This window comes from uncultured Parolsenella sp. (genome assembly GCF_958346945.1).
Classification (GTDB): Bacteria; Actinomycetota; Coriobacteriia; order Coriobacteriales; family Atopobiaceae; genus Parolsenella.
Window position 1 is genome coordinate 1 of sequence record NZ_CATVTL010000012.1, and the last position, 48,338, is coordinate 48,338.

The 48,338-nt window shown below is 65.3% G+C and carries 37 protein-coding genes and 1 other RNA gene; 33 read left to right on the plus strand and 5 right to left on the minus strand.

Annotation, left to right across the window (positions count from 1 at the left end; genetic code table 11):
- Nucleotides 1-661: 661 nt before the first annotated feature.
- The 5 genes from Q3866_RS06660 (at nt 662) to Q3866_RS06680 (ending at nt 9,700) form a co-directional block, all read left to right on the plus strand.
- Nucleotides 662-3,481, plus strand: a complete 2,820-nt coding sequence (locus Q3866_RS06660) for a hypothetical protein (protein WP_301830562.1) — start codon at nt 662-664, stop codon at nt 3,479-3,481.
- Between the two features lie 152 nt (nt 3,482-3,633).
- Nucleotides 3,634-6,474 (plus strand): preprotein translocase subunit SecA, encoded by a 2,841-nt coding sequence (gene secA / locus Q3866_RS06665; protein ID WP_293673404.1) that lies wholly within the window; start codon nt 3,634-3,636, stop codon nt 6,472-6,474.
- Nucleotides 6,474-7,607 carry a peptide chain release factor 2 gene (gene prfB / locus Q3866_RS06670; RefSeq protein WP_293673403.1) on the plus strand — a complete coding sequence of 378 codons (1,134 nt, stop codon included), beginning with the start codon at nt 6,474-6,476 and terminating at the stop codon, nt 7,605-7,607. Before secA ends, prfB begins: the two co-directional genes overlap by 1 nt.
- 270 nt (nt 7,608-7,877) lie before the next feature.
- On the plus strand, nt 7,878-8,741 hold the full coding sequence (locus Q3866_RS06675) for a transketolase (protein WP_301830565.1): 864 nt from the start codon (nt 7,878-7,880) through the stop codon (nt 8,739-8,741).
- Nucleotides 8,741-9,700: a transketolase family protein gene (locus Q3866_RS06680; protein ID WP_301830567.1), complete on the plus strand. Its 960-nt coding sequence runs from the start codon at nt 8,741-8,743 to the stop codon at nt 9,698-9,700. Before Q3866_RS06675 ends, Q3866_RS06680 begins: the two co-directional genes overlap by 1 nt.
- 281 nt (nt 9,701-9,981) lie before the next feature.
- On the opposite strand, the gene Q3866_RS06685 is transcribed toward Q3866_RS06680, so the two are convergent.
- Nucleotides 9,982-10,998: a LacI family DNA-binding transcriptional regulator gene (locus Q3866_RS06685; RefSeq protein ID WP_301830570.1), complete on the minus strand. Its 1,017-nt coding sequence runs from the start codon at nt 10,996-10,998 to the stop codon at nt 9,982-9,984.
- A gap of 300 nt (nt 10,999-11,298) precedes the next feature.
- Here Q3866_RS06685 and Q3866_RS06690 point away from each other — a divergent pair, with 300 nt between their 5' ends.
- The 23 genes from Q3866_RS06690 (at nt 11,299) to Q3866_RS06800 (ending at nt 35,362) form a co-directional block, all read left to right on the plus strand.
- The gene (locus tag Q3866_RS06690; protein WP_301830572.1) at nt 11,299-11,979 is read left to right on the plus strand and encodes a transaldolase family protein; all 681 of its coding nucleotides are present in this window, start codon (nt 11,299-11,301) and stop codon (nt 11,977-11,979) included.
- A 264-nt stretch (nt 11,980-12,243) separates the two neighbouring features.
- The gene (gene ftsE, locus Q3866_RS06695; protein WP_293673398.1) at nt 12,244-13,353 is read left to right on the plus strand and encodes a cell division ATP-binding protein FtsE; all 1,110 of its coding nucleotides are present in this window, start codon (nt 12,244-12,246) and stop codon (nt 13,351-13,353) included.
- Complete coding sequence (ftsX, locus tag Q3866_RS06700; RefSeq protein WP_301830575.1) at nt 13,340-14,287, plus strand: permease-like cell division protein FtsX; 948 nt, start codon at nt 13,340-13,342, stop codon at nt 14,285-14,287. The genes ftsE and ftsX overlap by 14 nt, the downstream gene beginning before the upstream one ends.
- Nucleotides 14,288-14,365: 78 nt before the next feature.
- Nucleotides 14,366-16,369 carry a ribonuclease R family protein gene (locus Q3866_RS06705; RefSeq protein ID WP_301830577.1) on the plus strand — a complete coding sequence of 668 codons (2,004 nt, stop codon included), beginning with the start codon at nt 14,366-14,368 and terminating at the stop codon, nt 16,367-16,369.
- Nucleotides 16,366-17,223 carry a tetratricopeptide repeat protein gene (locus Q3866_RS06710; RefSeq protein ID WP_301830578.1) on the plus strand — a complete coding sequence of 286 codons (858 nt, stop codon included), beginning with the start codon at nt 16,366-16,368 and terminating at the stop codon, nt 17,221-17,223. Before Q3866_RS06705 ends, Q3866_RS06710 begins: the two co-directional genes overlap by 4 nt.
- The gene (gene smpB, locus Q3866_RS06715) at nt 17,216-17,686 is read left to right on the plus strand and encodes an SsrA-binding protein SmpB (RefSeq protein ID WP_301830614.1); all 471 of its coding nucleotides are present in this window, start codon (nt 17,216-17,218) and stop codon (nt 17,684-17,686) included. Before Q3866_RS06710 ends, smpB begins: the two co-directional genes overlap by 8 nt.
- A 96-nt stretch (nt 17,687-17,782) precedes the next feature.
- On the plus strand, nt 17,783-18,013 hold the full coding sequence (locus Q3866_RS06720) for an acyl carrier protein (protein WP_293673394.1): 231 nt from the start codon (nt 17,783-17,785) through the stop codon (nt 18,011-18,013).
- Between the two features lie 83 nt (nt 18,014-18,096).
- Nucleotides 18,097-18,461, plus strand: a transfer-messenger RNA (tmRNA) gene (ssrA, locus tag Q3866_RS06725).
- Nucleotides 18,462-18,645: 184 nt separating this feature from the next.
- A complete protein-coding gene (locus tag Q3866_RS06730; protein WP_301830579.1) occupies nt 18,646-19,563 on the plus strand; it encodes a patatin family protein in 918 nt (305 codons plus the stop codon).
- A gap of 168 nt (nt 19,564-19,731) precedes the next feature.
- Entirely contained in the window at nt 19,732-20,169 is a 438-nt protein-coding gene (gene rplM / locus Q3866_RS06735) for a 50S ribosomal protein L13 (RefSeq protein WP_293673392.1), read from the plus strand.
- Between the two features lie 3 nt (nt 20,170-20,172).
- Nucleotides 20,173-20,568, plus strand: a complete 396-nt coding sequence (gene rpsI / locus Q3866_RS06740) for a 30S ribosomal protein S9 (protein WP_301830580.1) — start codon at nt 20,173-20,175, stop codon at nt 20,566-20,568.
- Nucleotides 20,569-21,178: 610 nt separating this feature from the next.
- Nucleotides 21,179-23,023 carry a glutamine--fructose-6-phosphate transaminase (isomerizing) gene (gene glmS / locus Q3866_RS06745; protein WP_301830581.1) on the plus strand — a complete coding sequence of 615 codons (1,845 nt, stop codon included), beginning with the start codon at nt 21,179-21,181 and terminating at the stop codon, nt 23,021-23,023.
- A 172-nt stretch (nt 23,024-23,195) separates the two neighbouring features.
- Complete coding sequence (gene acpS / locus Q3866_RS06750; RefSeq protein ID WP_301830582.1) at nt 23,196-23,687, plus strand: holo-ACP synthase; 492 nt, start codon at nt 23,196-23,198, stop codon at nt 23,685-23,687.
- 7 nt (nt 23,688-23,694) lie between these two features.
- Nucleotides 23,695-25,329 (plus strand): NAD(P)H-hydrate dehydratase, encoded by a 1,635-nt coding sequence (locus Q3866_RS06755; protein WP_301830583.1) that lies wholly within the window; start codon nt 23,695-23,697, stop codon nt 25,327-25,329.
- A gap of 60 nt (nt 25,330-25,389) precedes the next feature.
- Nucleotides 25,390-26,550, plus strand: coding sequence for an alanine racemase (gene alr / locus Q3866_RS06760; RefSeq protein ID WP_301830584.1), 1,161 nt, complete (start codon nt 25,390-25,392; stop codon nt 26,548-26,550).
- A gap of 14 nt (nt 26,551-26,564) precedes the next feature.
- A complete protein-coding gene (locus Q3866_RS06765) occupies nt 26,565-27,194 on the plus strand; it encodes a uracil-DNA glycosylase (RefSeq protein WP_301830585.1) in 630 nt (209 codons plus the stop codon).
- Nucleotides 27,191-27,718 carry a tRNA (adenosine(37)-N6)-threonylcarbamoyltransferase complex ATPase subunit type 1 TsaE gene (tsaE, locus tag Q3866_RS06770; RefSeq protein WP_301830586.1) on the plus strand — a complete coding sequence of 176 codons (528 nt, stop codon included), beginning with the start codon at nt 27,191-27,193 and terminating at the stop codon, nt 27,716-27,718. Before Q3866_RS06765 ends, tsaE begins: the two co-directional genes overlap by 4 nt.
- A gap of 84 nt (nt 27,719-27,802) precedes the next feature.
- A complete protein-coding gene (locus Q3866_RS06775) occupies nt 27,803-28,216 on the plus strand; it encodes a Fur family transcriptional regulator (RefSeq protein ID WP_301830587.1) in 414 nt (137 codons plus the stop codon).
- Between the two features lie 79 nt (nt 28,217-28,295).
- The gene (locus tag Q3866_RS06780) at nt 28,296-28,880 is read left to right on the plus strand and encodes an NADH peroxidase (protein WP_301830588.1); all 585 of its coding nucleotides are present in this window, start codon (nt 28,296-28,298) and stop codon (nt 28,878-28,880) included.
- Nucleotides 28,881-28,883: 3 nt separating this feature from the next.
- Nucleotides 28,884-29,321 (plus strand): DUF3783 domain-containing protein, encoded by a 438-nt coding sequence (locus Q3866_RS06785; RefSeq protein WP_301830590.1) that lies wholly within the window; start codon nt 28,884-28,886, stop codon nt 29,319-29,321.
- Nucleotides 29,322-29,493: 172 nt separating this feature from the next.
- Nucleotides 29,494-31,896, plus strand: coding sequence for a tRNA (adenosine(37)-N6)-threonylcarbamoyltransferase complex transferase subunit TsaD (gene tsaD / locus Q3866_RS06790; RefSeq protein WP_301830591.1), 2,403 nt, complete (start codon nt 29,494-29,496; stop codon nt 31,894-31,896).
- 43 nt (nt 31,897-31,939) lie between these two features.
- Nucleotides 31,940-33,943, plus strand: coding sequence for an NAD(+) synthase (locus Q3866_RS06795; RefSeq protein WP_301830593.1), 2,004 nt, complete (start codon nt 31,940-31,942; stop codon nt 33,941-33,943).
- 9 nt (nt 33,944-33,952) lie between these two features.
- Nucleotides 33,953-35,362: a helix-turn-helix transcriptional regulator gene (locus Q3866_RS06800; RefSeq protein ID WP_301830596.1), complete on the plus strand. Its 1,410-nt coding sequence runs from the start codon at nt 33,953-33,955 to the stop codon at nt 35,360-35,362.
- Here the strand turns inward: Q3866_RS06800 and Q3866_RS06805 are convergent.
- Both Q3866_RS06805 and Q3866_RS06810 read right to left on the minus strand, forming a co-directional pair.
- Nucleotides 35,359-36,057 carry an ATP-binding cassette domain-containing protein gene (locus Q3866_RS06805; RefSeq protein ID WP_301830597.1) on the minus strand — a complete coding sequence of 233 codons (699 nt, stop codon included), beginning with the start codon at nt 36,055-36,057 and terminating at the stop codon, nt 35,359-35,361. The genes Q3866_RS06800 and Q3866_RS06805 overlap by 4 nt on opposite strands.
- Nucleotides 36,054-37,256 (minus strand): hypothetical protein, encoded by a 1,203-nt coding sequence (locus Q3866_RS06810; protein ID WP_301830600.1) that lies wholly within the window; start codon nt 37,254-37,256, stop codon nt 36,054-36,056. The genes Q3866_RS06805 and Q3866_RS06810 overlap by 4 nt, the downstream gene beginning before the upstream one ends.
- A 483-nt stretch (nt 37,257-37,739) precedes the next feature.
- Between Q3866_RS06810 and groES the strand changes: the two genes are divergently transcribed.
- The 4 genes from groES (at nt 37,740) to ychF (ending at nt 42,600) form a co-directional block, all read left to right on the plus strand.
- Nucleotides 37,740-38,030, plus strand: a complete 291-nt coding sequence (gene groES / locus Q3866_RS06815; RefSeq protein ID WP_293673406.1) for a co-chaperone GroES — start codon at nt 37,740-37,742, stop codon at nt 38,028-38,030.
- 89 nt (nt 38,031-38,119) lie between these two features.
- Nucleotides 38,120-39,760 carry a chaperonin GroEL gene (gene groL, locus Q3866_RS06820; protein WP_301830603.1) on the plus strand — a complete coding sequence of 547 codons (1,641 nt, stop codon included), beginning with the start codon at nt 38,120-38,122 and terminating at the stop codon, nt 39,758-39,760.
- A 389-nt stretch (nt 39,761-40,149) separates the two neighbouring features.
- The gene (locus tag Q3866_RS06825; RefSeq protein ID WP_301830605.1) at nt 40,150-41,430 is read left to right on the plus strand and encodes a 4Fe-4S binding protein; all 1,281 of its coding nucleotides are present in this window, start codon (nt 40,150-40,152) and stop codon (nt 41,428-41,430) included.
- A gap of 93 nt (nt 41,431-41,523) precedes the next feature.
- On the plus strand, nt 41,524-42,600 hold the full coding sequence (gene ychF / locus Q3866_RS06830) for a redox-regulated ATPase YchF (RefSeq protein ID WP_301830606.1): 1,077 nt from the start codon (nt 41,524-41,526) through the stop codon (nt 42,598-42,600).
- Nucleotides 42,601-43,068: 468 nt separating this feature from the next.
- On the opposite strand, the gene Q3866_RS06835 is transcribed toward ychF, so the two are convergent.
- Together Q3866_RS06835 and Q3866_RS06840 are read right to left on the minus strand one after the other, a co-directional pair.
- Nucleotides 43,069-44,451 (minus strand): LCP family protein, encoded by a 1,383-nt coding sequence (locus Q3866_RS06835; protein ID WP_301830608.1) that lies wholly within the window; start codon nt 44,449-44,451, stop codon nt 43,069-43,071.
- A 23-nt stretch (nt 44,452-44,474) separates the two neighbouring features.
- On the minus strand, nt 44,475-45,986 hold the full coding sequence (locus Q3866_RS06840) for an LCP family protein (RefSeq protein ID WP_301830610.1): 1,512 nt from the start codon (nt 45,984-45,986) through the stop codon (nt 44,475-44,477).
- 240 nt (nt 45,987-46,226) lie between these two features.
- On the opposite strand from Q3866_RS06840, the gene guaA reads away from it, so the two are divergent.
- Nucleotides 46,227-47,822, plus strand: a complete 1,596-nt coding sequence (guaA, locus tag Q3866_RS06845) for a glutamine-hydrolyzing GMP synthase (RefSeq protein WP_301830612.1) — start codon at nt 46,227-46,229, stop codon at nt 47,820-47,822.
- Nucleotides 47,823-48,338 lie beyond the last annotated feature (516 nt).

The following is a 48,338-nucleotide window of genomic DNA, read 5'->3' on the forward strand; positions in this document are numbered from 1 at the left end:
TTCTGTGTCGACGTCGCCCGGGGGGTCGAGCCGGCCCCCCGGGCGACTTATTTTTAGCCAGCCTTTCCCCCGCCCGGCGCCGCCTCTTTGTGCGGCGTCCCTCCCTCTGTGCCCGGGCCCCGGGCCGGGCGAGGTCGACCTGAGGCTTGGTCGCGAGTGCCGTCCCGGGACCGCGCCGCCCCTCGGGCGCCTTGTCCTTTGGGGCCGTGGGCCGGGGTCGCCCCGTCGGCGGCCCCCTGTGGCTGCCCCCCATCCTCGGTGCGGCCGCCGTTGGGCCCGCCCCGCGGCGGGGCGGGCGTCGTGGACGTCCCTGTGCCTACGTCCCGGGATAAGCCTACGGCGGCGCCTCTGGCCCTAAATTTGATTTCGGCTCCGCAAATTAGTTCTCGAGCGTTGCTGCTATTCGGATATCTTCATTACCGTTCACCGACCGAATTTGAGCATTTTTAATTTCTTAAACTTGGAATCTGCCATGTTTTCGCAGGTAGATTAACTGCTTCTCACAACCTTGCAAAAACCTGTCAGCCGTCTGCGGTGTTTTAGGCACCTTTCAGCTTTACTGAGGGTCCCTGCCTTTAGCGTTAGGGCCAACCATTTCTAAGGGAGGCCTTTTATGTCTTCGACTTCTAAGCCAAATCATCCCGCGACGGATGCGGGCGCGATGGCTGCTTCTAACGGTACCCGCGAGACTAAGCGTTCTCACAAGGCGAAAGTTGATCTAGGCGAGAAGGAGCTTCTTCAGCGCCCTGGTCTCGTTAGCGCTGTTGTTGAGTCTCTCGAGCATGACGGCCTTGCCGTAATTTGCTCAGAGGTTGGGCTCGGACGTCATAGCCTGGCGAAGCTTGTCTGCCAGGCGTTTGATGAGAAGGGGATTCCCGCAAAATGGCTCAGGCTAAACGTAAAGTCTGATGCCGTGGCAATCAGGCGCGTTCGACAGGCGGTCTCATCATGCGTGGAAGAAGATGTCGCGTCTCTCGGCGATCCCCTTGCTCTTCTTGTTATTGATGGCGTGGGAATTCACAGCGAAGAGACGGCCATAAAGTTTGGCAAGGCCATTACCGGTGCCCTCTTTGCTGGCATCAGGGTAATAGCCATTCTCATGCCTGAGCATGAGTACCTCATTGACGAATTTCCTCGCTGCAAGGTGTTTGGCGCGCGGGACCTTGTCCTTAAGAAACGCGAGGTAAGAACGTGGTGCGGCAGGAAGCGCGGCACTTCAGTTGATTACATTGTCGAGTGCACCCACGGAATTGCTTCACTTGTAAGCCTCACGTGCGCCTCTTCGACAAGGAGCGCGGTGGGGCCGGGCTCCGCTGTCTGGACCGAGCGCGTGACTCAGCTGTACGAGTCTGCCCTGAGAAACACTCTCATCGATGAAGAGCTGACTCTGCGCTGCGCCATGGCCGCATTTGGTTCTGGCTCCGTCGATGACCTTCAGGCAATTGGCGTAAGAGCTTCTTCGGATCTCTTGCTCGACACGCGCAGCTGCTGTCCTCTTTTTGGAATAGAGCCAGAGAAGGGGCTGTTCGAGTGCGTTCCGATCGATGGCGATGCGCTCCGCGAGCTTCTGGGCCAGACTCCTGCGGTTCGCGAGGGCAACAAGAGCCTGAATAATGAGGGCTCCCTGCTCTGTCGTGTTGCGCGCAGGCTTGCGTCGAAGGGCAACTTTGCCCGAGCGGGAGCGCTCCTTTGGGCCAACCCGCTCGAAAGGAGCGCGGTGTCATGCGTCTCCAACTACCCTCTGGAGTTCATCGACGCTGGGCATCTTCCATTGGTGACACATGCCGCGCTTCACGTTGATGGGGCGGAGCTGTCCCACGTAAGAAGGATGCTGCGGCTATTGGGCGTAACGCTATCCGCCAACGAGGGGGAGACAATGCTGGCCGGGCACGCCTCTTCTCGCGTGAACCGGGTTTCCCTACAGATCGAGCTTCTCGAGGCCATCTGCGGGCTTAAGAAGAACCGCTCGCTCGAGGAAGTCGCGACCGAGCTGGGCGCACTTCGACCTCGCGTGATGGGATGCAAAGGGATTCTCACGCAGAAGCTGTACCAGCACTATCGGGCCCTCGCGCTTTGGTTCGAGGGGTCATCGCTCGAGGCGTTTCGCGAGTTAATGCTCGCGCGAGAGCTGAGGGGCCAGGACGAGGGAGATCCGTCGCTCTTCTCGGCGGTGCTCCAATTTGATTTTGAGGCCCTCCGTAGGGTTATCGGTGACCCCATAAGCCTGGGTGAGACTGAGTTACTCAAGAAGGCCCTGCGGACGCTTGAGGCATCGACTGCTCCTGCCCTTCGGGGAGACGCCGTGGCGCTGATGGAGCTGGCTGGCATCGTGAGTGGAGAGCAGCGTGACCTGGAAGCGCTGCCAAGAGCTATGGTGCGCTGGCGGGCGGCCGATTTGAGCAGGCTTCTTGCCTGGGCTTGCGTGATGCTCTCGTTCTCTGACTCGCTTGGCGGGCAGGCAAGGAGGGCATATGTCCGGGCGGCCGGGGCGCTCGATTGCTGCGAGCGTCTAGAGGAGCGCGATGTGAGGGGCCTTGCCCAGCTGGCCCGCTGGGTGTCTATTCAGGGGCTTGGAGAAAGCCTCGACAGGGAAAACCTTGAGTTGGAGGAGGCCGTTGAAGGCTGTTCTCCCGACGTTCGTGCGCTCTTGAGGGCTTACGCGGCCGCGGCCGAGGGCAGCGAAGAGGCTGTTGGCTGCGCCGCAAGGGAGATGAGGGCCGCAACGCCGCGTATGGGTGTGGCGGCGATGGCGGGGCTTGCCACGCGGTCTGGCCCGAGCGGCAAGGCACTGCGCTCGATGCTTCCGCTGACTTGGAGAGGCAAGGATGTCGCGAGCTCCCGTCCTGCTCTGGGAAGGCAGACTAGGACAAAGGCGAAGGCCGATGCTGCCGCCACGCCCATCTTGCGGATTAGCATATTCGGGGGAATCACGGTGAGCTTGGGCGACGAGTGCATTCCCGAAGCGAGCTGGCGCAGGAGGCAGGCGAAGGCTCTGCTGGCAATGCTGGCCCTTACCCCTGGGCACCTCATGCAACGTCACGAGATAATTGCGGCGCTTTGGCCCGACGTCGACCTGGCGCGTGGACGAGAGTATCTCTATACGGTGCTGAGCTCGCTGAGGTCCTCCATTGGGCAAACACCCGTCTCGAACCAATATGTACTGGGAGAGATGGGCCAGATCAGGCTTGACCCAGCCCTTGTGAGCTGCGACGTTGATGAGTTCGAGAGCATGGTGAGAAGAATATCTTCGAGGGATGCGAGCGACGACGAGGTCGTGTCGCTTTGCGTGGCGCTCGAGGGGCTGTACTCGGGCGGCTCGTTCGTGCCTGCCACAGACGCCCTGGGCTGCTTCAGGCGTCGGCATGACGAGCTGGCCCAAAGGTATCGTGACGCGATGCTGGCGGGTGCCGAGGCCGCCTCGCGCCTGCGTGACGCACGCCAGGCCGCCTGGTTTACGCAGGTTGCCAAGGCCGTCGCCTAGCCGTAGCCCGAATGGCATATGTGGCAGTTCCCTGTTTGGGCGCTTTCAGCCGCATGCACGTATGCTATGAACAGATAAAGTAAAAAAGCTAGATTAGACGTGCGGTCCTCGGCCCGCACGAGTTACTCACCTCGAGAGTAAGCAGGATTGCCATGGCTGGTCTCTTCTCGAAGATTCTCTCCCTTGGCTCCGACAAGGAGCTGAAGGAGTACAACTCCATTGCCGACAAGGTCTCGTCCCTTGGCGACACTTTTGCCAAGATGGACGATGCTGAGCTTGCCGGACAGACCGCGCTGTTCCGCGAGCGCCACGCTAACGGTGAATCTCTTGACGACCTGCTGCCCGAGGCCTTTGCCTGCGCACGCGAGGCGTCGGACCGCGTGCTTGGCATGCGTCACTTTGACGTTCAGGTGGTGGGCGGCATCGCCCTGCATCGTGGCACCATCGCCGAGATGAAGACCGGCGAGGGCAAGACGCTCGTCTCCACCCTCGCGGGCTACCTCAACGGCATTGCCGGCGAGGGCGTTCACATCGTCACGGTCAACGACTACCTTGCGCGTCGTGACTCCGAGTGGATGGGCAAGCTCTATAACTTCCTGGGCCTCAAGGTTGGTCTGCTCCAGAACGGCATGCCCCTTGCGGACAAGCGCCCTGCCTACGAGGCAGACATCACCTATGGTACGAACTCCGAGTTTGGCTTTGACTACCTGCGTGACAACATGGTCATGAGGGCCGACATGCGCGTGCAGCGCGGCCACCGCTTCGCCATCGTCGACGAGGTCGACTCGATCCTCATCGACGAGGCCCGTACGCCCCTGATCATCTCGGGTGCCGGCACGAAGTCCGCCGACACGTACAAGGACTTTGCCCGTGCCGTTCGCGGCCTCGAGCGCGGTGAGGAGCCTGAGCGCGATCCGCTGGGCGGCCCCGTTCCCGAGCCCGATGGTGACTACATCATGGATGAGGCCAAGCACACGATTGCCGCGACCGAGCAGGGCCTGCGCAAGATCGAGCAGCGCCTTGGCGCCGACATCTACGCCGACCTCTCCGGCCAGCTTGCCAACCACCTCCAGCAGGCGCTCAAGGCCCAGTACATGTTCCATCGCGACAAGGACTACGTCGTCATGAACGGCGAGGTCAAGATCGTCGATGAGTTCACCGGCCGCATCATGGAGGGCAGGCGCTGGTCCGAGGGCCTGCACCAGGCCGTCGAGGCCAAGGAAGGCGTTCTGGTTCGCGAGGAGAACCAGACGCTGGCCACCATCACCCTGCAGAACTACTTCCGCCTCTACGACAAGCTTTCGGGCATGACGGGCACCGCCATGACCGAGGACGCCGAGTTCCGCGAGATCTACAAGCTCCCGGTCACCGAGATTCCGCCCAACAAGCCCGTCAAGCGCATAGACCATGACGACATGATCTATCGCAACGTCGAGTACAAGTTCAAGGCGGTCGCAGATGACGTCGAGCGTCGTCACGAGAACGGTCAACCCGTCCTTGTGGGCACCGTCTCCATCGAGAGCTCCGAGCGCCTCTCGAAGCTCCTCGATCAGCGAGGCATCAAGCACGAGGTGCTCAATGCCAAGTTCCACGAGCGCGAGGCCCAGATCGTTGCCCAAGCCGGTCGCGAGGGCGCCGTTACGATCGCCACGAACATGGCTGGCCGTGGTACCGACATCCTGCTGGGCGGTAACCCCGACGAGCTCGCCGACGAGATGCTTGCCGAGGCCGGCACCCCGGCAGACGTCGCCACGCCCGAGCAGGTCGCCGATGCCCGCGCCCGCGCCCGCCAGATTTGTGACGCCGAGCGCGAGCACGTCCTTGCCGCTGGCGGCCTTGCCGTCATTGGTACCGAGCGTCACGAGAGCAGGCGAATCGACAACCAGCTGCGTGGCCGCGCCGGCCGCCAGGGAGACCCGGGTGAGACCCAGTTCTACCTCTCGCTCGAGGACGACCTCATGCGCCTCTTCGGCGCCGACCGCATGGACCGCATCGGCGCGATGATGGCCAAGTACGACATGCCGCCCGACATGCCGCTCAAGGCCAAGATGGTCAGCAAGGCCATCGAGGGCGCGCAGCGCAAGGTCGAGGAGATCAACTACGCGATGCGCAAGAGCGTCCTCGATTACGATGACGTCATGAACCAGCAGCGCCAGGTCATCTACGAGGAGCGCAACAAGATTCTCGATGGCAAGGACCTGACCGAGCACATCTCTGAGGTCACGAGCGCCACGGTCGAGCGCGAGGCGCGCGAGTTCTGTCCCGAGGGCACCGCGAGCGAGGACTGGGACCTCGAGGGCCTGCGCTCTTGGCTCCACGAGCTTACCGGCGCGGATGGCATGCCCGAGCTCTCCAAGGAGGGCACGACCGCCGATGTTGTGGAGGCCGTTGACGCCTACGTTGGCGACCTGTACACCAAGCGCACCGAGGACCTCGGCGAGGACATCACCCACCGCCTCGCGACCCAGGTGATGCTGCGCGTCATCGACACCCGTTGGATGGCCTACCTTCAGGAGATGGACTACCTCAAGACGGGCATTGGCCTGCGCGGCTTTGGTCAGCGCGACCCGCTGGTTGAGTACAAGCAGGAGGCCTACGCCGCCTTTGGTCAGCTCGTCGACACCATGTACGAGGACTTCCTGCGCACGATGCTCCACATCCGTCGCAACACCGCGCCGGTCGCCGCCGCCACGCCTGCCCCGTCTGCCCTTGAGGGAGCCAGATACTCCGGCCCCACCGAGGTCGACGGTGCCGATGCGGCCCGCTCCTCCGTGCTGTCGCGCGCCCGTGCCAACCAAGCTGCCCCCGCGACCGCTGTCGAGCGTGCCGAGCGCCGTGATGCCAGCGCGCCCTCGCCCAAGGCGAGCGCCGCCAAGCCGCACACGTATCGCAAGGCCGATGACCCCGACCCTTACGTCGGCGTTGGTCGCAACGACCCCTGCCCCTGTGGCAGCGGTAAGAAGTTCAAGAACTGCCACGGGAGAAACCGATAGTGGCCGAGCTAACGAGTGAGCGCCTCGCCGCTCTCGTGGCGAGGCTCGAGGAAGTCGAGGGTTACCTTCACGTCGACGAGAGTCGAGCCACCGTGCTCGACCTCGAGGCGAGGAGCGCCGAACCAGGCTTTTGGGACGATCCCAACGCGGCGCGCCAGACCATGGCACACCTCTCCAAGGCAAAGGATGACGTTGCGAGCATCGAGGCTGCCCATGCTCGCCTCGACGATGCGCAGACCGCCTACGAGCTTGCCGAGGAGACGGGTGACGAGGGCCTTGCCGCCGAGGCCGAGCAGTGCGCCGATGCCCTTGAGCGCGACCTCTCGGAGCTCGAGCTGACGAGCTGGTTCACTGGCGAGTTTGACCAGGGCGACGCCATCGTCAACATCACGCCGGGTCAGGGTGGCCTCGAGGCGCAGGACTGGTGTGGGATGCTGCTGCACATGTACCTGCGCTACTGCGACCGCCGCGGCTGGAAGGTGACGGTCAACGACGCGCCCGCCGCAGAGGTAATCGGCATCGACCGCGCCACGATCACCGTATCGGGTAAGAACGCCTACGGCATGCTTCGCGCGGAGCAAGGCGTGCACCGCCTCGTGCGAATCTCTCCCACCGATGCCAAGAGGCGTCGCCAGACCACGTTCGCGGGCGTTGAGGTGCTGCCGGTCCTTCCCGACGACATCGAGGTGGAGATCGACCCGGGTGACGTTCGCGTCGACGTCTATCACGCGAGCGGCCCTGGCGGTCAGGGCGTCAACACGACCGACTCGGCCGTGCGCGTGACGCACCTGCCTACGGGCATCGTCGTCACCTGCCAAAACGAGCGCAGCCAGATTCAGAACAAGGCCACGTGCATGCAGATTCTGCGCTCGAAGCTCTACGAGCTCGAGCTCCAGAAGCGCGCCGAGGCGCTCGACGAGCTGCGCGGCCCCAAGCACGAGATTGGCTTTGGCAACCAGATTCGCTCGTACGTGCTCTACCCCTACCGAATGGTCAAGGACTTGCGCTCGGGGTGCGAGACGGGCAACGTGGACGCGGTGCTCTCCGACGGCGACCTCGATCCGTTTGTGACGGCCTATCACCGATGGGCCGTTGGCGGTCGCGAGCCCGTCGTGACCGAGGACGAGGAATAGCCTGGTGGGCTTCCAAAGGTTTACATATTGATAGAACGGCGGGGTGCTTGGCATGGGCGCCCCGCCGTTTTCTATGCAGGGACGCGCCTGCGCCCCCTCATTCACACGAGCAGCATAATAGGAGCCGGTTAAGCCTTTCACCTGCGGGTTTGTTCTCGATATTTCGAAAAAAGTTCGTTCGACCTACCAGTCATGGGATACACTCGAAGCCGACGTTCCTCTGGAAAAGCAACGTTTTGTCTGTCGGAACCATCAGACCAAAGGAGTCTCATGGAAGAGAAGGAGCAGAAGGAGCTCGAGCTACTCGCCGCGAAGGTTCGCCGCGACGTCGTCGAGATGCTGCTGCACCGTGGCTACGGCCACCTGGGCGGCTCGCTCTCCATCGTCGAGGTCATGGCCGTGCTGTACGGCAAGCAGCTCAAGCACGATCCGAAGAACCCCAAGTGGGAGGACCGCGACCGTCTCGTGCTGTCCAAGGGCCACGCCGGCCCCGCCTGGTACTCTGTCCTCGCTGAGCGCGGCTTCTTCGACCGCGACATGCTTTTCACGCTGAATGACGGCGGCACCAACCTGCCGAGCCACCCCGACCGCACCAAGACCCCGGGTGTCGACATGACGACCGGCTCCCTCGGTCAGGGCTGCTCCACCGCTGCCGGCATCGCCACCGCCCTCGCCAAGAAGGGCTCCGACGCCTTCACCTACCTCATCGTGGGCGACGGCGAGCTCAACGAGGGCCAGTGCTGGGAGGCCTTCCAGTACATCGCCAGCTACAAGATGGACAACCTCATCGTCTTCATCGACGACAACAAGCGTCAGCTTGACGGTTGGACCAAGGACATCATGAACCCGTTCGACTACGTCGCCAAGATGCAGTCCTTCGGCTTCTACACCCAGAAGGTCAATGGCCAGGACGTCGTCGCCGTCGACGCCGCTATCACCGAGGCCAAGCAGCACAAGGGCGAGGCCCTCTGCATCATCCTCGACACCGTCAAGGGTGCTGGCGTCAAGGCCTTCGAGGAGATGGAGAGCAACCACGCTCCCAAGTTCAACACCCCTGAGCTCAAGAAGACCGCCCAGGATGCTGTTGACGCCCTTAACGCCCAGGTCGAGAAGCTCGAGGAGGCGCTCGCTTAATGTTCAAGCTCGCTGAAGATCGCAGCGCCACCGGCGCTGACCTGCGCAACGTCGTCATGGAGACCCTCCAGAGCCTCATTGCCGAGAATGACAAGATCGTCATGCTCGAGGCCGACCTGGGTGGCGCCTCCAACTCCCTGAAGATCAAGGCTTCCAACCCTGACAACTTCATCGAGTGCGGCATCTCCGAGGCCAACATGATGGGCGTTGCTGCCGGCATGTCGTCCGAGGGCTACATCCCGTTCGTCCACACCTTCGCGCCGTTCATCGCGCGTCGTGCGTTCGACCAGGTCTTCCTCTCTGGCGCCTACGCTCACAACACCATCAACATGTATGGCTCCGACCCTGGCTTCTCCGTCGCTGCCAACGGTGGCACCCACACCTCCTTCGAGGACGTTGCCATCATGCGTACCATCCCGCACGCCCGCGTCTTCGACGCCGCAGACGCCGTGCAGATGGCCTGGATCGTCAAGACCTGCGCTGGCCTGCCCGGCATCAACTACTTCCGTGGCGACCGCAAGGCCATCCGCAACGTCTACGCCGAGGGCTCCGAGTTCGAGCTCGGCAAGGGCAATGTCCTTCGCGAAGGCTCCGACGTGCTGATCATCTCCGCCGGCCGCCTCGTCTCCGACGCGCTCGACGCCGCCGAGAACCTCGAGAAGCAGGGCATCTCTGCCGAGGTCATCGACATGTTCTGCATCAAGCCGCTCGACGAGGAGCTCATCCTCTCCGAGGCCAAGGGCAAGAAGGCCATCGTGACTTTCGAGAACCACGGTGTCATCGGTGGCCTGGGCGACGCCGTTGCGTCCGTCCTCGCCGAGAACGCCGTTGCTGTGCCCTTCAAGCGTCACGGCATCGTTGAGCAGTTCGGCCAGGTTGGCACCGCCGACTGGCTGCAGAAGGAGTTCAAGCTCACGGCCTCCGACCTCGAGGAGACCGTCAAGGGCCTGCTCGCCTAAAGCTCTTGCATCTCGCATGCGAAGGGGCTCGTACCAGTTGGTACGAGCCCCTTTTCGTTGCCTATGCGAGGGGCGCTGCAGGCGGCGGGAGCTGGATGCAGCGCCGCATTGCGGCCCGCTTAGTGACGAGCGGCGCATTCGAGAAGCCTGTGTCCCCGGCTTCCTCACTCGGCTGCGCGGTCGCGGGAGCCTCTGCGGCTGACCCTTCTCGTAGCGATGCGGGGCAGGCCGCGCACATCCTTGCTCCTCAAACGGGCGAATCCCAGCGCCCCAGAACTCCACTACTTGGTGGAGCCGAGCCAGCGCGTGTGACAGGCGAGGATTTCCTGGCGCGGACGCTTCTCGCTGCCCTCGAGCAGCTCGACGAGCATCTGGCAGGCCATGCGGCCCTCCTGGCGCACCGGCTCCACGACGGTCGAGATCGTGGGGGCCGTGAGGTCGGTCCACTCGGTGCAGTTGAGACCCAGGATGCCGATGCGGTCTGGGATGAGGTGGCGCGAGGGCTCGAGCGCCTGGAAGACGCGGGGGAGGGCCCACTGGTTCTCGACGAAGATGAGCGTGCGGTTGGCCGGCGAGATGCGGAACTTGAGCAGCTCGCGCAGCTCGGCCACCGTGGGCGTCTCGTGGTCGATGTTGATCTGCTCGAAGTCGAGGCCGTGCGCCGAGAGCGCGTCCGACATGGCGCTCGCGCGCTCGAACCGCGTGCGGAACTGGCCCGTGGCCGCCTTGGCCTCGGCGCCTACGGCCAAGAAGCGGTCGTATCCCATCTCGACGCAGCGCTGGATGGCCGAGTAGATGCCATCGTACAGGTTTGCCTTGATCCAGCTCGTGCTGAGGTCGAAGGTGTCGCAGTCATAGAAGACGACCGGCCGCCCCGCGCGCTTGATGCGCTCGTGGATGGCTTTGAAGTTCGAGGTGGGCTGGATGATGAAGCCATCGACCCCTAGCGACAGCAGCTTCTCGACGCAGGCCTGCTCGGTCGCGCGGTCGAAGTTGGTGCCGCACACGACCGTCTGGTAGCCGGCCTCGCGCGCGACGCTCTCAACGCCCAGCTGAATCTGGCCGGCCCATAGGTTGGTGTTGTCGAGGATGATCTCGCCGATGACGTGCGTGGGCTTTCCCGACAGCGCCTGGGCCTGCGCGTTGGGGACGTAGCCCGTCTCGCGGATGGCCGCGGCGATGCGCTCCTGCGTGGGCTTGCCGAGCTTCTCGAGCTTGCCGTTGAGGAAGTAGGAGACGGAAGCCGTGGAGGTTGCGGCGAGCTTAGCGACGTCTACGATCGTCACCCTACCAGCCATGCGGGACCCCTCTCGACGAAGAAAACTGCGTTGGCGGAAAACCAGAAGTTGTTCTTGACTTTGGTTACCTTCATCAAAGTAAGAGTATATGCGAATGGTTAATCGCATAACAAGAAGAAAAAACAGGGGTATCTACCAGCCCGTTTACCGATGGGGTATCGCAAATGATTACCGAGTGGTATACATTTAATTTGCAAGATGACGGGCCAGAGGGGCCAACCTCCAACGCCCATTTTTCTTGCGAACAATAAGACCACGCAAAGGCGTGGCGCCGCACACATGTGACTGGAGGGCAAGCGAATGAAGTTCTTTATCGACACCGCCAACCTTGACGAGATTCGCGAGGCCGAGACCTGGGGTATCCTTGCCGGCGTGACGACGAACCCGTCCCTGTATGCCAAGACGGGTGGCAAGCTTGCCGACTTCGAGGGCCACATGGCCAAGATCTGCGAGATCTGCAAGGACATCCCCGTCTCCGCCGAGTCCACGGCCGAGACCACCGAGGAGATGGTCGCCGAGGGCCGTCGCCTGGCCGCCATCGCCCCGAACATCGTCGTGAAGCTCCCGATCTGCGAGGCCTCCCTGCCGGCGTGCCACACGCTTGCCACCGAGGGCATCCGCGTCAACATGACGCTGATCTTCTCCGCCCCGCAGGCCCTGCTCGCCGCCAGCGCCGGCGCCCGCTACATCTCGCCGTTCGTCGGCCGCTTCGAGGACTGCGGCGAGGATGGCATCGAGCAGCTCGAGACCGTCGTGACCTGTGTCAAGAACTACAGCTACGGCTACTGGGAGCAGGAGGGCGGCCCCGAGATCATCACCGCCTCCGTGCGCACCCCGCACCACGTGACGCAGGCCGCCCTCATGGGTGCCGACATCGCCACCGTGCCGTTCGCCGCGCTCAAGAAGTGCGTGCACCACCCGCTCACCGACAAGGGCCTCGCGTCCTTCGCCGCCGACTGGGATAAGGTCGTGAACGCCTAGGGCGTCCCCTCCAACTGATTTGGCTTTGGGCGCCGGCCTCGGATGGGGTCGGCGCCCTTCTCGTGCCTGGGCGCCATGGCTCGTCCTGGCGCTCCCCTTGCCTGCCGCGACGCCGCCTGGCCACCGTGGCGAGCGGCCGCGCCGCATGCCGAGAAGGGCGTGCATGCGGCTATCAGGGCTATGTGGCCTATGTGGTGCCTATCTCGCATTTGCTATGATTGAGCGCGTATCTGCCTTCCTATCGCGCGAAAAAAGGAGCAATAAGTGGCCAACCACTTCCGCAGCAGCGAGGGACAGGACGGAATGGCCCCGGTCAAGCAGGCCGAGGGCACCATGCCGTACGAGGCACAGCCTGCGCCGGCCGACCAGGTCGACCAGACGCAGAGCTCTGCTCAGACCCAGGCGCCGGCTCAACCGGCGGTGCCTGCTCCCCAGCCCGAGGCCAACGTCGCCTCGAGGGTCCCCTCCATGAACATCCCGGTTATGAACTCCCAGCCCACGCAGGCCCAGCCCGTCTCGGCACCCCAGCCCGACGACTCCGGCCTCACCGCCATGCCCGCAGACGTCCGCGCTGACGCCTCATTCGACCCGTCAAACCAGCCGGGCTTCACGACGGCGTTTGCCCCCATCACCTCGGACGTTGACACGACCAAGGTCAACGAGGGCTCCACGCCCGTCATCTCGTTCCAGGACGTCTCGATGATCTATCCCGCGCAGCCCAACAAGCCGGCGCTGCAGGGCGTAAACGTCGACGTCTACGCGGGTGAGTTCGTCTTCCTCGTGGGCCACTCCGGCTCGGGCAAGTCGACCTTCCTCAAGCTCATCACCCGCGAGCTCAAGCCCACGCACGGCCGTGTGATGGTCTCGGGCCAGGACCTCACCAACATGCGCAACTGGAAGGTGCCCTACCTGCGCCGCCAGATTGGCTGCGTGTTCCAGGACTTCAAGCTGCTCCCGGACAAGACGATCTTCGACAACGTGGCCTTTGCCCTCGAGTGCATCGGCAAGCCGCGCTCCGTCGTGCGCGCCCAGGTTCCCGAGGTGCTTCGCCTCGTGGGCCTTGGCGAGAAGATGGACGTCTACCCCGACCAGCTCTCCGGCGGCGAGCAGCAGCGCGTCTCCGTTGCCCGCGCCATGGTGAACCGCCCGCCGCTGCTTGTCTGCGACGAGCCCACCGGCAACCTCGACCCGGCCATCTCGCTGGGCATCATGAAACTCCTCGAGCGAATCAACCGCACGGGCACGACCATCCTGATGGCCACGCACGACCGCGAGATGGTCGACTCCATGCGCAAGCGCGTCATCGCCCTCGAGGCCGGTCATGTCGTCCGCGATCAGGAGAGGGGAGGCTACGGCTTCTATGGCTCCTTCTAACCTTGGCTATTCCCTGCGCGAGGCAGGTCACCACTTTGTGCGCAACGGCTCCACGACCTTTGGCGCCGTCATCACGATCTTCCTCTCGCTGTTCATCATTGGCCTGTTCGCCATGGGCTCCGTGCTGCTCAACGGCATGGTTGGCACCGTGGAGGACCAGGTCACGATTCAGGCGTTCCTCTCCGACAACGCCTCGCAGGACGACGTCGACGCGCTGCAGTCCAAGATCTCGGGCTGGGGCGAGGTCGAGAGCGTCTCGTACAAGAGCAAGGACGAGGCGCTTACCGAGTACCGCGACACGATGACGAAGCGCAACGCCGCCGACGCCGTCGCCGCCCTCGACGACCGCAACCCGATTCCCGCCTCGCTCGTCATCAAGCTCCACGACCCGCAGGACGTCGAGGGCGTGGCCAAGCGCCTTGGCTCCGACGATGATTTCGCCAAGGTCGCGGACGTCGCCACGAGCGACGACGGCACCACGTCGGACCCGGCAGACCAGGTCCAGTACGGCCAGGGTACCGTCGAGCGCCTGTTTACCGTCACCAACTGGATTCGCGTGATCATGCTCGTGCTCGTCGTGCTGCTGATCTTCGTGGCCTTCGTGTTCATCAACAACACGATTCGCCTGTCGATCTCTGCCCGCCGCCGCGAGATTGCGATCCAGCGCCTGGTGGGTGCGTCGAACGGCTTCATCCGCGGGCCGTTCATCATGGAGGGCGTGCTCCAGGCCGTCATCGGCTCGGTGCTCTCCATTGGCGCGCTCGAGGTCATCCGCCGCTTTGGCCTGCCGATGCTCGCCGAGCGCATCTCGTTCCTCAGCTTCGTCGTGAGCACCCGCGCCACGCTGTCGACCTACGGCCTGCTCATCGCCATGGGCCTGGTCATCGGCCTGTTTGGCTCCGCCATCGCCATGAGGCGCTACCTCAAGGTCTAGGTGCAGATGGGTCGAAGGCGTCACAAGACATCGAGCTATCGTCATGCCGGTCCCACGCGGGGCCGGCATGCGGCGTATGTGGGCACACTGCACGTGGCGCGCCCGGGGTCTGCCACGGTCGAGACGGCCGAGGGTACGTTTTTGGTGGCCCGCGGCGGCCTGCGCGAGGGCATGGACGGCGACGAGGCGACCGTGACCCTCGTGCGCCGTGGCCCCGGCGAGCCCCAGGCCGTGGTCCAGGGCGTCCTGCGCCGTGCCTGCGAGCGCTTCGTGGGCACGTTCGAGTGGGCGGGGCCGCTGGGTGCGGTCGTGGCGCTCGACGAGCGCATCCGCCGCGACTTCTTTGTGCTTCCCGACGACAAGGCGCCCGAGCGGCTGCATGTGAGCGAGGGCGACATCGTCGAGGCGCGCATCCTCACCTACCCGGCCCGTCGCGAGGCCGGCGTGGTAACGCTCGAGCGCAGAATTGGCCGCCCCGAGGGGCTCGACCTGCCCATCGAGCGCGTCATCGCGAGTAATGGCCTGGCAACCCACTTTGGCCAGGCGGCGCTCGAGCAGGCCGAGCAGATCCATGACGACGTGGCCGAGACGATCGCGGCCGAGCCCAAGCGCCATGATCTGCGCGAGCTGCTTTGCGTCACGATTGACCCCGCTACGGCGCGCGACTTTGACGATGCGGTCTCGTGCGAGAGGCGCGAGGGCGGCGGCTGGCGCCTGGGCGTGCACATCGCGGACGTCTCGCACTACGTGAGGCCGGGCTCGCCCATCGACCTCGACGCCCGGGTGCGCACGTGCTCGGCCTACCTCGTCGACCGCGTGCTACCCATGCTTCCCGAGCGCCTGTGCGACGATCTGTGCTCGCTCGTTGCGGGCAGGGACCGCCTGGCCATGAGCGTGTTTGCCGACATCGACGAGGGCGGCGAGGTCGTGGGCCACGCCGCGTGGTGCTCGACGATCCGCTCCAAGGCGCGCCTGAGCTATGACCAGGTCGATGCCGTGCTCGAGGGCGCGTTCCCGGCCGCCGAATTGCCGCACGAGCCCGAGGCGAGCGCCCAAGACCTTGAGGAGCTGCTGCGCATGCTCGACGAGGTGGCCCGTCTGCGACGCCGCGTGCGCCGCGAGCGCGGGGCGGTGGACTTCGAGACCGTCGAGGCCAAGGTGGAACTCGACGGCGAGGGCGTGCCCACGGGGGTGAGCGTGCGCGAGCGCACCCGTGCCACGTCGCTCGTCGAGGAGGCCATGCTCGTTGCCAACGAGGTGGTGGCCCAGATGCTCGCGCCGCATGCCGAGGAGGTGCCCTGCGCCTTCCGCGTGCACGAGCGGCCCGCCCCCGACTCCATGGGCCAGGCGCTGCCTGCCCTGCGTGAGCTCGACCTGCTGGAGCCGGGCGAGTACGAGCGCCTGCGCGCGGCCGACCCGTTTGCCTTGCAGGACGTGCTTGAACGGGCAAGCGGCACGAGCGCCGAGGTTCCGGCCAACTCGCTTTTGCTGCGCGCCCAGAAGCGCGCCGTCTACCTGCCCAGAAACGACGGGCACTATGCGCTGGGGGCTTCGGCATACTGCCACTTCACCTCGCCCATCCGCCGCTATCCCGACGTAACGGTGCACCGCGCGCTCAAGGTGCGCATCGGGATGGCTGCCGATGCCGGCTTTGACGTGCGCGCCCGCAGGGCGGAGCTTGCCGCGATACCGCAGCTGTGCCACACCTGCTCCGAGCGAGAGCGCGCCGCCGACGCCGCCGCCCGCGAGAGCCAGCGCGTCAAGATGGCGCAGCTCATGGAGCAGCATGTGGGCGAGAGCTTCTCGGGCGTGGTCGTGGGCGTCGAGCGCTTTGGTCTTTTCGTTCGCCTTGACGAGACGTGCGCCGAGGGGCTGCTGCCCATTCGCGCCCTGGGGGACGAGTGGTTCGCCTACGATGAGGGTACGATGTGTCTCACCGGCGAGTCCACGGGTCACCGCTGGCACCTGGGGCGGCGCGTTGCCGTTACCGTGGCCGGCTGCAAGCCCGAGAAGGGCCAGATAGACTTCACTCTTGCGCGCGGTGCCTGCCTGCAGGCCGCCGCCCGAAAGGACGTGCAATGAACGAACGCACCAATATGACCGACGAGCTCGATGCTGCCGAGGGCCTGTTTGCCGGAGGCCAGGGGGAGCTCGCCTGCGAGCTGCTCGAGCGCCTTGCGGCCGATGCCGAGGAGTACGTTGACCGCAACTGCCCCACCACCGACGAGGTGCAGTGGTTCAGCTTTCCCACGGTCTTCGAGCGCCTGTGCTACCGCCGCGTCGAGAAGGACCCGCGCGAGCTGCGCGACGTTGGCGAGCCTCTCGACCGTCTCTATGCCGACCTCGCGTTTGTGCTGGTGAGCGAGGGCGACTACGCCGCCGCCACCGAGGCGCTGCGCCAGGCCGTGCGCTGGAACCCGATGGGCTGCGGCTACCGCCTCGACCTCGCCGAGCTCTATCGCACGAACGGGGACATCGACGAGTACCTGGGTCTTACCTTCTCGGTCTTCGAGCGTGCGAGCGACGTGCGCCACCTCGTGCGCGCCTTCTGCAACTTTGCTCGCCACTTCATGGACACTGGCGCCGACTCCGCCGCCGCGGCCTGCCTGCGCTGCGCCCGCAGGCTCGACTGGTCCGACAACGTGCTCGATGGCCTCATCGACCGCGTGAAGGGAACGCCCTGCGATCCCGATGCGCTCACTGACGAGCAGACATCCCAGGTCATGGCCGAGAACGGCCTGCCCGAGGGTGCCAACGCCGAGGTGGCCCTGTGCCTGCTCATGTGCGCCACCGACGTGGCGTCGAAGGACCGCAGCCTCGCCACGAACCTCACGGTGAGGGCCCGCGACCTGGTGGGCACCCCCGCCGTGAAGGCCCTGCTCGAGCTCATCCGCAGCACCGACGCGGAAGGGGAGGGCAGCCATGCCGATGCCTAAGAAGCGCGAGCGCAAGAGCATCGCGCGCAACCGCTCGGCGCGCCACGAGTATGCGATCGAGGAGACGTTCGAGGCGGGCCTCGTGCTCAAGGGCACCGAGGTCAGGAGCCTGCGCGAGCGTGCGTGCCAGATCACCGACTCGTTTTGTCTCATCCGCAACGGCGAGTGCTGGATGCATGGCGTACACATCCCACCCTTCTCGCACGGCACGATTTTCAACGTCGACTCCGACCGAAAGCGCAAGCTGCTGCTGCACCGCAAGCAGATTGACTACCTCGACGGCAAGCTGCGCACGAAGGGCATGGCGCTCGTGCCGCTCGAGCTTTTGTTCGACGACCGCAACCGCGTGAAGGTCGTCATAGGCCTGGGCCGCGGCAAGAAGCTCTACGACAAGCGCGCCGACATGGCCAAGCGCGACACCGACCGCGAGATCGCCCGCGCGCTCAAGGAGCGCAACCGCTAGATTGTGACGACGAAGTCCCCTGCGGGGGACTGGATGGGTATAGTAAGGCGCGACGAGAACGAGCCCGCGCGTTGGGCGCTATGAAGGGAGGCCACCATGGCCGAGGAATCTACGTACGACCGCGTCGTCAAGGTGCTGCAGGAGCAGGACGGCCTTGAGAACGTCGAGTTCACTCCCGAGACCACCCTTGCCGACCTTGGCCTGGATAGCCTGGCCGTCGTCGAGGCGATTATGGCCTGCGAGGACGAGTTTGGCGTCGAGTTTGACCCAGACTCCACTCCTCAGACCATTGGCGACTTTGTCGACCTCATCGACGAACTGCAGTAGTTCGGGGTAGAATGCCCTATGCGGCTTGGCCGCATCCGTTCCTTGAAAGCTCGCATGGTGGCCTTGTCCCCATCCACACCCGTGGGGGCGACTGGTTTCGACAGGGTGGTCCTGAGGTGGGCAGCAAGCCGTGGTCTCCTCGCCACGTTAAACAGGGGTACCGTCAAATTGAATTGACGACAACTCTTTCCAGGGCTCTTACGCCCTCGCTGCTTAATTAATTAGCGGCCGTCGAAGCGGGGATTTCTCCTGTTCCCGTGGAGACGTCATCTTAGGGAGATGCGCGCGCGGACGTGGCTGGTATGCCGCGCGCTAAGACCGAACCGGCTGGGACGCCGAGCGCGGGTCACGGAGTGTGACGCGTCCGAGACTTAATCGGTGACTGAGCTTGGAGACACCTGCCAGGGGACTGTTCTGGACCGGAGTTCGATCCTCCGCGCCTCCACCATGTACGCTTCGCCCTGCTCGCATTCGTGTGGGCAGGGCTTTTTTATGCCGAGAATAGCCTGATATGGCAGCTTGGGGGAGGGCGCTTCTTCACCGTCTGGCGGCGGCGTGCCGGATTATGTAAGCCAATGGGGTATAAGAGATGCAATGAAGGGTGCCCGACGGGGCTGGAAGAGGGAGGGCGCATGGCGCTGGGAATCTTTGGCAGGGGCAGGGGCGCCGAGACGCTCAACGCAATGGGCGCGCCCCGCACGGGCGTTGACCTGGTGCTCGAGGGCGGCGGCATGCGCGGCGTGTTCACCGCGGGCGTGCTCGACGTGCTGCAGGAGAAGGGCGTCTTTGGCTTTGACAACGTCTGGGGCGTCTCGGCCGGAGCCATCAACGCCGCAAGCTACCTCTCGCACCAGCAGGGCCGCTATCTGCGCCAGAGCCTCGCCTTTCGAGACGACCCGCGATTCATCAGCCTGTGGTCGCTCGCCAAGACGGGAGACATGACGGGCTCCGAGTTCATGTACCACACGGTGCAAGACGACATCGACCCCTTTGACTACGACGCGTTTGCCCAGCGTAGGAGCCGCTACATGGTCGTGGCGTCGAGCCTGGCCTTTGGCACGCCCACCTATCTCGAGATCAAGAGCCTGCCCGAGGACATCGACAAGGTGAGGGCGTCTGCCTCGCTCCCCGTCATCACACGCACGGTGGAGCTTGAGGAGGGCCTGTTCCTCGACGGCGGCACCACGGACTCCGTGCCCATTGAGCACGCGCTCGAGGAGGGGGCCGACACCGCGGTGGTGGTGCTCACCCAGGACCGCGGCTACGAGAAGAAGGGCGCCTACGAGCTGCAGCGCCTGGCTGACCGTCGCTATGCGGGCTATCCCTACTACCTCGAGGCGATGCGCACGCGCGCCGCGCGCTACAACGAGCAGCGTCAGCACATCTGGGACCTCGAGGAGCGGGGGCGCATCGTCGTGGTGGCCCCGAGCGAGCCCGTCGCGGTGGGCAGCACCTCGGGCTCGGACGGCGAGGGGCTGCTGCGTCTGTACCTCGATGGCAGGCGCCAGGCGCTGGCCACGCTCGACGCGATTCGCTCCCTGGGGGCGTAGGCGCGCAAGCCGCCGCGAACTTGTGCTGCTTTTGAGCAGACGAGGCCAAAAACCCAAGCGTTTTCCTTGAACTTTCCTGCGTGCGCGCTACACTTGGAAAGCTACTTTTGCTGAGCCCCGTAATCTCGTAAAAGTACAGAGCAACACGTAAGCACACGGAGGAGTCAAATGAAGTCGACTCAGTACGCCAAGCCCGGCGAGGTTACCCGCAATTGGGTCCTCATCGACGCTGAGGGCGCCACGCTCGGCCGCCTCGCCACGAAGGCCGCTATGATCCTTCGCGGCAAGAACAAGCCGCAGTACACCCCCAACACCGACACGGGTGACTTCGTCGTCATCATCAACGCTGATAAGGTCCAGCTTACCGGCGTTAAGGCCGACCACAAGCGCTACTGGCGCTACAGCGGTTGGCTGGGCGGCATGAAGTTCGAGAGCTTCAAGGAGGCCATGGAGAAGCACCCCGAGCGCGTCATCGAGCACGCCGTCAAGGGCATGCTCCCCAAGAGCACCCTTGGCCGTCAGCAGTTCACCAAGCTCAAGGTCTACGCTGGCCCCGAGCACCCGCACGCGGCCCAGAACCCCGTTCAGATTGATTGGAGGGCCTAACCGATGGCTGAGAACACCGCTGTCTACTATGGCACCGGCCGCCGCAAGGAGGCTGTCGCCCGAGTCCGTCTCGTCCCCGGCACCGGCAAGGTCACCGTCAACGGCCGCGACGCGCTGAACTACTTCGGCCGCCAGCAGCTCGTCGACGACGCCTGCGCGCCCTTCAAGGTTACCGACACCGTTGAGCACTTCGACGTCATCGCCCTGTGCGACGGCGGCGGCATCTCCGGTCAGTCCGGCGCCCTGCGCCTCGGCATCGCCCGCGCCCTCCTCGAGGCTGGCGACTACCGCGCCGACCTCAAGAAGGCTGGCTTCCTCACCCGCGACGCCCGTGCCGTCGAGCGCAAGAAGTACGGCCTGAAGAAGGCCCGCAAGCGCCCGCAGTTCTCCAAGCGCTAAGTCTTCTTGGAGTTGCCTGGGCTTGCCCCTTGCATCGCATTTTCGAGACCCGTCGGTTTTGCCGGCGGGTCTTTTTGTTGCGGCACGTGTCTATTTGTTGCGGCGCGCGTTTCTTGTTGCGGCGCGTGTTCTTGCTGCGACTCGCGTTTTGACCAGCGTCTTGGATGGCGAAATCGCCAGAACCCGAATTTACGCGTTGAATCTCACCGCGCGCCCATTCCTACGTGCTAGATGGCTGTCTGACGCGTAAAAGTGGGTGCTTGGAGAGCGCGGGCGTAGAAATGGGTGTTTGGGGAGCGGGGCGTAAAAGTGGGTGCTAGTTCAGGGGTGGTAGATTGCCGGAGCGTTAGATAGGCATGCTTTGCTTTGGCTTGTCATTGCGGGCGAGCGAGGGCCAACGGAAAGTAACCATCAACGTCACTCTCTATAGATTTGATGGTTGCTATAACAAGTGAGGAAGCTATACCTGCGGTTTTGTCGAGATGAGTTGTATAAGTTCACCTAGATTTCGTCTCATGTCCCCAATGTGCAGCTAGGGGTCTAGGGTTGGTACCCATGCACCTTCACGCGGGCGCATAACCGGATGCGCCTCACGAACGGGGGAGACCATATGTGCGGAATCGTTGGCTACACGGGCAGCTCGCAGGCGGCGCCCTTCCTTATCGAGGGCCTCAAGACGCTTGAGTACCGCGGCTATGACTCGGCGGGCGTCGAGATTCTCGACGCCTCGGGCAGGCTTCGCGGGGTCAAGTGTGCCGGGCGCGTCTCGGCTCTGGCCGACCGCTGCAAGACCGAGGACCTGCGCTCCACCTGCGGCATCGCCCACACGCGCTGGGCCACGCACGACGCGCCCACCGACCGAAACGCCCACCCCCACGAGAGCTGCGACGGTCGCATCGCCATCGTCCACAACGGAATCATCGAGAACTACCGCGCCCTGCGCGAGGAGCTGCAGGCCCGCGGCCACACCTTCAGGAGCGAGACCGACTCCGAGGTCGTGGCGCACCTCGTCGAGGAGACCATGAGCGGCGCCGCGTCGGGCAACCTGCTCGAGGCGCTGCGCCTCGCCACCCGCAGGCTCGAGGGCACGTGGGCCATTGTCGCCATGAGTGCCGACGAACCGGGCGTGCTCGCCTGCGCTCGTAAGGGCTCGCCCCTCGTGCTCGCCTCGACCGAGGGCGGCGCCTACGCCGCAAGCGACATCACCGCGCTCGCGGGCGTCACCTCCCACGTGCTGCAGCTCGATGACGGGCAGCTTGCCCGCATGCTGCCGAGTGGCGAGGTCGCCGTCTATGACGAGCAGGGCGACGCCGTGGCCGAGCCCGACTCCCTCGACATCGACTGGGACGCCTCGGCGGCGACCCTAGGCGGCTACGACGACTTCATGGCCAAGGAGATCGCTGAGCAGCCGGCTGCCATCGAGCGCCTCCTCGAGGGTCGCTTCGCCGATGGCCGCGTGCTTCTCGACGAGCTCACCCTCTCCGACGAACAGATCGCCCAGATCGACCGCGTCTACGTCGTTGCCTGTGGCACGAGCCTGCACGTGGGCCTGCTCGCACGCCGCCTCATCGAGAGGTGGGCGCGCATCCCCGTCGTGGCCGTGGCCGCGAGCGAGTTCATTTACGAGGACGTGCTCGTGACCGACCACACCCTCTGCGTGATTATCACCCAGTCCGGCGAGACGGCCGACACCCTCGCCGCCGCCCGTAAGATGCGCGCCGCTGGCGCCAACGTGTTCGCAATCACCAACGTGCTGGGCTCCACGGCTGCGCGCGAGAGCGATGGCGTGCTCTACATCAAGGCCGGCCCCGAGGTCTGCGTGGCCTCGACCAAGGCCTACACCGCCCAGATGGTGGCCGCCTCGATTCTGGCGCTGCTGCTGGCCCAGAAGAACGGAAGCATGGCGACGGGCGAGGTGGGCCGCAAGTTCCGTGAGCTGCGCCACGTACCCGACCTCATGCGCACGGTGCTCGACCGCAGCTGGCAGGCCAAGGCCGCGGCCCACGACTTCGAGCACGCGTCGTCCGCGCTGTTCATTGGCCGAGCCGCCAACTCCGCCACCGCCTCCGAGGGCGCGCTCAAGCTCAAGGAGGTCAGCTACCTGCATGCCGAGGCCTACCCCGCGGGCGAGATGAAGCACGGTCCCATCGCCCTGCTCGAGCCGGGCTTCCCCGTGGTGGCCATCTGCCCGCGCGACAACGTGCGCGACAAGATGTTCTCGAACATCCAGGAGGCCATCGCCCGCGGCGCCACCTGCGTGGCCGTTGCCACCGATGGCGACGAGGACGTGGCGGCCGTTGCCAGCCGCGTGATGTGGATCCCGGAGTGCCCCGACAACATCGTGCCCATCGTGGCGGTGCTGCACCTGCAGATGCTCGCCCGCTACGTGGCGCTGGCCCGCGGCTGCGACGTCGATAAGCCGAGGAACCTCGCCAAGTCGGTGACGGTGGAATAGGGACTGGCTGCAAGGCGTCGTTCCCGGCGACGCGTGCTCGCCCCGCGTACCCGTGCGCATCGCCAGCGTCTCTCGCACGCCGGCGACACATATGAACCTCTCGATGGCGGCTCGCGCTCGAAGCGGGCCGCCATCGCGCTAGACTAGGAGAGATACCGAGGATGGGGGAGACATGGCACTGGCTGGCGTTGGCGTCGACATAGTCGAGATTGCGCGCATGGAGCGCATCCTCGAGCGCACGCCGCGGTTTGCCCGCCGTGTCTTCACGGACGAGGAACGCGCCTACTGCGAGTCGGCCGCGCGCCCCGCGGCCCACTACGCCTGCCGCTTTGCCGCGCGCGAGGCCACGCTTAAGGCCCTGGGCTGCGGCTTTGGCCCAGGCATTCGCTTCGACGACGTGAGCGTCGCGGCCGATGCGTCGGGAAGGCCGCAGGTCGAGCTTCGTGGCCGCGCGGCCGAGGTCGCGCGCGAGAAGGGCGTGTTGTCGGTTGCCATCTCCCTGTCGTTCACGCGCGAGATGGCCGTGGCCAACGCCGTAGCCACCACCGCGCAGACGGCCCCCAAGGCCGAGACCGCCCGCGACCCCCGTCGCGAGCTTGCAGAATCATTCAGGGAGGCGCGCTCCGTCATCGATGAGCTCGAGCGCGTCACGGACGGAAAGTGAGTTGGGCATGCAGCCTGTACTGAATATCGAGGACGTCCGCGCCGTCGAGACCCGTCTGGCCGACGCCGGCGTTAGCATCTCTGAGCTCATGCACCGCGCCGGTGCCGCTGCCGCGCAGGAGGTCCTGCGCCTGGGCGACGTCTCGCGCGCCGTGGTGCTTACCGGATTTGGCAACAACGGCGGAGACGGCTGGGTCGCCGCCGAGCAGCTCAAGGCCGCGGGCGTCGACGTGCGCGTCGTGACGCCCTGCGAGCCCGATCAGCTCCGCAGCGACCTTGCCCGCATGGTGGCGAAGGCCGCCGTCGAGGCGGGCGTCGTCTACGTCGCCGGCCCCCCGCGCGACGAGCTCGACGTTCTGCTCGGCGGCTGCGACGCCGTGCTCGACGCGATGCTGGGCACCGGCTTCCACGATGCCCCCGTTGCGCCCTTCTCCATCTGGATCGACGCCCTCAACTCGTCTGGCGCCCGCGTGGTGTCCGTTGACGTTCCGAGCGGCCTCTCCGCCCAGACGGGCCGCGCGCCCGGCGCCGTGGTGGTGGCCGACGTCACGATCACGATGCTCGCCCTCAAGCCGGGCCTGCTGAGCGACGACGGCCGCGACGTCTGCGGCTCCATTGTCGTGGCGCCCCTGGCCGAGCAGACCGCCAAGCTCGTCTATGAGGCCGACCCCGTAGCCTGGCGCTGCGAGACGCCCGACTACCTCGATGTCCTCGTGCCTCCCACCTGCGTGGTCGACAAGTACACGCGCGGCAGCGTGCTCGTCGTGGGCGGCTCCACGCGCTTCCCGGGAGCCGCGATCATGGCCGCCAAGGCCGCGGCCCGCGCCGGCGCCGGCTACGTGACGCTTGCCGTGCCCGAGCCCATCGCCAATCTCTGCCGCGCGCACCTGCTCGAGATTCCCGTCGTGGGCCTGCCGGCAGATGCCGACGGCACCTTCTCCAACGCCGCGCGCGCCCAGGTGGCCGAGCTCGCCGCCCGCCGCTCCGCCGTGCTCGTGGGCCCCGGCATGTGCGTGACGAGCGGCACGGTGGGCGTCGTCTCGACCCTCATCGAGACTGAGGCCCCGCTCGTCATCGACGCCGACGGCCTCAACAGCCTCGCCCGCCTCACGAGCAACCGCCTCGACGAGTTCCCCGAGCTGCTGCGCCGCAAGGCTCCGCTCGTCCTCACCCCGCACCGCCGCGAGCTGGGAAGGCTCGTGGGCCTCACCGACTCCGCCCCCATCACGCTTACGAGCGCTCTCGAGGCCTCGCGCCGCATCGTGTGGGCCGAGGGCGGCAGTGAGCTCGTCGTCGTCGCCAAGGGCACGGCGACTGCCTGCGTGGGCGTCGAGATTGCCCTGCTGCCCAAGCCGGGCCCCGCCTGCCTTGCCACGGCCGGCTCCGGCGACGTGCTCGCCGGCATCATGGCGGGCCTTCTCGCCCGTGGCGTCGAGACCCAGGGCCTGCCGACCCTCGCGGCCTTTGCCTGCGAGGTCCATGGCTACGCCGCCTCGATCGCCCAGGAGCGCTACGGCACGAGGGGCGTCATGGCCGCCGATATAATCGACTGCGTGGGCCTTGCCGTCGATGCGGTCGAGGACCGCGCTGCCTTTAGTGGCGCCGATGACGGCGCCGAGCAGGGCGACGACGCTCAGAACTAGCAACGAAGCCGGCCGCAGCGGGCCAATCCTGCGGCCGGCACCAACTCAGGGGGCAATCCCATGGCTCAGCACAGGTGTCCGGACACGCGATGGTCGTGGGTCGAGATCAACAAGGCGGCCCTGCGCCGCAACACACGCGCGTTCAAGGGCCTGCTCGAGCCGGGCGTGCGTATGATGGCCGTCGTGAAGGCCGACGCCTACGGCCACGGCGCCGTCGAGTGCGCCAAGGTCATGCACGCCGCTGGTGCCGACCAGTTTGCCGTGGCCACGGTGGCCGAGGGCCTCGAGCTGCGCCGCGCGGGCATCACCTGGCCCATCCTCATCCTGAGCGAGCCGCCCATGGAGTGCGTGCAGACGCTCGTCGAGAACGACCTGATGCCCAGCGTCTACACCCAGGAGTTTGCCCTGGCCTATGGCGAGTGCGCCGCGGCCTTCGACAGGGTGGGCAAGTACCACCTGGCCCTCGAGACGGGCATGACGCGCATTGGCGTCGACTGGCGCGAGGCCGTGGAGTTCCGTCGCGGCATCGACTTCCACCGCGGTCTTGCCTGCGCGGGAACCTTTACGCACTTCGCCACGGCCGACATCCCCGGCGACTGGACCTACGCGCTGCAGTATCGTCGCTTCTCTGAGGCGGTGGCCGCGATGCGTGGCGCCGGCATCGACTGCGGTCTCGTGCACTGCGACAACACGCCCGCCACGATCCTCTACCCCGAGACCCACCTTGACATGTGCCGCGTGGGCGTGGGCCTTTACGGCATGCAGCCGGCCGACTCCACGCGCCCGCACATCTCGCTCGAGCCGGTCATGAGCGTGCGCGCCCGCGTTACGCGCGTGGTCTACCCAGCCGTGGGCACGGGCGTGAGCTACGGCCAGACCTACTCGGTGGGCAGGCAGAACACCCAGATCGCCACGATCCCGGTGGGCTATGCCGACGGCCTGTCGCGTGCCCTGTCCGACAAGATGGACGTGCTGGTGCACGGCAGACGCTGCCGCCAGGTGGGCCACATCTGCATGGACCAGTGCATGTTCGCCGTCAACGTCGACCCGCGCAGCGCGTCGCACCCCATGGACGAGGTGAGCTACGGCGACCTCGTGACCATCATGGGCTCCGATGGCGACCAGTGCATCACGGCCGACGAGCTCGCCGACATCAGGGATACGATCAACTACGAGGTCACGTGCAACTTTGGCGCGCGTCTCGAGAAGGTCTACGTCTAGACGAGGAGGAACGCATGTCAGTCATGCAGATCCCCGGTCACGAGGGGCAGAAGCCTGGCGAGGTCATGCTCGAGGAGATCGAGAACCTGCTGGGAGACTGCAAGCGCTGCGAGTTGGGGCAGACCCGCTCGCACATCGTCTTTGGCGTGGGCAACCCACATGCCCGCGTCATGTTCGTGGGCGAGGGGCCGGGCAGAAACGAGGACCTCAAGGGCGAGCCGTTCGTGGGGGCTGCGGGCCACAAGCTCGACGCGCTGCTCTCGGTGGCCGGCCTTACCCGAGACGAAGTCTACATCGCCAACGTGGTGAAGTGCCGTCCGCCCGGAAACCGCAATCCCAAGCCCGGGGAGATCGAGGCCTGCTCGCCCTTCCTGCGCGAGCAGATCCGCTCCGTGTGGCCCGACGTCATCGTGTGCCTGGGCAACTTCGCCTCGCAGTGGGTCCTCAAGACCGACAAGGGCGTCATGAGTCTGCGCGGCAAGCTCTACCAGCAGGGACACTTCGTGGTGGCGCCCACCTTCCACCCGGCCGCATGCCTCTACCACGAGGACTGGCAGCCGCTGCTCGAGGAGGACCTGGCGCGCGTAGGGGCCTGGCTTGCCGCCAACCCCGCGTCCGCCGCGGGCGAGGAGGGGGCAAGGTGAGGGAGCTGACGCTTCGCTCGGTCTCGACCGAGCAGACGAGGAAGATTGGCGAGCGCCTGGGCAGGCTGCTCGAGGCGGGCGACGTGCTGGTGCTCACGGGAGACCTGGGCGCTGGAAAGACTCAGCTCACCAAGGGCATCGCCCGCGCCATGGGCGTCGAGGGCGAGGTCACGAGCCCCACGTTTGCGCTGGAGGCCGTGCACGAGGGCACGCAGATGCCCCTCTACCACTTCGACCTTTACCGCCTGCATGACGCCGACGAGCTGGGTGACGCCGGCCTGTGGGACGTGCTGGGCGGCGATGGCCCCTGCGTCATCGAGTGGGGCGAGCAGTTCGCTGACGAGATTGGCGACGAGCGGCTCGACGTCTTCGTGACGCGCCTCGAGGAGCAGGCCGCCCCCGGCGAAGAGCCCGAGCGCAGCGTTCGCCTCGTTGCCCACGACGCTCGTGGCGAGCAGGTCATCGACGCGCTCGCGGACGAACCACTTGTGGCCGCCTTTCAGGTGTTTGCCAAGGATAACTAAATAGTAGAAAATTCCTATTGCTAATAGTTCTCAATAAGCTTATAGTCTTAGACAGCAAGCGGGGACGGACGGAAAGGAATCGCCATGCCAGCCAGGCAGACCATTCAGCGGGAGCTCATCGCAGGTGAGTTGCGCTCCATGGCCAATCACCCCACGGCAGACGAGGTCTTTGCGTCCGTTCACGAGAAGCACCCCACCATCAGCAAGGCTACGGTCTACCGCACACTGGGTAGACTTGCGGATGAAGGCGAGGTCCTGCGCGTCAAGATCAACAACGGCGCGGATCACTTCGACCACCAGACGCACGCCCACTACCACGTGCGCTGCACGAAGTGCGGCAAGGTCGACGATGTCGAGGTGCCCGTGCTCGAGAACATCGAGCGCACCGCTGCGGCGGGAACTGATTACGTCATTACGGGTCACACGCTGCAGTTCGACGGGATCTGCCCCGCTTGCCAGAGGGCTCGTGAGGCCCTCGAGCAGAAAAAGGGCGCATAGGCGTCTCGGCGGCAAAAGCGCCGCCGGTTGGAGAGGACGAGGACGGTTTGGGAGCCGTCCCCAAAGAAGGAGGTCCGTTATGGACAAGTGGGTCTGCAAGGTTTGCGGTTACATCTACGAGGGCGCCGAGCCTCCTGCGGAGTGCCCGGTCTGCCACGCTCCGGCCAGCCAGTTCAAGAAGGTCGAGGGCGAGCTCGAGCTTGCCGCCGAGCACGAGTACGGCGTCTATGACAAGACGGTCAAGGACAACCCCAACATCTCCGACGAGGACAAGCAGTACATCCTCGAGCAGCTGAAGGCCAACTTCAACGGCGAGTGCTCCGAGGTTGGCATGTACCTCTGCATGGCCCGCATCGCCCACCGCGAGGGCTACCCCGAGGTTGGCCTGTACTGGGAGAAGGCCGCCTACGAGGAGGCCGAGCACGCCTCCAAGTTCGCCGAGCTCCTCGGCTCCGAGCTCGAGCCCAATATGAAGGCCTCCACCAAGGAGAACCTCGCCTGGCGCGTCGACTGCGAGTTTGGCGCCACGCAGGGCAAGACCGAGCTGGCTGTCTGCGCCAAGAAGAACGGCCTGGACGCCATCCACGACACCGTCCACGAGATGGCTCGCGACGAGGCTCGTCACGGCAAGGCCCTCAAGGGTCTTCTCGACCGCCTGTTCTAGATTATGGGTGCCAAGACTTCAAAGAAGAAGCCTGGCAAGAAGGTCAAGCCCTCAAGGCCCGCATATGCGGTGCTCTGGGGGCTTGACCCCTCTTGCGGCAAGGGCGCGCAGGTGGCGGCGGTGCTGCGCGAGGTCGGTGCGTCCATGAGGGTCGCCACGCCCAATCAGCTGGGCATGCCCGCGGGCCTCGTTGCGCGCGCGGGCGCGGGCGTGGCGGGCCCCGCCTATGACGGGCCGGTCCCCACCTGCGAGTTCATGTTGCTGTGTGGCTTCTCGAATGAGCAGGTCAACGGGCTCATTGCCAAGAGCCGCGAGGCGGGCTGCACCGTGGGGGCCAAGGCCCTGCTCACGCCGGCCAACAAGAACTGGTCGCTGGGCCGGCTCATCTGCGCCGTGGCCGGCGAGCACGAGGCCATGACCGGCGGCGAGCGGCAGGAGTAGGCGGCGGCGTCGCGACGGCCGCGCGTTGCCGTAAGCGTGGCGCCGCGTGGCGTGAATGCACACTCTCTTGCCGGCGCGCTTTGCGGTACGGGCGTGTGCCCTCGCGCCGCCATGCTCTCGGGCAGACGGCTAAACTGGATGGGTTAACCAAGTGCAAGAGAGGTTCTCACCCATGAGCGAAGCCAAAGCCGCCAAGACCATCCTTGCCGTCGACACCTCGACGGACATGCTCGCCTGCGCCGTTGGGCACATGGACGAGCAAGGCGTCGAGGTGCTCGCGACGGGCGACCACCTGTGCCGCCGCCATGCCAATGAGGAGCTGGTGGATACCTGCGCCAACGTTCTCGAGCGGGCGGGCCTTGCCCGCGGCGACGTCGACGCGGTGCTTGCCGGCCGCGGTCCCGGCTCGTTTACGGGCGTGCGCATTGGCATCGCCACGGCCAAGGGCCTCGCCTGCGGCCTCGAGTGCCCGCTCTATGGCACCTCCACGCTCGACGCCGTTGCCTGGACTGCCTGGTCGGCGGGCGTCCGCGGCCTGGTGGGCGTGGTGGCGGACGCCATGCGCCGCGAGGTCTACCCCGGCCTCTACCAGGTGGGGGAGGCCGGCCCCGTGCGCCTGTTCGAGGTCGAGTCCGTGGTGAAGACGCCCGCTGCCGTCGAGGCGTGGGCGCAGCGCACCGACCATGACCAGATCTGGCTCACGGGCGACGGCCTCAAGAAGTACCGTGCCCAGTTCGAGGCTGCGGGCTTCTCGCGCTTCGTCGACGAGGGTGCCTGGCACCCCACGGGCGAGGGCCTGTTGCGCGCCGCCGCAGCGAGCGGCGTGGCGTTTGGCAAGTCCGACGCCGCCGTCGACTCGGGAGACCCGGCACTGGTGCTGCCCGTCTACACCCGCCTCTCCGACGCCGAGGAGAACGAGGCCAAGCGTCTGGGCCTCGCCGAACCGGCGACCGTTGCCACCACGGGCTGCGACGATGCCCTGGCAGACCGTCACCTCCAGCTTCGCCCCATGAACGTCAACGACCCGGTTGCCGTGGCGGCGCTCGAGGCCGAGGTCTTTGCCCCCTCCAACCACACGCCCTGGAGCGAGCGGCTCTTCTCGGACGACCTTGCCGAGCCGGGCCACATCTGGTGGGTCGCCCACGACGAGGGCACCATCGTGGGGTATGCTGGCGCCGTCGTCGCGGGCTCCGAGGTCCAGATCTCCAACGTTGCCGTCGTCGAGTCGCGCCGTCGCGAGGGAATCGCGGCGAGGCTGCTCGCGCGCGTGACCTACGACGGCCAGATGCTGGGTGCCGCCACCTCGGTGCTCGAGGTCGAGGCCGATAACTCAGCAGCTCAGGCACTCTATGCCAAGCTCGGCTACGTCGAGTGCGGCCGCCGCCCCAACTACTATGGCCAGGGCCACGACGCCCTCATCATGCAGGCGGAGCTGCCGCTCGTGACGCCGAGCCGCCACGACACCCCAGACCCGCACGCCTCGCTTCGCCCCTGGCCTATCGTGGCCGAGAAGCGCGGCGACGACGTGGCCTCCGCCATCGCCGCAGCCGCCCCGCTTGTCCTTGCCATCGAGAGCAGCTGCGACGAGACGGCCATGGCCATCATCGACGGCTTGGGCGCCATCGTCTCGAGCGTCGTTGCCACCTCGATTGACTTCCACGCCCGCTTTGGCGGCGTGGTCCCCGAGATCGCCAGCCGCAAGCACGTGGAGGCCCTGGTGGGCGTCTACGAGGAGACCATGGCGCAGGCCGGCGCGCACTTTGGCACAGGCACGCTCGTGCCGGCAGACCTTGCGGCCGTGGGCGTGACTCAGGGTCCGGGCCTGGTGGGCGCCCTTGTGGTGGGCATCGCGTTTGCCAAGGGCCTCGCCGGTGCCGCCGACCTGCCGCTTATTGGCGTCGACCACCTCGAAGGACACCTCTTTGCCAACCTGTTCGAGACCCCCGACCTCAGGCCGCCCTTCGTGGCGAGCCTCGTCTCGGGCGGCCACACGATGCTCGTGCACGTGAGGGACTGGGGCAGCTACGAGGTGCTGGGCGAGACGATCGACGATGCCGTGGGTGAGGCCTTCGACAAGGTCGCCAAGGCCCTGGGGCTGGGATACCCCGGCGGCCCCGTCATCTCGCGCCTGGCCGAGAAGGGCAACCGCAAGGCCATTCACTTCCCGCGCGCGATGATGCACAGCGGCGACTACAGCTTCTCGCTGTCGGGCCTCAAGACGAGCGTCATCACCTACATCAACAACGAGAGCCGCGCCGGCAGGCCCATCAACCTGCCCGACCTCGCAGCGAGCTTCGAGGCCGCCGTCATCGATGTGCAGGTTGCCAAGGCTGCCGAGGCCGTCGAGCGCACGGGCGTGAGCGACTTCTGCGTGGGTGGCGGCGTTGCGGCAAACCCGCAGCTGCGTGAGGCGTACAAGCGCAAGTTTGGTCGCATGGGCGTGCGCGTCACGGTGCCGCCCCTCACGGCCTGTACCGACAACGCGGCGATGATTGCCCTCGTGGCCAAGCGCAAGTACGACCTGGGCGAGTTCGCCACCCTGCGCATGGACGCCGACCCCAACATGAGCCTGTAAACCAAGGGCGAGCAGCCCTCGACCTCGCTGCTAAGGAGAGCCAATGAGAGACGGATTCGTGCAGGTGGCGGCGCTGACGCCGACGGTTCGCGTGGCCGACGTCGACTACAACGTCGAGGCGTGCTCGGCCGCGGCGCACGCGACGGACGCGAGCGTCATCGTGCTGCCCGAGCTTGCCATCACGGGCTACACCTGCGAGGACCTCTTCTGGCAGGACTCCCTTCTCGCGGCTGCCGAGCGGGGCCTGGCGATGCTCGCCGCCTCCACGGCGGACCTCGACGCACTCGTGCTCGTGGGCGTACCCGTTCGCGTGGCCGCCAAGCTCTACAACTGCGCCGCTGCCCTCTGCCATGGCGAGCTGCTGGGCCTCGTTCCCAAGCTCAACATTCCCACCTACGGCGAGTTCTACGAGGGCAGGCGCTTCTCGCGCGGGCCGCGCGACGTGACGCTCGTGCGCTTTGCCGGCTACGACGAGGTGCCGTTTGGCGCCGAGCAGCTCTTTGAGTGCGAGAGCGTGCCGGGCCTGGTCGTTGCCGCAGAGATCTGCGAGGACCTGTGGGTTCCCAGCCCGCCCAGCACTGCGGCGGCGCTTGCCGGCGCCACGCTCGTCTGCAACCTCAGCGCGTCCAACGAGCTCGTAGGCAAGGCCGACTATCGCCGCGGTCTTGTGAGCTCCACGAGCGCGCGTCTCGTTTGCGCCTATGCCTACGCAAGTGCTGGCTGGGGCGAATCGACCCAGGACGTTGTCTATGGCGGCCACTGCCTGGTGGCCGAGAACGGCCGCGTGGTGGCCGAGGCCAAGCCGCTCGATGACGCTGCGCTCGTTGCGGCGGGCGAGGCGGGCGGCGTTCGCGGCGCCGTCTCGGTGGTTGACCTGGGCCTTCTTGCTCGCGACCGCATGCGCATGTCGACCTTCGAGGTCGACCCAGCGGCCGCGGGGTTCGTGACCACCCTCTTTGACCTCGACGTCGTCGATGAGTCGCTGGATGGTCGCTTCGTCGACCCGCATCCGTTCGTGCCGGCCGACCCTGCCCGCAGGGCGGAGCGCTGCGAGTCGATCTTCTCGATCCAGGCGCACGGTCTGGCAAAGCGCCTGGCCCACACGCACTCCAAGCGCGCCGTCATTGGCGTGTCGGGCGGCCTCGACTCGACGCTGGCGCTGCTCGTCTGCGCGCGTGCCTTTGACCTGCTGGGGCTCGAGCGCTCCGGCATCCTTGCCATCACGATGCCGGGCTTTGGCACCACGGACCGCACGCATGACAACGCCCGCGCCATGAGCGAGGCGCTCGGCTGCGAGCTGCGCGAGATTGGCATTGCCGCGGCCGTGCGCCAGCACTTCGCCGACATCGGCCATGACGAGGCGGACCACTCCGTGACCTACGAGAACGCGCAGGCCCGCGAGCGCACGCAGATCCTCATGGATGTGGCCAACCGCGAGGGTGGCCTCGTGGTTGGCACGGGCGACCTCTCCGAGCTGGCGCTTGGCTGGGCCACCTACAACGCCGATCACATGAGCATGTACGGCGTCAACGCCGGCGTGCCCAAGACGCTCGTGCGCCACCTCGTGCGCTACGTGGCAGACGACGCGCGCGAGCAGGGCAACGACGCGCTTGCAGATGTGCTGCTCGACGTGCTCGATACGCCCGTGAGCCCCGAGCTTCTGCCTGCGACCGGCGACGGCAAGATCTCCCAGAAGACCGAGGACCTCGTGGGGCCGTACGAGCTGCACGACTTCTTCCTCTACCAGGTGCTTCGCTGCGGGTTTGGCCCGCGCAAGGTCTATCGCCTGGCGCTCGAAGCGTTTGGTGGCCGCTACGCGAGCGGTGCCGATGCCGACGATGCCGCGGTTGGGACCTATGATGCCGAGACGATCCTCAAGTGGCTGCGCAAGTTCTACTGGCGCTTCTTCTCGCAGCAGTTCAAGCGCAGCTGCCTGCCCGATGGTCCCAAGGTGGGCAGTGTCGCGGTGAGCCCCAGGGGCGACCTGCGCATGCCGTCCGACGCCTGCGTGAACCTCTGGATTCGCGAGCTCGACGAGCTGGGGTAGTGGCGGCGCATGGAGGGTTCCCAGCGGGTGGGTCTCGGCGGCGGTTGGAGGGAAGCCCTACCGCTTCTGGGGGTTTCCCTGATTCTGGGCACTCCACAGGTGCTTGCTCTGCCGGCGCCCTTTGCGAGTGATGGGCTTTCTCTGGCGCTTTCCTCGCTGCTACCTGTCGTGTCTCTGGCGGGGCTGTTCGGCGTGTCCGTTGCCGCCGCAAAGGGCGGCGGCGGGTGTCGCGAGCGCCTGGTTGCATGTGCTGGACTTGCCGCGACGGCAATCTATCTTGCGTTGTCGTGGTGGGTGGTTCTTAGCTGGTCGTGGGGTGTGGCTGTTCCGGCCTTGCTCCTGGCGCTCGCGGGTTCCTTGCTCGCTGTTTCCTGCCGTTCGCATCGTCTTGGCGCAGCGAAGGGCGATGGCGGCGAGCCGGCCTCGTCGCTGACGGGCGTCCTCTCTCCGCGAGAGTCGGAGGCGTTGCACCTACGCTTGGACGGGCTCTCTTCCTCGGAGGCCGCCGGGAAGATGGGCGTGAGCGCCTCGACGGTGAGGAACCTGCAGGCGCGAGCACTGGATAAGCTTGGCGTCGGGTCGCTTGACGAGCTCCGTGCGGGCGGGGCGTCCGATCTCGGTACTTGCGGATTGAAGCCGGCTTCATTGGGCGTCGCGGTGTCCCTTTTGCTCGCCGTGCTAATCGGTGCGGTGCTCGTGGCGTTTTCCCGAACACAGAAGACGTGGGCTGACGCCGTCTCGGAAACTATGGTTCTCGGCATCTCCTTGAGTCTCTGTTCTCTGCTCCGTGGCGCTGGCTGGGACGAGCGGGTACCGCTCGTCTGGTTCGAATTCGGGGCCTGCGCCTTCGTGGGCTTTCTGGCGGGTCTTGTGCCTTTGGTTTCTCTGGCTGCAGCGCTGCTTGCCCTGTTTGTGATGGTGGGCGAGAGGGGCGGCGAGCGCCTCGATTCGTTCTCTGGCCTGTTCGTTGCATTTGGCCTGGGCGTATGCGTCGGGGGCTATGCGTCCGGGTTGTTGCCCCGGCTGCCCGCCTTGCTCGCCTTGGCGAGCAACAATGAGGGCGCGATGCTGCTTGCCGTGCTAACGGGAGTCGTTGCGGGTGCGCTCTGCCTCGTCGGGGTGACCTCGTGTGTGCTTGCGCTGCGAAGCGCGTCCGACCATTTCGCTACGCCTGCGGAGGAAGCCGATGGAGGCCAGGGCATCCGCAGATTCTCTGCGTATCTCGTGAGCAAGGGCCTCAATCCTACCGAGGTGGATGTTGCGCGCCTGGTGCTGCAGGGTTTGGCGAGCCCGGAAATCGCCTCGAGGCTCAACCTCTCGAGAGGTGCCGTCAACTCCGCCCGCCGTGGAGCCTATCGAAAGCTGGGCATTCATTCCCGCACCGAGCTTGCCGAGATCCTCAAGGACCTTGCGAGTTAGATTCGGTCCGCCTCATAAAGCTCGCGATAACGGGTGGCGCAGGAGCCGGGATGGTTTCGTGGATGGTCGTGGCACTCGATCTTGCCGTGAACGATGAAGGCAACGCCGTCGCAGGACTGGTCGACGTTCGCAAGGTTGTGGGTGGACATGACGATGGAGCGTCCGCCTCGCACGTACGAGCGCATGGCCCTCGTGACGACGCCCACGTTGGTGGGGTCGAGCGCGCTCATGGGCTCGTCGAGAAGCAACAGTTTCGCTCCGGTTGCCATGGCCGTGGCTATGGCGGCGAGCTGGGCCATTCCCTGCGAGCACTTGCGAACGGGTAGGTCGAGGAACGCCTCGATGCCCAGGCGCGAAGCGAATTTGCCGACGTCTACCTGGGACCTCCAACAATCCCTGGCGAACTCGATGTTTTGACGCACAGTGGCTCGCGCGCTGAGAATGCCGGGGGAGGGCAGGTAGAAGACGCCTTGCCTCCAATCGGCTGCGGTGGGTGCGCCTCCGTTGATGCTGGGGCCAATCGTGCAGCTTACGCGCTCGTCCCAGGGTTCCCAAATCGATTCGAGCAGCGTTGTCTTGCCGCTGCCGTTGGGCGCGACAAGCCCCGTGACGGTTCCCGAGGGGATGTCGATGCGCGCGTTATCGATTACTAGGCTATTTCCTCGGCGAACGGAGAGGTCAAGGAACGTGGTCACGAGAACCTCCTCTGCAGCCGCCCTGAGCGGGATCTTTCTTGTAACGAGTCAACGAGAAGAGCCGCGAGAACCAGCGCCGCCGCAAATGCCAAGAGCGTGGCGCAACCCAGCTCCCACGTCGTGCCCGAGATGACGCGGATGTCGAGCCCGTTGGCATAGACCGGCATGCCCACGACGCTTCCACACGAGAGGTACGAGCTGGGAAGGTGGCGCGCAATCTTCTGCCATTCCGTCTCCCGCGAGGCATACAGGGGAAGGAGCGGCGCAACGAGTAGGGCCAGGGAGAGCCCAAGGCCACAACGCGGCAGGATGGCCTCCGCCGTGGCGGCGAGCGCGGTGGTTACGAGGGCTGCCCCCATGATGAGCGCCATGTCCTTTGCGAGAACCTCCCCCACGGTGGTGCTCGTGACGTTTCCGTCGACAATCTGCACGACGGGATAGGCGAGGTTCCCAAGCCCGTTCCTCACCAAGGCGAGCAATGTGGCGGGTGCAAGCTCCAGGGCGAGCGCGGCCAGGGCAAGGGCGAGTGCCACGCCAAGGGCCGTCGTGCGCTTCTTGGCTCGATGAATCGGTGTCGCTTGCTCAAGCGATCTTGTGGCGAGACGGCGTTGTGACGCGCCCGCAAGCAGGGCAATGGGAAGCAGCGGCACGATACCGGGCATAAGGCCCAGAACAAAGGCGAGGTAGTAGGTGGCGGACATCTCGGCCGCAGTGTCGTAGACCTCGGGGCTCTCGAGTTGCGCCAGCCGGTGGATGAGCTCGGAGCGGGCGTAGAGGCTTGGATCTGGCTCGCTGTAGCCCGCCTTGACGCTTTCGAGCTCAATGTCGTAGTAGCGTGCGTAGGCGTCGAAGAAGTCCCTGCTTGGATAGGGTGTGGACGCAGCCTCCCCAAGGACAGTGAGCTCGCGGGCGTTGATGTCCTTGAGGTCTGCCGGTGCGGAGTCGTAGACGCCGTTGGCCGTGCTTGTCGACAGGATTTCGCGCGTCTGGCGTGCCTGTTCCTGACCGATTGCCTGGTCTGACAAGGTGGGGTATCCCATGAGCGCGGGAAGCAGGAGCAAAATCTGAACGAGGACAAGAACGGCGAGCGTTGGCCTGTCCCAGAGGCATACCCTGAGCGTCGAGCGCGCGAGTGCGGCGAGCGGGCTTCTCATCTTGGACGCCGCGATGTCGAGCGTCGCTTTGGCGGGCTGGTGCATCTTCTCTCCCTTCTCCGGGTGAGTGCAGCATCCACTATTTGTGATCTGATGTCTGTAGACGGAGCATATGAAGTTGTGAAGCAGGGCGTCTACAAGCCTTTGACCTCGCGTTTCTTCTCGAACCCATTTGTACGCGCCAAGAGTCGTTCAGCACCCACATATACGTGCTAGGAGGGCGTCTAGCGCGTATATGTGGGTGCTCGTTGGCTGGGCACGTAAATGTGGGTGCGCGGCTCACGAGCGTCCGAGGGCGACGGCTCTTCTCGGCGGCGCAAATTCCCTGCGCCGTGGCGCTGAGATTGTGCCGTTCGGTTGCACTCACAAAATCTAAGCGCGATCAAAGAAGATTTTTTCATTTCTCGTTGTTATATCGAGAAGTGCTGGGTACCATTTCTAGCGTTGGTAACTAGCGCGCGGCACGCCGCCGCGCCAGCGACTGGCGTCAACGCAACCCGCCAGCGCTCAAGAAGGAGGTTCTTGGATATGACTCTGAAGCCGCTTGGAGACCGCGTTCTCGTTAAGCCCGCCCCCAAGGAGGAGAAGACCTCGACCGGTCTGTACATCTCCAGTGGCGCCCAGGAGAAGCCGCAGCGCGGCGAGGTCATCGCCGTTGGCGCTGGCAAGTTCAACGACAAGGGCGAGCGCGTCGCCATGGACGTCAAGGTTGGCGACCAGGTCTACTACGGCAAGTTCGGTGGCAACGAGGTCAAGGTCGACGGCGAGGACTACCTGCTGCTTCGCGCCGACGACATTTACGCCGTCATCGAGGACTAGCTCCGTGCGGGTCCATCCCGCTTGCATCTGATTGATCGCCGCGCAAAGCGAGACTCGGCCCAGCGCGGCTGCTAGAAAGGAAGCCACCAATGGCTAAGAACATCATGTTCGGCACGGACGCTCGTGCCAAGCTCGCCAAGGGCGTCAACACCCTGGCCGATGCCGTCACCGCCACCATGGGCCCCAAGGGTCGCTACGTTGCCCTCGAGCGCTCCTACGGCGCCCCCACGATTACCAACGACGGCGTGTCCGTCGCCAAGGAGATCGAGCTGAAGGACCACGTGGAGAACATGGGCGCCCAGCTCGTCAAGGAGGTTGCCACCAAGACCAACGACACCGTGGGTGACGGCACCACCACCGCGACCCTGCTCGCCCAGGTCATCGTGAACGAGGGCCTGCGCAACGTCGCCGCCGGCGCCGACCCGCTGGCCATCCGTCGTGGCATCGACAAGGCCGTCAACGCCGTCGTCGCTTCTATGAAGGCCTCCGCCAAGACCGTCGACACCAAGGAGCAGATTGCCTCCGTCGGCACCATCTCCGCCTCTGACCCGCAGGTTGGCCAGAAGATCTCCGACGCCATGGAGGTCGTGGGCAAGGACGGCGTCATCACCGTTGACGAGGACAAGACCAACTTCGGCATCTCCGTCGACACGGTCGAGGGCATGCAGTTCGACAAGGGCTACATCTCCCCGTACTTCGCGACCGACAACTCCGCCCAGGTCGCCGAGCTCGAGAACCCCTACATCCTCATGACCGACCAGAAGGTCTCCAACATCCAGGACATCCTGCCTGTCCTCGAGGCCGTTCAGAAGTCCGGCTCCTCGCTGCTCATCATCGCCGAGGACGTCGAGGGCGAGGCCCTCGCCACGCTGATTCTCAACAAGCTCCGTGGCACCCTGAAGATCGCTGCCGTGAAGGCCCCTGGCTACGGTGACCGTCGTAAGCGCATGCTCGAGGACATCGCCGTCCTCACCGGTGGCCAGGTTGCCATGGAGGAGCTTGGCATCAAGCTCGCCGACACCACCGCCGAGATGCTCGGCCGCGCCAAGTCCGTCAAGATCACCAAGGACAACACCACCATCGTCTCCGGCGCCGGCTCCAAGGCTGCCATCGACGAGCGCGTTGCCCAGATCAAGGGCGAGCTCGAGCACACCGACTCCGACTTCGACCGTGAGAAGCTCCAGGAGCGTCTCGCCAAGCTCTCCGGCGGCGTGGCCGTCATCAAGGTCGGCGCTGCCACCGAGGTCGAGCTCAAGGAGATCAAGCACCGCATCGAGGACGCCCTGCAGGCCACCCGTGCGGCCGTCGAGGAGGGCATCGTTGCCGGCGGTGGCGTCGCGTTCCTCGAGGCTATGCCCGAGCTTGACAAGGTCGATGCCACCGACGAGGAGAAGATCGGCGTCGAGATTGTGCGCAAGGCGCTGACCGCCCCGGTCAAGAAGATCGCCGAGAACGCTGGCTTCGAGGGCTCCGTTGTGGTCGAGAAGATCAAGAGCCTGCCCGCCGGTCAGGGCCTCAACTCCGCCAACGGCGAGTGGGGCGACATGATCGAGATGGGCGTGCTCGACCCGGTCAAGGTCTCCCGCGTGACCCTGCAGAACGCCGCCTCCGTCGCCAGCCTGATCCTCATCACCGAGGCCACGGTTACCGACGAGCCCAAGGACACCACGATCGAGGAGGCCATCTCCGCTGCGGCTGCCCAGGGCGGCCAGGGTGGCGGAATGTACTAAGCCCGATCGCCGGCTCAGTCGTTAGATGACGAAGCCCCGGATCGGCGTTGCCCGCAAACGTCCTCGCGCGCTACGCGCGCTGCGGAATGTTTGCTTGGCAACGCCGACCGGGGCTTCTGCTGTTTTCGCCGTCGATGCTTGTCTTTAGAGTGGGGGAATGCGTTCGTGCGAGCCCGCTGTTCGCCTTCGGCGGCACGATACGGATCCCCGGGCGTGCTGGAGGGTCGAACTCAAGCCTCCGCCTCCCGAGCTCTCGGCATTGTTCGCAAACGTCCTCGCGCACTTTGTGCGCTGCGGGATGTTTGCTCCACAATGCCGAGAGCTCTCTGGGCGGGGTATGATTAGACAGTTATGCCGCCGGGGAGCGGCGTTGCTCGAAAGGGAGAGACATGGCCGAGAAGCGAGATCTGCTCGACGAGTTCATTGACATACGCAACGACTGGCGGGCGCTGTCCAATCCCGTGACCGACGTTGCCAATGCGCTGTCGGCCAACCCCGAAGAGGTCAAGACCTGGAATCCGGCGGACTACAAGGAGCGCCCGCGCGCCAACGTCAACAACTGCGTGGCCTGCAAGGCCGGAAGCGAGAAGGCGTGCACGTTGTGCCGTGACATCTGCCCGGTCAACGCCATCGACATGTCCGAGGGCGGCATCGAGATCGCCGACACCTGCCGCAGGTGCGGCCTGTGCTCGGCTGCCTGCCCGTCCGAGAGCTTCACCGCGTTCCAGATTACCCCGCGCAAGCTCTACGACCGCATCGTTCGCGCCGCCACGGCGTTCGAGCACGCCTATGTCACCTGCACGCGTGCGCTGGGTCGCATGCCCGAGGGCAACGAGGTCGTGCTGCCCTGCGTGGGGTGCGTGCCCACCGAGGTCTGGTACGCCATTCTCGCCGACTACCCCAACGTCTCGGTCTACCTGCCGCTTGGCATCTGCGACCGCTGTCGCAACACGACGGGCGAGGACGCGCTGGCCGAGAACATCGGCGCCGCGGAGGAGCTCGCGGGCAAGGGCATGGGCGTCGAGATCGACGAGAAGGCCCTCGACCGCACCAAGAACCATGAGTTCGAGCGCCGCGAGTTCATCAACAGCATCAGCAAACAGGGCATGAACGCTCTGGGCACCGTGAACCCGGCCATTGCCGCCGCACGCGCCATCACCAAGAAGCTCGACGAGAACACGCGCCGCATCAACGCGCTCACCCGCTCGATCGAGGGCGCCTCGGCCTCCGCTCCGGCACGCAAGCGTCGCATCCTCACGCAGCGCAGGCAGCTGCTGCTCTCGACGCTGCAGCGTCACCCCAAGTATGCGGTGCGCTTCAAGCCCCAGCGCCCGGTGTGCGACTCCGAGCGCTGCACCTCGTGCGGCGAGTGTGTCGACATTTGCCCCACGCACGCCTGCGAGCTGAGCGAGAACGGCATCTTCTCCGTCGAGGCCTCCTACTGCAACGAGTGCGGCGCGTGCCTGCGCGCCTGCGGCGAGAAAGCTCTCACGTTCGAGAGCTACGACGCCGCCGAGCTCGTTGTCCCCGACAAGGAGGAGGTTGAGCGCAAGAAGCGCCAGGCCGAGCAGAAGGCCGAGGTCGAGAAGCTCAAGAAGCAGGGCATGGAGCAGCTCAAGCGCGGCCTCGACTTCCTCGACAAACTCGACCTTGGTGGCGACGACAACTAGGTAAAACCGCCCGATTCGTTGGGCTGAACGTATGGCGCCAGCGCCCCCGCTGGTAGCTGGGCCAGGCGCCCGGCAGCTCGGGAAGGAATGAATGTGTCTCTCTCCATCGGCATCGTTGGTCTGCCCAACGTTGGCAAGTCCACCCTGTTCACGGCCCTCACCAAGAAGGGCGGTCTTGCGGCCAACTACCCCTTCGCCACGATCGAGCCCAACGTGGGCATCGTCGACGTGCCCGACGCGCGCCTGCAGAAGCTCGCCGACATCGTGCACCCGGGCCGCATCGTGCCCGCGACGGTCGAGTTCGTGGACATCGCCGGCCTCGTGAAGGGCGCCAGCGAGGGCGAGGGCCTGGGCAACCAGTTCCTCGCCAACATCCGCGAGACCGATGCGATCTGCGAGGTCGTGCGCTACTTCTCCGACACCAACGTCATGCGCGAGGTTGGCCGCACGGCGGACTTCGTCGACCCCGCGGGCGATGCCGACACGATCATGACCGAGCTCATCCTCGCCGACATCCAGACGCTCGAGAAGCAGATTCCCAAGCTCGAGAAGGAGGCGCGCCGCGACAAGGAGCTCGCGCCCAAGCTCGAGGTGGCAAAGCGCCTGGTAGAGTGGCTGAACGACGGCAACCGCGCCGCGACCATGGACATGACCGATGACGAGCGCGCCGCCGCCCGCGAGCTCTTCCTGCTCACGCTCAAGCCAATCATCTACGTGGCGAACGTCGACGAGGATGCGCTGGGCGAGGACCTGGCCCCCATCGATGGCATCAAGCCCATTCCCGTGTGCGCCAAGATCGAGGCCGAGCTGTCCGAGCTCGACGCCGAGGAGGCCGCGGAGTACCTGGCCGACCTGGGCATCGAGGCGAGCGGCCTGGACGTCCTCGCGCGCGTTGCCTACAGCACGCTGGGCCTGCAGAGCTACTTCACGGCTGGTGAGATGGAGGTCAAGGCCTGGACGATTCCCGTGGGCGCCAAGGCCCCGCAGGCCGCCGGCGTCATCCACTCCGACTTCGAGCGCGGCTTCATTAAGGCCGAGGTCGCGAGCTACGAGGACTACGTTGAGCTGGGTGGCGAGCAGGGTTGCAAGGCTGCCGGCAAGCTCCGTATGGAGGGCAAGGACTACGTCGTGGCTGACGGCGACGTCATGCACTTCCGCTTCAACGTGTAGACGTGTTCGACGACGGGCCTGGTTTGGCCTAGACGCTCGATGGCGGGGCAGAGCATGCCTTCGTGAAAGGACAGATTGCTGCGCAATCTCTCTTAGCCTTTCACTTCGGCATGCTCCGCCCCGCCTGTCGTTTGCGAGGGTTGTCCAGGCCCGCCTGCTGTTTACGGTGTTGCGAGGACGCTGCGTCGCCGGGCTACTACTAGGTCCGGTTGCCGGGGTGTAGGGAAAAATGAGGCTGGCTGGTGCCAGCCTCATTTTTTAGGGATTTGATGCGCAAATCGAAAAAAGACAGCAAGTAGGTAACCTCTGACGATGATGCCGAGCAGCCCCCTTATGTTGGCAGCAGCCAACTGGCGGTTTGCTGGGTGAGAAGCCTGGCCACTTTGGAGGACGCCGAGTGAGGTTACCTATTTGGCGTGTTATTTGGCCGAGCCGCATTCTGCCTAATGGCTACGCCGCTTGTCGAGCCTAGTTTGCGTTGGCGGCGACGCCGGCGGTGGGGTCCTCGGAGCTGTCCTCGTAGGGCGGCAGTCCCTGGCCCACGCGGCTCATCATGGTCTGCCACTTTGCCTCGTCTACACGCTCGTACCAGATACCGCCCTCATAGCTGCTGGTAGTGGGCTCAAGAGCCGAGTAGAGGTTCGTGCTCATGTCGAACCCAACAAAGCGAGCGCTCAACAGCATGAGCTCGATGCCCGTGATGTCGGTGGACACGCTGTTGCTCGCGGTGTTGAGTGTCGCCAGCAGCGTGAAGGGGTTGCCGCTCAGGGCCTTCTTGAGAATGGCGCCCAGCACCATGCGCTGGTTGGCCGTGCGGTAATAGTCGCCTGCTCCGTACTTGTCGTAGGCGTGGCGCGCGCGGCACAGCTTCAGGGCCTGGTCGCCGTTGAGGGTCTGCACGCCGGCCTTGATGTCGGCGCCGGTGTACTCGGGGTCGTAGACGTCCACCGGCACGTTGACCTCGACGCCGCCGATCGTGTCGACCACCGAGATGAACTGGTCGAGGTCGATCTCTGCGTAGTGGGCGATGGGCACGCCGGCAAGCTGGGACACGGTCTTGATGAGCAGGGGAGCCCCGCCATAGGTGTAGGCCGCGTTGATCTTCTGGGTGCCGTAGTCGCCACCCAGGTCTACGGCCGTGTCGCGCTGAATCGAGACGAGCGTTAGCTTGGCCGCGATGGGGTCGACGCGCGCCAGGATGATCGAGTCGGTGCGGTAGACGCCGTCCGTGCTGTTGTTCTCCACGCGGTCGGCCGATTTGTCGGTGCCAACGAGCAGCATGTAAAACGGGGTGCCCGGCAGCGCCGGCGTCAGTGCGCCGCGGGTCTCGAGCGAAATGCCAGACCCGAGCCTCATCGTGATGAGCACCGAGAACGCAAAAAGGGCAACGAGTACGCCAATGAGTGTGCGCTTCGCATACTTGAGGGCGCGGTGCCCGTCAAGGCCATGCCTGCGCTCGGGACTGTCTTCGCTATACGCTTGGGCGCGCTCGCGGTCTTGCGCCGCCTTGCGAATGCGGCCCAGGGGCGTTGCCTCCTCGCGCTGCTGGCGCATCCGGCGATAGCGAGAGGCGTCGTAGACCTCGCCCTCGGAGACGGTTCGGCGCGCCTGCCGGTCGCCCTGTCCGTAGCCGTCCGCCCAACCCTGGGGATGGCGGGCATTGGGGGCGGGATAGCGGCCCTCCTGCGAGCCATAGTCCTGGGAGCCGTAGCCTTGATCGGGATAATCGGCGACGGGATAGCTCACCTGCCGGTTTGGTTCGGCATTGCCAAGCTCGCCTCGGCTGCGTGCGGCGCGCCCCGCGGCACGCTGCTGCTCCGAGCTCATGTGCCTGTGCTCGCGCCTTGCCATGGGGCCTCCCGGTTACGTTTTGGCTAGTGGTTGGCCATGTCGGCGCCGAGGATCACCACGACGTCGGCGGTGCCGGAGTAGGTGCCGTCGTCCGCCACGACGTTGGAAAGCCCCAGCGTGTCGGCCACGGCCTGGGCCTTGGCCTTGTTGGCGTCGCCCACGTACAGGATGCTCGTGGTGCCGTAGTCGTAGGAGTCGGCGGTGTCGGAGGTAGCGTTGAAGCCCTGGTTGTCGAGGGTGGCGGCGATGCGGCCGGCAAGCCCGCTCACGCCTGCGCCGTTGAGGACGGCAACCGAGCCGGAGTAGTCGGTCTCGGCGCTCTCGGACGAGCTTGTGCCCGTCTCGGACGCACTCGTGGTGCCGTTGGCATTCTTGGTTGCAGTGCCCGCGCCTGCAACGCCCAACGTGATGTCCTCGTCCTCGTTCTCGTAAGGGGAGAGGCCCTGGTTCACGCGGGTCATCATCTTCTTCCACGCGGCGGTGTCGCAGATCTCGTACCAGGTGTCGTTGACGTACTTGGAGTTGGTAGGCTCCATGCCGCTGAACATGTTGGTGCTCATGTCAAAGCCTTGGAACTGCGTGGCCAGCGACACGATGTCAGAGATTGAGAGGTCCGTCTGCACGGCATCGGCCAGGGTGGTGACGGTGCTGGCGATGGTCGCGGGGTCGCTCGCGAGGACCTTCTTGAGAATGGCGCCAATGACCATGCGCTGGTTGGCGGCACGGTAGGCGTCTCCGTCACCGTACTTGTCGTAGGCGTGGCGCGCGCGGCACAGCTTCAGGGCCTGGTCGCCGTTGAGGGTCTGCACGCCGGCCTTGATGTCGGCGCCGGTGTACTCGGGGTCGTAGACGTCCACCGGCACGTTGACCTCGACGCCGCCGATCGTGTCGACCACCGAGATGAACTGGTCGAGGTCGATCTCTGCGTAGTGGGCGATGGGCACGCCGGCGAACTTGGAGATGGTCTCGACGGTGTACGAGGCGCCCGAGACGCCCTCCTCGCCGGCCTCCTTGCGCTCGGAGCCAATGGAGTAGGCGGAGTTGATCTTCTGCTTGCCGTAGCTGCCAAAGTCGATGAGGGTGTCACGGTGAATCGAGACGAGCGTCACCTGCTTCTCGGTTGGGTCGACGCGGGCGAGAAGAATCGTGTCGGTACGGTAGGCGCTGTCGGCGGAGCCATACTCGCTGCCCTCGGCGCGGGCCTCGTCCTTGTCGACGCCGATGAGCACCATGTAGAACGGGTCGCCCGAGGTGGCCTCGGTGAGGGTGCCGTGGAGGGCAGAGTCGCCCGACATGCCAAAGCTGCCCGAGAAGCGCGCCATGAAGGCGAAGGCGGCCGTGCAGCCAAGGGCCGCGATGACAACGATGGTGATGAGGAAGACCTTGAGGCCGCGGCGACGACCACGCTTGCGGCGAGCGCCCGAGTAGCGCTCGGTGGCCTGTGCGCGGGAGAAGTCGCTGGTGGCGGGCCTGTTGCCGGCGGCGTTGTTCTTCATGTGAGAGCTGTGAGAGTTCTGCGCGTGGTGCCTGGGCATGTGCGCTCCTTGTTCCTACGCGGGCGGCCGCACCGGCTCGGCGGCATCGGGCGGCTCTGCTCGCGCGCGAGATTTGAATTCAACGAACAAATGGTACTAGCACGGGCGTAAAGCTGCGGAAAGTCCACAGGAAAGCTAAGCGATGTTCACACGTGCGACATGCGATGTCGTATGATTAGACGGATTGTATAGATGCGGCCCGCTGCCGCACGCAAGCAAATTCGCGTTCCAGGAGGGTTCATGCAGACAAGTCAGCAGAAGGTCATCGTTCTCGACTTTGGCGCACAGTATGGCCAGCTCATAGCTCGTCGCGTTCGTGACCTGCATGTCTACTCCGAGATCATGCCCTGTGACGCCACCGCCGAGGAGATCTCTGCGGCCGGTCCCAGCGCCATCATCCTGTCCGGTGGGCCCGCGAGCGTGAACGCCGAGGACGCGCCGCGCGTTGACCCCAAGATCTACGAGCTGGGCATTCCCGTGCTGGGCTTCTGCTACGGCCATCAGATTACGGCCGTGACGCTGGGCGGCACCGTGTTCCACCCCGAGGTGGGCGAGTATGGCCGCGCCGAGCTGCACGTGAAGGCCGACAGCAAGCTGTTCGCCGACGCCCCGGCGAACCAGACGGTCTGGATGAGCCACTTTGACGCCGTGAACAACGTGCCCGAGGGCTTTGTGGTGACGGCGAGCACCGACGTGTGCCCCGTGGCCGCCATGGAGAACGCCGAGCGCAAAATCTACACCACGCAGTTCCACCCCGAGGTCAAGCACACCGAGTACGGGCAGCAGTTGCTCAAGAACTTCCTGTTTGGCATCTGCGGGCTCGAGGCCAACTGGTCCATGGACAACCTCGTGGAGACCATGACGGCGCAGTTCCGCGAGAAGGTCGGCGACGACCGCGTGATTCTCGCGCTGTCCGGCGGCGTGGACTCCTCCGTGGTGGCTGCCCTCGGCGCGCGCGCCGTGGGCAAGCAGATGACCTGCGTGTTCATCAACCACGGCCTGCTGCGCAAGGGCGAGCCCGAGCAGGTCGAGGAGGTCTTCACCAAGCAGTTCGACGTTGACTTCATCCACGTGCACGCTGAGGACCGCTACGCTGACCTCCTCGCTGGCGTTACCGAGCCGGAAGCGAAGCGCCGCATCATCGGTACGCAGTTCTGGAAGGAGTTCTTCGCCGTTGCCCAGCAGCTCGAGACCGATGGCAAGCCGGTGAAGTACCTCGCCCAGGGCACCATCTACCCGGACATCATCGAGTCTGGCGCGCGCAAGACGGGCGGTAAGGCGAGCACCATCAAGAGCCACCACAACCTCATTCCGTTCCCGGACGGTGTGCACTTTGACCTCATCGAGCCGCTGGACCACTTCTTCAAGGACGAGGTCCGCGCGCTGGGCCTGGCGCTGGGCCTGCCCGAGCACATCGTGTTCCGCCAGCCGTTCCCGGGCCCGGGCCTTGCCATCCGCATCATCGGCGCGGTGGACAAGGAGAAGCTCGAGATCCTGAAGAACGCCGACGCCATCGTGCGCGAGGAGCTCGACGCCTACAACCAGCGCCTCTTTGAGGAGACGGGCGACCGCAACTCCGAGCACAGCTGCTGGCAGTACTTCGCGGTGCTTCCTGACATCAAGTCCGTGGGCGTCATGGGCGACGAGCGTACCTACCAGCGCCCGATCATCCTGCGTGCCGTTGAGTCGAGCGACGCCATGACGGCCGACTGGGCCAAGCTGCCCTACGACGTGCTGGCGAGGATCTCCGGTCGCATCGTGGCCGAGGTCCCTGGCGCCAACCGCGTGTGCTACGACATCACGAGCAAGCCGCCCGCGACGATCGAGTGGGAGTAGTCTGACAGGGTTCTGACCTGTATTTTTGAGTGCCGCACTGTGCTGCTGAGTTTCGTTTTGTACGAGAGTCACGGCAAAGCCGCCAGCGACATTGGTGAGTAAATCCGATTATCGAGCCTCTGTTCCCGCGTCGGAACGGAGGCTTTTTCTTTGGCTATTTACTCCCTTTCACCTGCAATTTCGCGATTTACTCCCCGTGTTTCGAGACGGCAAGGCACGGGGCGGTATTCGGAGGAATGGGAGTAAGGATTTATCCCGAGTGAGTAGACGCGCGATTTTTGTCCCCGAGAACGAAAAGGGGCCGTTTTAGGTCCTTTGAAACTCAAATCGAACTCAATAGGCCTTTTGACGGTCTCTGTGCGGCGTTTTCCCAGGTCGTTAATGGGGAGTAAAGAATCTCACCGTCTCAAGGAAAGCGGGAGTAATCAGGGGAAATGCCGCGGGGTACCGCCGTGTGCCGCCATGTAAGCCACCGCGTCATTTACTCCCCAGGTGCGCCGAAAATGCCTTTGCATG

Excerpts from the sequence above, each read along its gene's own strand:
- smpB (WP_301830614.1), top strand. The coding sequence starts at position 17,216 with ATGCCTAAGAAGCGCGAGCGCAAGAGCATCGCGCGCAACCGCTCGGCG.
- Q3866_RS06775 (WP_301830587.1), top strand. The coding sequence starts at position 27,803 with ATGCCAGCCAGGCAGACCATTCAGCGGGAGCTCATCGCAGGTGAGTTG.
- tsaD (WP_301830591.1), top strand. The coding sequence starts at position 29,494 with ATGAGCGAAGCCAAAGCCGCCAAGACCATCCTTGCCGTCGACACCTCG.
- Q3866_RS06840 (WP_301830610.1), bottom strand. The coding sequence starts at position 45,986 with ATGCCCAGGCACCACGCGCAGAACTCTCACAGCTCTCACATGAAGAAC.
- Q3866_RS06780 (WP_301830588.1), top strand. The coding sequence starts at position 28,296 with ATGGACAAGTGGGTCTGCAAGGTTTGCGGTTACATCTACGAGGGCGCC.
- Q3866_RS06680 (WP_301830567.1), top strand. The coding sequence starts at position 8,741 with ATGTTCAAGCTCGCTGAAGATCGCAGCGCCACCGGCGCTGACCTGCGC.
- Q3866_RS06800 (WP_301830596.1), top strand. The coding sequence starts at position 33,953 with ATGGAGGGTTCCCAGCGGGTGGGTCTCGGCGGCGGTTGGAGGGAAGCC.
- Q3866_RS06755 (WP_301830583.1), top strand. The coding sequence starts at position 23,695 with ATGCAGCCTGTACTGAATATCGAGGACGTCCGCGCCGTCGAGACCCGT.
- Q3866_RS06720 (WP_293673394.1), top strand. The coding sequence starts at position 17,783 with ATGGCCGAGGAATCTACGTACGACCGCGTCGTCAAGGTGCTGCAGGAG.
- Q3866_RS06685 (WP_301830570.1), bottom strand. The coding sequence starts at position 10,998 with ATGGCTGGTAGGGTGACGATCGTAGACGTCGCTAAGCTCGCCGCAACC.
- Q3866_RS06675 (WP_301830565.1), top strand. The coding sequence starts at position 7,878 with ATGGAAGAGAAGGAGCAGAAGGAGCTCGAGCTACTCGCCGCGAAGGTT.
- groL (WP_301830603.1), top strand. The coding sequence starts at position 38,120 with ATGGCTAAGAACATCATGTTCGGCACGGACGCTCGTGCCAAGCTCGCC.
- Q3866_RS06710 (WP_301830578.1), top strand. The coding sequence starts at position 16,366 with ATGAACGAACGCACCAATATGACCGACGAGCTCGATGCTGCCGAGGGC.
- Q3866_RS06660 (WP_301830562.1), top strand. The coding sequence starts at position 662 with ATGGCTGCTTCTAACGGTACCCGCGAGACTAAGCGTTCTCACAAGGCG.
- Q3866_RS06795 (WP_301830593.1), top strand. The coding sequence starts at position 31,940 with ATGAGAGACGGATTCGTGCAGGTGGCGGCGCTGACGCCGACGGTTCGC.
- Q3866_RS06835 (WP_301830608.1), bottom strand. The coding sequence starts at position 44,451 with ATGGCAAGGCGCGAGCACAGGCACATGAGCTCGGAGCAGCAGCGTGCC.
- guaA (WP_301830612.1), top strand. The coding sequence starts at position 46,227 with ATGCAGACAAGTCAGCAGAAGGTCATCGTTCTCGACTTTGGCGCACAG.
- Q3866_RS06765 (WP_301830585.1), top strand. The coding sequence starts at position 26,565 with ATGTCAGTCATGCAGATCCCCGGTCACGAGGGGCAGAAGCCTGGCGAG.
- secA (WP_293673404.1), top strand. The coding sequence starts at position 3,634 with ATGGCTGGTCTCTTCTCGAAGATTCTCTCCCTTGGCTCCGACAAGGAG.
- groES (WP_293673406.1), top strand. The coding sequence starts at position 37,740 with ATGACTCTGAAGCCGCTTGGAGACCGCGTTCTCGTTAAGCCCGCCCCC.
- ftsX (WP_301830575.1), top strand. The coding sequence starts at position 13,340 with ATGGCTCCTTCTAACCTTGGCTATTCCCTGCGCGAGGCAGGTCACCAC.
- alr (WP_301830584.1), top strand. The coding sequence starts at position 25,390 with ATGGCTCAGCACAGGTGTCCGGACACGCGATGGTCGTGGGTCGAGATC.
- Q3866_RS06810 (WP_301830600.1), bottom strand. The coding sequence starts at position 37,256 with ATGCACCAGCCCGCCAAAGCGACGCTCGACATCGCGGCGTCCAAGATG.
- glmS (WP_301830581.1), top strand. The coding sequence starts at position 21,179 with ATGTGCGGAATCGTTGGCTACACGGGCAGCTCGCAGGCGGCGCCCTTC.
- acpS (WP_301830582.1), top strand. The coding sequence starts at position 23,196 with ATGGCACTGGCTGGCGTTGGCGTCGACATAGTCGAGATTGCGCGCATG.
- Q3866_RS06690 (WP_301830572.1), top strand. The coding sequence starts at position 11,299 with ATGAAGTTCTTTATCGACACCGCCAACCTTGACGAGATTCGCGAGGCC.
- rpsI (WP_301830580.1), top strand. The coding sequence starts at position 20,173 with ATGGCTGAGAACACCGCTGTCTACTATGGCACCGGCCGCCGCAAGGAG.
- Q3866_RS06785 (WP_301830590.1), top strand. The coding sequence starts at position 28,884 with ATGGGTGCCAAGACTTCAAAGAAGAAGCCTGGCAAGAAGGTCAAGCCC.
- rplM (WP_293673392.1), top strand. The coding sequence starts at position 19,732 with ATGAAGTCGACTCAGTACGCCAAGCCCGGCGAGGTTACCCGCAATTGG.
- Q3866_RS06730 (WP_301830579.1), top strand. The coding sequence starts at position 18,646 with ATGGCGCTGGGAATCTTTGGCAGGGGCAGGGGCGCCGAGACGCTCAAC.
- Q3866_RS06825 (WP_301830605.1), top strand. The coding sequence starts at position 40,150 with ATGGCCGAGAAGCGAGATCTGCTCGACGAGTTCATTGACATACGCAAC.